Raw genomic sequence first — 56,437 nt, forward strand, 5'->3', positions numbered from 1 at the left:
CCAGCTGGGCACGCTGTGTGACGCATCAAGAGATAGCGCGCATACCGTGATCGCCGGGGATTTCAATGAGTGGTCACATCGCCGGGGGCTGGAGCCATTGCAGGGAAGATTTGACACCTACGCGCCGGGTCGAACATTTCACGCGCGCAGGCCCCTGGCGGCGCTTGACCGCATAGCGCTCAGCAAAGGGATAGAGCTGCGTGATGCCGGGGTAGAGCAAGGTGATCTGGCCAGACGGGCATCCGATCATCTGCCCATTTGGTCTGATATCGCAGTCCCGTCCGCCGCGGCTACTTGCTGAACATCACCGGCAATCGCGAATAGCGCAGCAGCGCGTAGGTCGTCGCCCCGATCACGAAATCATAGGCCTTCGAGTGACCAAACGCGCCGGTGACGATCAGGTCGGCCCCTTTCTCAAACGCCACCTGGTTGAGCACGGCTGCAATGCCTTCGCCCCCTGTCTCGCGGTGCTCCAGCGTTGGTTTCAGCCCATGTCGTGAGAACATCTCTGCCACATCGATCCCATCCGCATCCGCCATGGGATCTTGCGACACATCTCCGACACGTAACACGGTCAGGGGCGCGCCTTCATCCGCAACCGCCAGCAGATCATGCGCCGCACGGGCGGCTTCGCGCGTATCGCTCCAACCCAGCAGCAGGTTCGCGCCGATGGCCGGGCCGTCGTAGCCAAGCGGGACTACAATGACTGGACGGCCGCTCTCGCGAATGACCTGAGTTTGTGCCTTGCGCTGGTCGTATCTGTCAGCTTCGTCGTCTTCATGCGCCATGATCACCAGATCAGCAGCACGGGCGCTTTCGACCATGCGCTCATTGGCGGAGACGGCTTCGGCCCGCACCAGACGGAATTCGCTTTGAAAATCTTCGTTTTCGGTGTGCTGGGCGAAAATTGCCTTGATCGCTTCGGCTTCCTTTTTCTGACTTTCGTTGAAGGCGGCAAAGGCAGGTTCAGGAATGTGAATTGCGATCCCGGGATAGACCACCAAAGCCTCGACAGTGTGTAGCCCGATCAAATGCGCGTCGTGCTTGCGCGCCAGGGGAACGGCCAGTTTCATCAGCGTTTCCGCGTGGGCGGTTGTTGTCAGGCAAACGAGAAGTGTCTTGAGGCCCATTGTATTCATCCTTTGGTTCCTTAGGGCAGGGGCGTCGGGGGACGCCCCTGCCAGTTTCAGGTCTTCTTGATATCGATTTTGTGGAAATCAGCCTTGGCCGCTGCTGGTTTTGCGATGCGCAATTTCAGAATGCCATCCGTGAATTTCGCCTCTACCGCGCCGTTTTCGGGCGAAAACCCGAGCGGGATCTGACGGCGGAAACTGCCATATCGGCGCTCGATGAGGTGATAATTGTCTTCGGTCACTTCGTGGTCCGCGCTTTTTTCACCCTTGAGCGTCAGCACATCGCCGGTGATGGATGCATCAAGGTCTTCCTCCTTGACGCCCGGGATTTCGGCGCTGATTTCAACCGCGTCCTCCTTTTCCACCACATCGATGGCGGGGAAAACCGATGCCGCGAATGTCGCCTGCGCCCCGGTGTCCGGCATCGGGAAGCCCGTGCGAAACTGGTCAAACAGGCGGTTCACTTCCTTTTGGAAAGAAGGAAAGAGGGAGGACCCGTCCGCGTCAGAGCGCAGCTCGGGCAGGAATTGGCGTGACATCACAAGTCTCCTTTCTGAAAACCCGACACGGATTTGTGTCGTCGATGTCCTAGCAAACCGTTGTCTGGGCGGCATTGATACCGATCAATCAGCCAGCGAATCCTCGACCCATGATGCGTCCAGCCTCATGCGCGCGGTTCTCCTATTTCAAAGGTGGGTCCGCTACTCGCGATCTCCAAGCGACAACGCGAGCAATGCGGTGGGTCGCAAGATGATGACCGTGTGGATGTTGTCGATTGCGATGATCTTGCTTTTGCGCAACTGGGTGAATGTGCGGCTGACCGTCTCCGTTGTCAGACCCAGGAAATCGGCAATGTCGGTGCGACTCATGGGCAGCTCGACATGTCGGTATGCACCGCAGTCCCGGCCAACACGGTCCGACAGAACACATATGAAAGAGGCAACCTTTTCAATCGCTGATTTGCGCCCCAGCATCATGAAGTGGTCTTGCATGGCGCTGATTTCGCGCAATGCGGCCTGCAGCAGTTTCTGATGCAACTCCGGATCGCCATCACCGCATTCCAGGTTGGATCGGCGGTATGGCTGCAGGCGCGCGGTGACCAGCACGTCGCAATCGGTGTGATGCAGACCATCGGAGGGAAATCCAACGATATCGCCGGGGTACCCGAACGAAATGACCTGACGGCGACCGTCTTCCAGCATCCGTGTGAGACGCAGGACGCCGGTAATGACCTGATAGAGCCACACCACGCTGTCGCCCTCGAAATAGAGGTATGAACCGGCTTTCAGGCGCGCCTCAGCGGGAATTGTATGGGCATTTCGGAGCGGGGTGACGTCGGCATTTGCGGATGGTTGAGTTGGAATCGTCACGTACATCCGTCTATGCCCCTAATGACTGAGCGGGCAACTTGGACAGGCTGTGTAATTTAACTTACTCTGTGTCTGCACGGTTTTGTATCATTTTGTATGAAGCACGATCTGGCATTGAACATGCGCATGAAATTGTTGTGAATAGAGGGCGGCTCGACCGGAGCCGGAGACGCCTGTAATGACAGATCAAACAATCCTCGTCGTTGAAGACGACACCAAAATCAGAACTCTTTTGCGCAACGTGATGGAAGACGAAGGGTATTCTGTGCTTGAGGCGGATTCCGCCGTGGATGTGCTGGAGACGATCAAATCGACGCGAATCGATCTGATCACGCTTGACATTCATCTGGGCTCTGAGAATGGTCTCGAACTGGCCAAGGAAATTCGGCGCATCTCGGATATTTCGATCATCATGCTGACCGGCAAGGGCGACGTGATAGACCGCGTCGTCGGTCTTGAAGTCGGGGCAGATGACTACATCACCAAGCCGTTTCACGTCCGCGAAGTGATTGCGCGGATCAGAAGTGTTTTGCGCCGGGCAGGGGATAAATCAACGGCACGTCAGGACGCGCATGCGCCCGGGGCCCAGGACGCGGAGGGTGGCGCGCACTTTCGGTTTGATGGCATGACGGCCTTTCCAGACCGCCTTGAAGTGCTCGACCGAAAGGGTCTGGATTGTCGTTTGACCAGCGGCGATTTCAAACTCTTGTCGGTGTTTTTGCACCGTCCCAAGCGGGTGCTGTCGCGGGACCAGTTGATGGATCTGACCGGCGGTGCGGAGTGGAGCCCGTTGGACCGCACAATCGACAATCAGGTCGCCCGTCTGCGCAAGAAGATCGAACGTGACCCTTCCGATCCCAAACTGATCAAAACCGTCCGCGGCGTGGGCTATACATTTGCCTGCGACGTGCAGACCGTTCAGCCATCCGATCCGCCGGCCAAAAGCGCTTGAAGCCTGATCGCCAAATCGGTCTGACGATAGGGCTTATGCAGGATGTCATAAATCCGCCCGTGCGCCATGGCGTCTGTGACCACATCGCTGGCATAGCCTGAGGTCAGCAATACCTTGAGCTTGGGGAATTCCGCATTCACTTTGGCGGCAAGATCGTATCCGTTCAATGTGCCTGGCATGACCAGATCCGAGAACAGAACATCCGCGCGCATCCCGTTTTTCAGCATCCGGTAGGCTTCATCGCCATTGCTGGCTTCGGCTGTTTCAAACCCCAGATCGCGAATGCGCTCCACCGACAATTTGCGCACTTTCGGATTGTCTTCGACGACCAATACGGTCTCGCCGCGGCCGCGCGGGGATAGCGCGTCGTCTCGTTCCGCCGCCTCCTGCCCATCTTTTTCGGTCTTGGTGTTGGAAAGCGCCGGGAAATAGAGGCCGAAACTGGTGCCATGGCCAAGCTCGCTATAAAGCGTGATATGGCCTCCGGATTGCCGGACAAACCCGTAGACCATGGCCAGCCCAAGCCCGGTGCCGCCGCTGGCAGCCTTGGTCGTGAAAAAGGGTTCAAACGCTCTTTTTTGCGCCTCGACGGTCATGCCCGCCCCATCATCGCTCACCGACAGCCTGACGTAGTTGCCGTGTTGGATGTCGGTTTCCTGCGCCATATAGGTGTCATCGATGGTGACGTTGGCAACTGACACCAGCAATTCGCCCTTTGCTCCCATGGCGTCCCGAGCGTTCAAGGCCAGGTTCATCAGCGCGGATTGGAGCTGCACCGGGTCGATCATCACGGCGTTCAGTTCCTTGGCAAAGTCGGTTTTGATGCGGTAGGTGGCTCCGAGCGTCCGTTTCAGGATCGACAGCGTATCTTCGCAAAGCTCCCGCAGGTCCGCCTTGATCGGTTTGAGGTTGCTGCGCCGTGCAAAAATCATTAACCGTTCGGTCAGATCCGCCCCCAGTTGCGCCGACTCCAGTGCGTCCCGGATCAGCGAGGCCTGCCGGTCGTTTGCCCCGCGCATTTCCAGCAATTCCAGGTTGCCAATAACGACCGTCAGCAGATTGTTGAAATCATGGGCGATGCCGCCGGTCATCTGGCCGATGGCATCCAACCGCTGGGATCTGGCCAGGGCATCCTGGGTGGCCGAGCGATAGGTCAGATCGTGCAGAATGCCGATGAACCTCTGCTTGCCCTCAACCTCCGCTGACCCAACCGAGATGTGCAGCGGGAAGACCGATTTATCCTTGCGCTGACCCTCGACATCCCGCCCGACACCGATGATGCGCTTTTCGCCGGTGTCCAGATAATGCGCCATGAAATCGTCGTGCAGTGAGGCGAGCGCCTGTGGCATCAGGATGTTGACGCTTTGGCCAATGAGTTCGGAGGCCTCATACTGGAAAAGCCGACACGCCGCTGGATTGACCCGCACGATGATACCGGCGTCATCCGAGATGATCATGGCATCAACCGCCGCCTCCAGGATGGCGTGTAAAAGGGCGCTGTCTTGAGCTTTGCTGTCCATAATCACTCATTTCCCAAACGCGAGCCTGCCAAATGGTTATCGATCGGCGCAAGCCTCAATTGATATTCGTCAAAGATCTCTGCCTTCGATCTGCAAAAAAGTGCTGTGAGAGGTGTTTGGGAGACAGTGATGAAGCCAGTGGTGACATGGGTTGTTCTGGCCAACGCACGGGCTGCGCGTGCGCTTGAAAACCGCGGCCCCGGCAAAGGGCTGGTGGATCTGAACGGCATGAATTGGCTGGCTGAGCCGGCGACGGTGCCGCGCGATAGGGCGGGTGTCGGGCACAGCAGCGCGGGGCCGGGTATCTCGGCGGTGGAACAAAGCGATCCGCAAATTCACGCTGACAAGAGGTTCGCACAAACCGTATCTGAAAAGCTGTCAAAAGCGTTCACGGCCAAGAAGTTCGACCGGCTGGTCATTGTTGCCGGGCCTCGGATGATGGGGTTGATGCGCAGCAGTCTCGATCATCGGGTTCGCGCCAGAGTGATCGGTGAGATTGCCAAGGACCTGTCAGCACTGCCCCTGGATGTCGTCGAAACGCATCTTGGGGAGATCATCGTTGTCTAACGCCGCCCCGGCAAATTCCGCGAAAGGAAGTGACTGAATGTTCAGACAAATCATCGTCGGTCTCGACGGTTCGGAGAAAGCCAAAAAGGCGGCGCAAATTGCCTGTGATCTGGCAAAGCACTATGCGGGCAATGTGACATTGATCCACGTGCCGCATGCTGAATCCGCAGCCTTCATCGTCGGCGAGGTTGCGGGGTATCACGCGGCGGTGTCGCATCCGAATTTTGCAGAGATTGAAAAGGCAGGGCAGCAGATACTGGATGAGGGTTTGAAAATTGCGTCGGATATCGGGTGCAAATCTGTTCAGACACACATGCCACACGGCGACGCAGCAACCGAAATCCTGCTGCACGCGGATGAGATTGGTGCCGATCTGATCGTCACCGGCAGGCGCGGGTTAAGCGGTATTTCCAGCCTGATCCTTGGCAGTACCACGCAGAAAATCAATCGCCTGGCGAAATGTGCCTGCTTGTCAGTGGCCTGAGATCGGACCCCCGCGCACCGCCACCTAATACCCATTGTTCCTGCCAGTTCACCTTCCGGATTTAGGCACCAAGTATGCACATCCCGGCCACCACCCTGACCCAGAGTATTTTCTGTTTTGCCTTTTGCGCCGCCATTGTCTGGTTCTCAGGGGCGCGCCTTGCCTATCTGGTCGATGATCTGGCGGACCGCTTCAAAATGGCCAAATCGTTGATGGGGTTGTTGGTGCTGTCACTGGCCACGTCTTTGCCGGAGGTGGCGACGACGTTGAGTGCGGCCATACAGCAGTCCAGAGATCTGGTGCTGAACAACCTCTTCGGCGGCATCGCACTACAGACCGCCATTCTGGCCATGTCGGATTTCTGGGCGCGCGGGGCCATCACCAATTATCCACGCAAAGCCAATCACGCTTTGGAGGCCACCTTATTGGTGTTCTTGCTCTCCGTGGCCCTGATCATCGTCAATCTGGGCGAGACCTTCGTGCTGTGGGGCGTCGGGTTGGGCAGCTGTCTGATCGCATTGCTTTATGTTGCGGCGATCTGGCTGTTGCGCCGCTATGACGCCAGCAGCGATTGGGTGCCGGTGGATTTACCGGATCCCGACCCATTGCCCTTTCCAGCGCCTTCCGGTCTGGCGGAGTCCGGGAATGCTTCCTTGATTTGGCAATCCCTCGCCGCTTGCGCCGCGATTTTGCTGTTTGGCCTACTGATCGTCGTCTTTGCACAGCGCATTGCGGATCAATCGGGGTTGGGCACCGGGTTTGTGGGCGTCACACTTTTGGCGGCGGCCACCTCATTGCCAGAGCTGACCACCAGCATCACGGCGGTGCGGATCGGGGCCTATACCATGGCGATTTCAAATATCTTCGGCAGCAATCTGATCATGCTGGTACTGGTTTTCCCCGCCGACATTCTGTTCCGCGCGGGTCCGATCCTGCAGGGGACACCACCGATGGTCAGTCTGGCGTTGTCCTTCGGCATCGCCGTTACCGCGATCTACCTCATTGGACTGATCGTGCGCCGCAAGCCGAAACTGGGGTTCGTCGGCCTTGATTCAATCCTCGTTCTGCTCACATTTCTAGCCAGTATGGCCGCCTATTATTATGTGCGCTGACCCCGCGCGAACAATAGTTTCAGCGCTTCGGGGACAACCAGTATCGGCAGGGCAAAAATGGCGATCCACTGCCATTCCGCCGCGCCGATGGGGACCGTGCGCAATAGGACCTGCAGGGGTGGCCAGTAGACCGCTACGATCTGCGCGCCAAGGGTCAGTGCCAGGGCGGCCAAGAGAAATGGATTGCTGAACCAGCCGATGCGCCAACAGCTCAGACGTATGGACCGGAAGGCAAAGACACTGATTTTCTCGAAAACAACCATCGCGGTGAAGGCCGTGGTGCGGGCCAGTTCCACCCCCTGATCCAGCAGGTGAAAGAATATCCACAAACTGGACAGACCGGTATAAAGCCCAAGCAGGATGATGGTGGCCACGCCGCTCAAACCAAGGATCGCGGTGTGCTTGTCCCGCGGTGGCTGCTGCATCTGATCGGGTTCGGCTTTCTCAAGACCCAGCGCCACTGCGGTGACGCCGTCCGTGACCAGGTTCATCCACAGGATTTGCGTTGCAAGAAAGACCAGGGGGCCGCCAATGGCGATGTTGACCACCAGGGCGATGACCTCACCGGCGTTGGATGACAACAGGTATCGGACGAACTTCTGGACGTTGGAAAACTGTCGCCGACCTTCGCCGATGGCGCGCACGATGGTGGCGAAATTGTCATCCAGCAGCACAAGATCAGAGGCATCGCGGGCCACGTCGGTGCCCCTGATCCCCATCGAGACACCGATATCGGCTTGCTTGAGGGCAGGGGCATCATTGACCCCGTCACCGGTCATGGCAACGATCTGCTGTTCGGACTGGAGCGCCGCGACGATCCGCATCTTCTGCTCCGGCTTGGTGCGGGCAAAAAGCACATCGCCGCGCAAAATGTCGCGCAGGACCTTGTCATCAAGCGCATCCAGTTCCGCACCAGTGAGGTGTTGCGTGACCTTGAGCGACAGCTGATCCGCAATGGCGCTGGCTGTAATCGGGCTGTCCCCGGTGATCATGGTGATGTGAATTCCCGCCGACTTTGCCGCGGCAATCGCGTCCCGGACTTCCGCGCGGGGCGGGTCGATCAGACCGACCAGACCCAGGAAGGTCAGGTTGCTTTCGGTCAGTTGCTGATCGGGTGCATCGCGGCGCGCGAGGGCGATGACGCGCAGCCCGCGACTGGCCATATCGGCATAGGCCTGCGTGATGGCGTCCTGATCCGCTTCTTGCATGGCGCGCGCACCATCGTGAGTGATGATGTCGCTGCAGATTTCCAGTATCTGTTCTGGCGCGCCTTTGGTCAGCACCGCCGTACCTGTGGGCGATTGGTAGAGCACGCTCATGCGTTTGCGCGCACTGCTGAACGGAATTTCAGCGATCACGCCACGCTCGTGGGGCAGCGCACACCAGCCCTTATAGGCCAGTGTGATCAGCGCACCCTCGGTGGGCTCCCCAACCATCGTCCAGGTGGTCCCGGTTTGATTGAGACGGGCGTGGCTGCAGGTGAGCCCGGTCTGCAGGAGCATGCCCAAAACGGGATCGTCCGTCGCGCGCAGCCTTTCGCCCCCTGTTTCGATATGACCCGCGGGATCGTAGCCTGTGCCGGTGACATCATAGGTCCGGTCGATGGTCCAGATCTGCGTGGCCGTCATCTTGTTTTCCGTCAAGGTGCCGGTCTTGTCGGTACAGATGACCGAGGCCGCGCCCAGCGTTTCCACCGCCTGCAACCGTCGCGCCAGGGCGTTCTGGCGCACCATGGCGGTGGCGCCCAGAGCGAGCGTGATGGTGACAACGGCAGGCAGGCCCTCGGGGACCATTGCCACCGACAGCGACAGCCCCGTCATGACCATTTCGACCAGTTCGCGGCCAAGCGCGATGCCAAGCCCGGCCACGGCGGCAGCCACCAGAAGAGCGGCAAGGCCCAGCTGGCGCGCCAGATGGCCCAGCTTGTTCTGGAGATTGGTGGTTTTGGTCCCCACCGAGCCCGTCAGGTGCGCAATGCGCCCGAATTCGGTGCCGGCACCTGTCGTGGTCACACGCGCTTCAGCACGGCCGGCGGTTACGGATGTGCCTGCAAAAACGATGCTAGCCTCCTCCGCCAGTGACTTTGTCACCGGCATCGATTCACCGGTCAGAATGCTTTCATCGACCGTCAGGTCAGAAATACGGATTAGCGCGGCATCTGCGGCCACGCGCGCCCCGGGGGACAGAACAAGGATGTCGCCGGGCACGATCTCTCGTGCCGGGATCAGTTGTTCCTGACCGTCCCGCACGACCATGGCCTGTGGGGACAGCAGCTTGCGCAGGGAGGTCAGGGCGGTTTCCGCCTTCCATTCCTGCACAAACCCCAGGATCGCGTTGAGCAGGACAACGAGGCCAATGGTTGCGGCGTCAATTCTTTCTCCCAAGGCGAGCGCCACTGCCGCCGCGACGATCAAAATGACCACGAGGAAACTGGAAAACTGCCGCAAGAAGACCCGGAAGGGGCCGATGCTTGCCGCGGCGGGCAATTCGTTCCATCCGGAGATTTGGCGCGCTGCCAGGACCTGATCCTGGGTCAGCCCGGCTGCTTGGGTGATGTCAGACAAAACGAACCTCCAGCAGAAAACACTGGCTCTGGTATCCCGCCCCGGCGCGGTTCGATATTGAGCAATGTCAAAGAGAGTTGGAGAAATTCAGCCTATACTTGACGCATATCCCAGATAGCAAAGGATGAGACATGGCGAACAAATCCGAGACGCAGACATCGACAAAGGACGCAGCCCCATTTGGCGCGCTGGCGCAGCTTCAGGAAGCTGGCTTCGGCAATATGGTTGGCATGAGCACTGCCTGGATGGAAGCGATGGGTGAAATGGGTGCGGAAGTAGCTGGCTTTATTGCCGAGCGGATCAAGGAAGATGTGAAGACACAGCACAAGATGCTGCATTGCAAGAACGTTGGCGAGCTTCAGCACATTCAGGGTGAGTTCATCCAGAAAGCAATCGATCAGTATCAGGCCGAAACCGGCAAGCTGGTCGAGATGAGCACAAAGGCCTTTGCGCCCGAGGCCAACGGCGAAAAGAAGAAATCCTAGCCAAAGACGTAGCGCCCCGGCGCTGCGTCCAAGGTTTGCACAAGCGACGGGTGGTGGTCTTTCGGATCGCCACTTTTGCTTTTCAACCAGTCGCTCCAATGGGTCCACCAGGAGCCGTCCTGCGGTGTTTGCCGGTCAAACCAGTCTTGTGCCGTGATGTGGGTATCCCCCTCTGTCTTGTGGCCGCACCGGAAATGCCTGCCGGCATGGCCGGGCTCTGACAGAATGCCGCCGTTGTGCCCGCCGTTGGTCAACACGAAGGTGACATCCGTATCGGTCAGCAGTGACAGCTTGTAGACCGATGTCCAGGGGGAGACATGATCGGTTTCCGTCGCGACGCAGTAGATCGGACAGCGGATATCCGTCAGCGCGACAGAGGATCCATCGACCTGAAACCGCCCCTTTGCGAGGTCGTTTTTCAAGAACAGGTGCCGCAGGTATTCCGAATGCATCCTGGCAGGCATGCGGGTGGCGTCGGCGTTCCACGCCATCAGCGGGTTGTCCGCCGTGCGTTCGCCCAAAAGGTAGTGCCGGATGACGCGGCTCCAGATCAGGTCGTTGGAGCGCAAGAGCTGGAACGCCCCCGCCATCTGGTCCGCTTTGAGATAGCCACGCATGGCCATCATATCCTCCAGGAAGGCGACCTGGCTTTCGTTGACGAAAAGACCAAGCTCGCCGGGATCAGAGAAATCCACCTGTGACGCCAGCAAGTTGACGGTGCGCAGGGTGGTGTCGCCATCGCGTGCCATCGCCGCGGCCACGATCGACAACAAGCTGCCGCCAAGGCAGTAGCCGACCGCATGAATATGTTCCGCGCCGAGGGATTTGATCCGGGCCATGGCCGCCCGGACACCAATATCGACATAGTCCTGCATGGAAAGCGCGGCGTCTGTATCATCCGGGTTTTTCCACGACATGATGAAGACCTCAAAGCCCTGATCGCGCAAATAGGCCACCAATGACCTTTGGGCGGTCAGGTCCAGAATATAGTATTTCATGATCCAGGCAGGCACGATCAGGATCGGTTCGGGGTGCACCTGCGCGGTCGTCGGGCGGTACCGGATCAGCTCCATCAATTCGTTGCGCATGATGACATCGCCCGGCGTGGTGGCGAGGTCTTCGCCGACGCAGAAGGTGCTCGCGCGGCGCGGTGACTTCGATATCAACCGGTTGAAGTCTTCGATCCAATACCGCGCGCCACGGATCAGGTTTTGGCCCAGCTCCTCACGCGTGCGCTGCTGTACCTGCGGATTTGTGGCCAGAAAGTTTGCCGGCGACCACATGTCGATCCATTGCCGCATTGCGAAATTGACGATCTGGGCATGTTTGGGATCCACCCCGGGCATGTTGGTTGTGGCCGCGTCGCACCAGTTTTGCGCCGCCATGCTTGCTTGAGCAAAGAGGTTATAGGGATAGGTAGCCCAGGCGGGATCGGCGAAACGCGGGTCCGTTGCGGGATCAAGGTCAGGAGAATTTGTCAGGCCCAACTTGAGCAATTCTGTCTGTTTGTCGGGGGAGGCCAGCAGATGCAAAGACCAATCGAGGTAGGCCGTCGCCAGGGCCGCGGGCGAGAGCCCTCCCGTCCATTGACCCAAGGCCGCATGCCACCGCGGATCAAGGCCGCGCTTTTTGGTTTCTGTTCCGCTCATAACTTTGATCTTTCAATAAGGCTGACACCGGCGGAAATCGCGTCGCTGGGGTGGGTCACCACACGCTCGCCCGGTTCCAGACCGGCCTGCACCTCGGTCATCTGCCCATTGCGGCGCCCAAGCGTGACGTTGCGCATTTCGGCAATGCCATCGCGCGCGACAAAGACCGCCCACGCTGTGCCATCCCGGAACACGGCGCTGAGCGGCACCTGCAAAACCTCCTCTGCGTGCCACTCGACAATCCGGAGGAAAACCGAGAACCCATCGCCGAGATTGGACCGCTCCTCCTGCGGGCTTGTCAGTGTGAAATAGGCGTCCACGCGCTGTTCCTCGATGCCCAGAGCGGAAACCTTGGTGCGCGCCTTGGGCTCAATTCTATCAAGTTTGGCCTGCAAGACATTGGGCCCGCCCCAGCGTTCCACATAAGCCAGCGCACCCGGTTCCAGCCGGACGGCATCGTTCGACAGGATGTCGGCGACAAGTTCCAGGTCATCCGGATCCCCTATGCTGACCAGCGGCGCACCGATGGTAACCGGGCGTTCGCTCATGGCAGAGACGGAGAGAATGACCCCGTCCGCCGGTGACGTCAGCTCAATACAACAGTTTGATCGCGCGCTTGCCGTGGCTTCGGGGTCCAGAAGGCTCGCTCTGGCGCGTCCGATCACCCCTTCAGCCATGTCGATGCGCGCCTGCGCCGCGTCAACGGTTGCAATTGCGACGGCGAGCCTTTGGCTGTTGTCTTCTAACTGGGTGATTGAGGACACACCGCGGGCCACGAGTGCCTTGGTGCGGTCAAACTGGGATTGGGCAAATCGTTTGGTCTCCTCCGCCTGTTTCAGATCGGCCTGTGCCACGTGGCGTGAGGCGAGGGCCTCCTGCAATGCCGCCTCGGCCTGCAGCCGCGAGCGCGTATCCAAGAGCGCAGAGGAGGAGGGTTGAACGACGGCAACAACCGTCTCGCCTGCGCGGACGGCATCGCCCACCTCCACCGGAGACCGCAGCGCAGTGCCCGCGATGGGGGAGGCCACCTCGTAAAGATCGCGCACCTCGGTTTCGCCATCCGCATTGATGGTGATCTCAAGCGGGCCGCGCGTGACCTCTGCCAGATCGACCGGAACGGGGTCTTCGCGAAAACTGACATAGGCCAGCCCGGCGACAACAGCGACGCCAAATCCAAGCAGAAGGGTGGTACGTGTAGAATAGGCCATGGTTCATTCCCGTGTCTTCATGACAGCGACGAGGTTCAATCGATCCAAGCGGCGGCGCACGATCATCGCCGAGGCAAAGGCGGCGCAGAGCACGACGAGGCTGCCGAGCGCAAATGTGTCGGGTTTCAGCACCAGCGGGATCGCGTAAAGGTCGCTGGTAAAGGCGTTTGTCATGGCGTTGGCGATCCATGCGCCAATCAGCCAGCCAACGGGCTGCGCCATAAGGGCGATCAGCATCATCTCACCGACAAGGATGTAGGAAACCTCGCCACGGTCAAACCCAAGGATGCGCAGGCTGGCAAGCTCGCGCGCGCGCTCTGAAAGCTGAATACGGGCGGCGTTGTAGGTGACGCCAATTGTGATCAGCACGGCGATGGCGATGTAGATCGAATTCATCACCGTGACGTTCCGGTCGACCGTTTCTTCAAACGACCGGCGGTTTTCATTCATTTCGATGATCCCGGTGATGCCAGGTATCTCCTTGATTTCCCGGTGCAATGCCGCAGTGTATCGGTCGTCCAGGGTCATGTTCGCGGTCGAGATGCGTGGCGCCTGGCGAAAGAGGGCGTTGAGGAATTCCAGATCCATGTAGGCCCCTAGGCCAAAATGCTGCTCCACCAGCCCGGTGACCAGCAGCGGATAGGTGCCACGTCGACCGCTGAGAAATTCCGCGTCGATGGTATCGCCGCTTTGCACGTTGAGCTGTTTGGCCAGCCGTTCGGAGAGCAGAATGCCACCCGGGGGCGCCGCAATGGGTTGTCCTTCTGCATCCAGCACACGACTGAGATCGGTGCCGGGGCGGCGGGCTTCGACGGCCAGGCGTTTTGACCGGTGCCCATGACGCAGCACAGCCGTATGGAATTGCTGGCTTTCGGCCTGCAGTACGCCGGGCAGCCTGCGTATATCTTCCAGGGTCGCTTCGGGCAGATCCTCGTCGAAGATCAACATCGCGTCCTGCCGGTTGGTCTGATAGAAGGCCAGGTCAACGATCTCATCCAGAGCGTCATTGATAAAGATGGAGGCGATGACCGAGGCAACCGCCAGCGCCAGCCCCAGCGACGTCAGAAAGCTGCGCAGGGGCCATCGCAGCAGGCTGCGTAGGATCATGATCGTTGGCTGGGTCAGGCGCAAGCTGACCATCGCCTCATCGATCAGGGACCGTTTGAACCGTGGCGGGGCAGGGGGCTGCATCGCAATTGCGGGCGCGAGCTTTGCCGCTTTGAGGGCGGCCTGGGCAGCCCCAAGGCATGTGGTGGCCAATCCGGCCAGACCAGCGGCGGCATAGACCCAGTAAGACACGCGAAAAATCACGAAGGGGAAATTGAAGAATTCCGCGTATTGCAAGGCGGTCGTACGGGCCAGCGCCGTGCCCGCGATCCAGCCCAGAATGACGCCGACCACTGCGATCAGGCCCGCCAGCATGAGGTAGTGCAGACAAACTTCTGTCTTGGAGTAGCCTATGGCCTTCAGCAGACCGATTTCGCTGCGTTCCAGCGCAATGATCCGGCTCATCACCATGCTGACCAAGAACCCGGAAATGCCAAAGAAGATCGGCGGGAGGATGGCCGCCATCCCCTTCAACTGGTTGATTTCGGCATCAAGAAACGCGTCGGATTGATGGGTGGTGCGGTCATAGGCACCCAGCCCGCCGTAGGGTTCGAGCAGATCGTCGAGAGCATCCATCACGGGCTCGGCGGACGTGCCGACGGCCAAGGCGATGGCCACGTCATTGAAGGCGCCCTCCATGTCGAATGCGGCGGCGGCGGCGCGTTCAGACATCCAGATGATCCCGAAGGAGTCATTGTCCGGCATCAGGGCACCGGGCCCGATGGTATAGACAAACTCTGGCGACAGCGCCGTGCCGACGATGGTCAGCTCGCGTTTCTGACCCTTGAGATTGGCACTGAAGCGGTCACCAAGCTGAAAGCCGTTGGCCTGCGCAAAGGGCGCATTCACCACAACCTCGCCGGTGACCACGGGATCGGGAAACCTTCCTTGAACCAGCAGCGGCACATTCAGGACCGGATCGGCGTTTTCCGGGTAAGACAGGATCCGTCCTACCGCGATCTTGGTTTGCTCCGGAATGTCCAGAATTGCATAGCCCGCCACCCGCGCTTCGACGCTCAGCACGCCGTCAATGCGCGTAATTTCCGAAAGCAGTGAAAGTGGCGCGCGGGTGGCATGCACAAAGACATCCGCAAACCTGTTGCGTTCGTAGTAGGCCGTGCGCGTCTCTGACAAGGCTGTGTACATCCCCACAGAGGTCAGCAGGATCGCGACGCCGCAGGCCAGAACCAAAGCGATGGCAACCGCCTGTATCCACAAGCGTTTGAAATCACGCAGCAGTTTCTTGTCGATTGCCTGCACCGCCGGTCACCACGCAATCTCGGAGGGCGCAAGACGTTCGGTGTTGACCCGGGTTTCGCTGATCTTGCCGTCCTGGAAAAAGATCACCCGGTGCGCCATGCGCTGGATTTCGGCGTTATGGGTGATAACAACCGTTGTGGTGGCGAACCGCTCGTTGATGTCGCGCAAAACCTCCAGCACCTGAACGCCGGTGGTGCTGTCCAGCGCGCCGGTAGGTTCATCGCACAACAATATCTGCGGGCGCTTGGCGATGGCACGCGCAATGGCCACGCGTTGCTGTTCGCCACCCGACATCTCGGAGGGGAAGTGGTCCATGCGTTTACCCAGGCCCACAAGGTCCAGGGCTTCGGCGGCGGGCATCGGATCAGGGGCCACATCCGTGACCAGTTGCACGTTTTCGCGGGCGGTCAGGCTGGGGACCAGATTGTAGAACTGAAAGACAAACCCCACGTGATCGCGGCGGTATCTGGTAAGACCACGATCGGACATATCGGTCAGTTCCGTGTCCGCAAACCAGACCCGGCCATCCGTCGCATGATCGAGACCGCCCAGGATGTTAAGCAGCGTGGATTTGCCACTGCCCGAGGGGCCGAGCAGGACCGCCAGCTCACTTTTGTAGAGCTCAAGGCTGACGCCATCCAGCGCATAGACCTTCACCTCGCCGGTGTCATAAACCTTAGTGATGTTTTCGGTTCTGAAAATGATCTCGGGCACGCATGTCTCCTGCTTTTTGCGTGCTACAGGATGGCGATGTGCGGCGATTGATCGATCTCAATTCGCGACTGAGGAAGTTTGGACCTCTGCCAGATCTTTCAAAAACCGTTCGATAATTCGGCCTTCCTGTTCGGTATCCTCCAGAGAATTCGCAACACAGGCGGTCGCTGCAAAGCTGCGGCCCAAATCCTTTGATCCGGCCGCATAGGCCTTGGCAGGGGGTGAATGTGCGGCGTTGGTCAGGAAAAGCGCGACAGTGTCGGGCAGGTCGATGTCGCCTTTGAGCAGCGCCCGGAGCGGTGTCGCGGGAAAGGACGTCCAAACCGGCCCGCACAGGATGATCCGATCAAACCCGGCAAGAGACGTGAACGCCTGAGGTGCTAAACGGTGGTTTTGCATCAGGCTGTCGAACCCTGCCCGCATGTAGCCGAAAACGCCATTTGCATAGGCTGGCGCCCCGATCTCCAGCAGATCGCTGTGTAGCGCCTGTGCCAGCTTGGATGCAATACGTTTGGTATGTCCGGATCGTGAATAGAAAACGACACCGGTTTTGGGCAGGTCTTGATCCATGCGAAGTCCTCCAGTGAGATTAGGGTACTTCTGGCAGGCTGCGCCGCGTATATGTTGATAAATGTCAAACACGCAGCGTGAAAACAGGCGTATCAGAACCGGAAAATGGACAAGGCAGATGCTGACAGTACCATCATGGAGAGCGAGTTTTCCCGGGCTTGCGGGAATATCCGAGGATGTCTCGCGCCTTTTGGATAAACGGGCACAGGCCATCCAGTTGAAACAGGGCACGGTGATTTTTGGGCCCGGTAATCCTGCTGAAAACCTGCTGTTGCTGATGTCCGGGACGGTGCGGGTTCAGCAGTTGTCGGAAGCGGGGCGGGAGATCGTCCTATATCGCGTGCATGCCGGGGAAAGCTGCGTGCTGACGACGGCCTGTCTTCTCGCTTTCGAGGATTATTCCGCTGAAGGGATCGCGGAAACCGATGTTGAGGCCATCCTGATCCCACGCGACGCCTTCGATGAGTTGATGGCGGTGTCCAAAGACTTCCGCGCCTTTGTGTTCGAGGCCTATTCCAAGCGGATTACCGATCTCTTTCTGGTGATCGAAGAGATTGCCTTCAAGCGACTGGACATTCGCGTTGCGCAAAAGCTGCTGGAGCTGAAGGGCGCAAAAAACACATTGCATCTCACGCACCAACAGCTGGCCATTGAATTGGGGACAGCGCGGGAGGTGATCTCGCGCCAACTCAAAGAGTTCGAGCGCCGGGGCTGGCTTGGCCTAGGCCGCGGTGTCATTGAACTGCTGGACGCGGTCGCGCTTGGACGTCTTGCCCAAACACCCTGATGCATCCGCCGTGTGACTTTATCACCGACACACCCCGACCAGAGGCGCATGGTGGTCAAAAGCAATCAGTGATGGAGATCGAAATGACTGCAAATTTGGGAAATCTGGATCGTGCCGCCCGCGTAATCCTCGGGCTGGCGCTTTTCATAGCGCCCTTGCTCAACGTACCCGCCATCTGGTCCAGCAGCATTCTGGCCTATGTCAGTATGGCGGCTGGTGTTGTCTTTGTCGCAACTGCCTTTTTCCGGTTCTGCCCGCTTTACCGGTTGCTTGGCATCTCAACCTGCAAGCTCTGAGGGATGGAGACGTCGTTTACACCATTCTTGTCGCTCAGCGGTGGGTTGATGATTGGCCTGGCCGCGGTGCTGCTGATGTGGCTGCGCGGTCGGATCATGGGCGCAACAGGCATCCTTGCCGGGGCGCTTCTGCCGAACAACCTTGATGATTGGCTTTGGCGGGTGATGTTGCTGGTCGGTATGCTGTGCGGCCCTTGGGTTTATTTTGCCATCGTCGGACAGCTGCCAGAGATAAACGTGCAGGTACCCACCGGCCCGCTGATGCTGGGCGGGTTTATCGTGGGCGTCGGCGTGACACTGGGAAGTGGGTGCACCTCGGGGCATGGTGTCTGTGGATTGGCGCGTCTGTCACCCAGATCCATGGCTGCGACCGGAACCTTCATGCTGACCACTGGCATCACGGTCTATGTGGTGCGGCACATATTGGGGGCGTAGCACATGCGCAACTTTCTGACATTTCTGATTGGCGTTCTCTTTGGGACCGGGATTGCTCTATCGGGCATGGCGAACCCGGCCAAGGTTCTGAACTTCTTTGATGTCGCCGGTACATGGGACCCCAGCCTCGCATTTGTCATGGGCGGCGCTGTGTGTGTCACTTTTCTCGGCTATCAGATTGTGCTGAAACGGCCGGCGCCCGTATTCGAGCCGAGATTTGAGATGCCCAAGCAGCATGCACTTGATCCACGGCTGATTTTGGGTGCGGGTCTGTTCGGTATCGGCTGGGGGATTGCCGGTTTTTGCCCAGGGGGTGCTTTACCTGCATTGGGGACGTTTGACGCAAGTGTGGTCCTCTTCGTCGCAGCATTGATTGTTGGCATGCTGGTCACGCGTTTGGTTCTGGGCAGGCGGCTGTTAAGCGCCCGCCGCGCACAACAAAGCACGTTGTAGCACAAAAGTTATAATTCGCATTATGTAAAATATTTTAAAAGGCGTATTGTTGTATCGATCTGTTCGGTCCGGTGAGTTCTCTCATTAGCATTCGTATCCATTGCGTTGATAACAGTCCCAGCCTTCTGCCAATCGCCGTGTTGCGGGTGTCTTTTGCCAATATCAAATTCACAAATCAGCGATGTCGAAAGCCGCGAAAAATTTTCTTGACCATTTTCCTACCTAATAGTAGGTAGCTATTTATTGAAACCACTACTGGAGAACGTTCCCATGAAAATCTATGACGTCGAAGGCTTCCCGAACCCGGCGCGGGTGCGCATCGCGCTGGCGGAAAAAGGTGCAATGGACAAAGTGGAATTTGTCCCGGTTGACGTTATGGGCGGTGAGCATCGCACCGACGCATTCAAAGCCAAAAACCCTGATGCGGTTGTTCCATGCCTTGAGCTGGCGGATGGGAGCCATATTTCCCAATGCACAGCAATTACAGAATATATTGACCGCCATTTCGAAGGCGCTTCGCTGACCGGGGAAACACCAAAGGAACGGGCGCAGATTTCCATGATGAATTTGCGTGCTGAGAACGGCTTGCTGAATGCCGTTGGTACCTACTTTCACCATGCAACACCGGGACTGGGGCCTGATCTTGAAACCTACCAATGCGCCGAATGGGGCAGCAAACAGAAGGAAGTGGCGGGCGAAACCATGACCTATCTGGATGAGGTTCTGGCCGACAATGAATATCTTGCAGGGAATGCCTTCTCGATTGCCGATATCACGGCCTTTGCAGGACTGGCGTTTGCCGATCTTGCCAAGGTAGAAATCCCTGCAAGCCTGTCCAACCTGATCGCTTGGCGCGAAAAAGTCGCCGCCCGCCCCAGTATCGCCGGGTAAACGACACTTCCACTCACGTCGAAAGGACGACAAATGGAACTGAATGCGAATTTTAACGAACGTGTGGTTGTTCACTCCGATCAGCTTGACTGGAATGCGTCACCGATGCCCGGTGTGGACCGGCGCATGCTGGACCGTATCGGCGGTGAAGTTGCCCGCGCAACCACCATCGTGCGCTATGCACCGAACAGCAAGTTTTCCGCGCATACCCATACGGGCGGCGAAGAGTTCATCGTCTTGGATGGCGTGTTCCAGGACGAACATGGCGACTTCCCCGAAGGCACTTATGTGCGAAATCCGCCAACGACCTCGCATACGCCAGGGTCGGAACCGGGCTGCACAATCTTCGTGAAGCTATGGCAGTTCGACATGGAAGATCGCACCCAATTTCGCAAGAATATGGCGGAAGAGCTGTCGGCTCCTGTGAACGGTGTTGCGACCGCCGAGCTGCACCGCGACGAACGCGAGACGGTGACCTACAGCCACATCGATGCCGGTGCGACACTTGAAAGTGCGGATGCAGGCGGCATCGAAATGTTGGTGATCGCCGGGTCCGTGGTGGAGAGCGGCGATACGCTTGGCAAAGGCGCATGGCTGCGCTTGCCGGAAGGCGCAACGCTGTCTGCCGTTGCCGGGGGCCAAGGTGCGAAAGTCTGGATCAAAACAGGTCATTTGCCATACGCTAAGCCACCTGCCGTGTGATGGGCCACGGGAAAGCCCACTGACTTGCTGCCAAAAAGGGGCTAACCAGTGTCGGCTCCTTTTTACGGAATTTTACGCTAGAGGTTTGACCAGATGCGAACTCTGATCATCGGGGGCGGCCTGTCTGGTCTTGCAATCGCCGAGATGCTGGAGGCGCGGGGTCAGGACTGTCTGCTCCTGGAGGCGCGCGCGCGTTTTGGCGGGCGCATCAAGACAGAACATCATGACGGTGTTGGTTTTGACATGGGGCCTGCATGGTTCTGGCCAGGCCAGCCACGCCTATTGGCGCTGACAGAGCGTTTGGGTTTGGAAAAATTTGACCAATTCTCTGACGGTGCCCTGATCTTCGAGGATGAAAACGGACGAGTTCAGCGCGACCGTGGCTTTGCGTCGATGCAAGGATCCTGGCGTCTCAAGGACGGGCTTGGCGCGCTCACTCAGGGGCTTGTCGACAGGCTTCCCGCTGCGCGCCTGCGCTTGAATGCTCATGCGACGGAGCTTGCACTGACCGCGAAGGGTGTGACCGCAGTAACCGAGGGCGGGGAAACATTTGCCGCTAATCAGCTTGTGCTCGCCCTCCCCCCACGTCTGGCCGCCGAAATCGGTTATACACCCGCCCTGTCCGCGGACGCCCTTCATGCGCTCAAATCTGTGCCGACCTGGATGGCAGGTCAGGCGAAAGCGATTGCGATATATGACAGGCCATTTTGGCGCGAGGCCGGATTATCAGGGGACGCGATGAGCCGGTTTGGGCCGATGGTCGAAGTTCACGATGCCTCGCCTGCCCATGGCGGACCCTATGCATTGTTTGGTTTCATCGGTGTGCCGCCTGAAAATCGTGGGGAGGAAACGATCCTGCGCCAGCATCTGGTATCGCAACTGGGCCGCCTCTTTGGTGCAGCGGCAGAAAACCCGGTTGCCCTTTACATCAAAGACTGGGCGATTGATCCGCACACCGCGTCCGCTTCTGACCGGAAACCGATATATGCGCATCCAACCTATGCCATGCCGCAAAGCATGGTGGGGGTATGGGACGGCAAGCTTCACCTCGCCGGTACCGAAGTGGCGCCGCAATTCGGCGGCTACCTCGAAGGGGCTTTGGAAGCCGCCGAAAACGTATTAAGCACGCTCGACAACTGAAGAATGGGCCAAACCATGGTGACTGATACAAAAACCGCACTTCTGGATTCCGCAGAACGGGCCGCACGCACGCGCGGTTTCGACGGCTTCAGCTATGCCGACCTGGCGCAGGACGTTGGCATCCGCAAAGCAAGCATTCATCACCACTTCCCGACGAAGGCGGCCCTGTCTGTCGCGCTGATGCAGCGGTATTCTGAAGACCTTGAACGCGCCTCCGCCCAGATCGATGAAACCGTCCCGACAGGGGCCGGGCGGCTGCGCGCATTGATCGATCGCTACCGCGCTGCGCTGAATGGCGGCAAAAGCCTGTGCCTCTGCGTGTCATTTTCAACCAGTCGCGAGAGCCTGCCGCCGGAGGTCATCGACCAGATCCGCCGCTTTCGTTTGATGATGATCAACTGGCTGGAAACCGTGTTTGAAACGGGTCGGATGGATGGCACGATTGGCGATGTCGTCACGCCCACCGCTGAAGCATCTGCCGCATTGCCCTTGCTCGAAGGGGCGCAGCTGACGGCGCGGGCGGAGGAAGACCCGGCGCTCTTCGACACTGCATTGCAGCTCTTGCAGGCAAGACTGCGCTAAGGCGCTCCCCAACTCATTTGAGCGCGGGGCGTGCCACCTCAAGATCGAACCAGCCGGATTTCGAATTCGCAGCCGGCATGACCCTGACAGCCACATTTCGTCTCAACCGCACGGCAGCGCCGGTGGACCAACGCGCGGTAAAGGTGCTCGAACACGGCGGCATGCCAGTGGCACGTCACGTCGCGGTGCGTCTCTCCACGGATCAGAGGGTTGTTCTCGATTTGAAAATGCCAGGGCGTGAGTGCCCGAAAGCGCCCTGATCCGGCAAAGGTCCAGGCATGCTGCGCAATTGCGCGCGCAAGGATGTAGGCTGCAAGGCTGGCAGGCAAGGCTTTGAGCACCACGTGCGCCGGTCGCGGAATGCGGTGTTTCAAGATATAGGCTGCGGTCCTTTGCCCGGCGATTTTTGACAGTCTGATGGCCGCGCCGGGCTCTTCACAGCGTAGCTGACGGTGCAAGCGTGCGGCGTCCCGCTCAGGTATCATGCTCTTGCCGTCGGGTGCCTCTGCCAGACCGGCATTGGCCATCAATTCCGTCACCCGGCGCCTGCCGCCATATTCCTCAACGACAGGCAGCAGCTGCAGTATTGCGTTTGGACCGATCAAACCGGTCTGGTCGGCGCCATCCTCAGGCATCCCCCATTTGTTCGGTGCTGCCACCGCAGGCACGGGCGGCGGACCGCTCCTTCATCTGCGCGCGCACCGCTTCGCGCCGCTCGGCCGCCTGGGCGGCACGATCCGCAGCGGCCTCCCAATCATCCAGTTGCGCTTCTGCCAGTTCCCGGGTTTCGTCAAAATGGAAATCCACCTTGGATTTGGTCTGCGGGCCCCAGTAACCTGCTTTGCCGAGATCATAGAATGTGCGTTTGTATCCCGCTTTGAGAAAGGCATAGAGACACCCCAGAAGATAACGCCGTCGGAAACCCGTGCCGCGCCATGGGTAGTGAAACAGTGCCTTTTTCGAATAAAACCGGCGGTAATTGTTCATCACCCCGTCCAGCAATTCGCCGCGTTCCATCTGGGCGGGCTTCATGATCGGGGTGACAAAATTGTATTTGCTGAAGTCGTAGATCTCGACCTGATCCTTGAGTTCCTGAAACAGCGGCGTGAAAGGCCAGGGCGTATACATCGACCAATTTGCCAGATCGGGCTGCCAGTCCCAGGCCATCTTGTAGGTTTCTTCCAGCGTTTCGGGCGTTTCATTGTCCAGCCCGACGATGAACTGCGCCTCCACCAGAATATCGGCGTCGCGCAGCAGTTTGATTGCGGTCTTGTTCTCTTCGACCTTGGTTTCCTTGTTGAACACGTCCAGCTTCATCTGCGCCGCAGCCTCAGTGCCCAGGCTGACGTGCACCAACCCGGCTTTGCGGTAGAATTTGAGCAGGTCCTTGTCGCGGTAGATGTCCGTCACCCGCGTATTGATGCCCCATTTGACCCGTTTCGGCAGGTCGCGTGCGATCAACTCCTCGCAGAAGGCGATGAATTTCTTCTTGTTGATGGTGGGTTCCTCGTCGGCCAGAATGAAAAACCCGACATCGTGGTTGTCCACGAGGTCTTCGATCTCATCGACCACATGTTTGGGATCTCTTACCCGGTAATCGCGCCAAAATTTCCATTGGCTGCAGAAGGAGCAGGTAAAGGGACATCCGCGCGCCAGATTTGGGATTGCGACGCGGGTGCCCAACGGGATGTAGATGTATTTTGACCATTCCAGAACGGTCCAGTCGGGTTTGATCTTTTCCAGATCCTTGACCGTGGAGGCCGCCTGAGTTGCAACGATCTCCTCCTGATCGACAAAGGCGAGGCCCTTGATCTTGCGCCGCTCCGCGGGCCAGCGTCCGTCTTCGATGGCCAGCATCAGTTCGGTGCAGATCTCCTCGCCCTCCCCCCGGACGATCACGTCGATCCAGGGCGCTTCGGACAAAACTTGCTTGTACATGAAAGTAGCATGCACGCCGCCCATCACCCGGACAGCATCGGGGACGACCTGGGAGGCGATTTTCAACACATCTTCGGCCTTGTAGATGGAAGGGGTGATGGCGGTGACCCCAACCACATCCGGCTTCAACGCTTCCATTTCCTGCGCGAGATCCGCGTCGGTTTTGTTATCCGTCATCGCATCAATGAAATGCACATCATCGAAGCCCGCTTGTCGGAGGTGTCCCGTCAGATAGGCGACCCAGGCAGGCGGCCAGGTGCCGGCAATCTCTGCCCCGCCGGAACGGTAGTTTGGATGGACGAATAGAATACGCATCTGACATACCTCCTGATACTGTCAGGTTTAGTTTACACTTCTGCCGTCACTTTAACTTGACCTGAGTCAACAAAGGTCATTTTGGCCGGAATAAGGCCCGAGGCGCTAAGACGCTTTGGAATACATGCCCAATGCCACCTTGCTGTGGTCGTACATATTGGCCACCAGACGTGCCAGGTGTCGACCGTCCGAGCGTAAGGCAAGCTGCCCTGGCGTGCGCGCGATAAGGTCGCCGAACCTTTCACATACCGCGTCGTGATCGGTATCGAGCGTTTCCGTCAGCGTGCCAAAGGTATCGCGCAGCTCTGCCAGATCCGCTTTGAAATTGCACATGATCATCTCGACAAGGCGCGCGCGCATGATGTCATCCGGTGAATGCTCATGCCCACGGAACCCGGCCAACGTCCCCTCCTGGATCCGCTGAATATAGGCGGCGGTGGCAGAGGCGTTTTGCACATACCCCTGCTCGAAACGCGAAATCGACGACGCCCCGATGCCGATCAGGGTCTGACAACTGTCCTCGGTATAGCCTTGGAAATTACGCCTTAGATCTCCGGTACGGGCCGATATGGCCAGACGGTCATCCGGTTTTGCGAAGTGATCGATCCCAATCGCTTCCATCCCCGCGCCCTGAAACTTCGATGCGGCCAGTTCCGACAGCGCGTGACGGGTTTCATCATCGGGCAGCGAGGCGTCCTTGATCAGATTCTGGCGCTTGGACATATGCGGCACATGCGCGTAGCCAAAAAGCGCGATACGGTCCGGGTCCAGCTGTAGCGTTTTGTTGATGGAGGCGTCGATTTTTGCAAGCGTCTGAAAGGGCAGCCCGTAGACCAGATCCGCGTTCAGCGAATGAATACCTGCATCGCGCAGCATATCGACGCAATCGCGCGTCTGCTCGAAACTTTGCTGGCGTCCAATGGCCTGCTGCACATCTTCGGCAAAGTCCTGAATGCCGATACTGGCGCGGGTCATGCCAACCTCCGAAAGTGCCGCGATCTTATCCGCGTCGACCATCGTCGGATCGATTTCCACCGAAAACTCGAAATCATCGTCAGCGGGAATGACGCCCCTGATGTCTTCCGCCAGTTGATGAATCCACTCAGGCTGTAAAATGGTGGGGGTGCCGCCGCCCCAGTGCAACCTGCCCATCCTGGCGCCTTTGGGCAGCGTTTCGCGCAGCAGCGCCAATTCCGCTTTCACAACGTCCAGGTATCGCTCGACCGGGCCAAGCGTCTGGGTGCCTTGGGTCCGGCAGGCGCAAAACCAGCAGAGCCGTTCGCAAAACGGGATATGCACATAGATGGACACCGGCACATCCGGGTCCAGCGCGCTGAGGCATTGCGTCTGGAAACCGGCGCCCACATCCTTGGTGAAGACGGTGGCAGGGGGATAGCTCGTGTATCGAGGTATCCGGGCGTCAAAAAAGCCCAAGGCTCTGAGTTGATCATTCTTCATGGGCGCGACTTTACCGCCGCGCGCCATGGCGTCTTTGACATAGGACAAGCTGCTGACTTTCGGCGGCGTGTGCCCCAACGGAAAGCTGGGCGGTTTAAAGCGAGGCCGTGATCCCGCCATCGACAAAGACGGTCGTGCCATTCACGAAGGATGACGCGTCAGATGCCAGGAAAATACAGGTCCCGACCAATTCGTCGACCTTGCCCCAGCGTCCGGCGGGCGTGCGTTTTTCCAGCCAGGCGGAGAATTCCGGATCGGCGACAAGTGCTGCATTCAAGGGCGTATCGAAATATCCCGGAGCCAGACCGTTACACTGCAACCCGTGCTTCGCCCAATCCGTGGCCATCCCTTTGGTCAGGTTGGCCACCGCCCCCTTGGTCATCGTATAGGGGGCGATCCCGGGCCGAGCGAGTGCGGTTTGTACGGACGCGATGTTGATGATCTTGCCCTGCCCGCGGCCGATCATGTGCCGTGCGCAGGCTTGTCCAACGTGAAAGACGCTGGCGATATTGGTCTGCATCAGCCGTTCAAAGGCATCCGCCGGGAAATCTTCGAGCGGCGTGCGATGCTGCATGCCGGCGTTGTTGACGAGGATGTCGATCGCGCCCGTTTCCGCTTCAAAGCCATCCACGGCGCTGCGGACAGCGTCGTGATCGGTGGCATCAAATGGCAGCACATGGGTGGTACCCTCGAATTGCGCCGCGGCAGCATCAAGCTTGCCCCTATCCCGCCCATTCAGCACCACTTCGGCGCCTGCGGCCTGCAGGCCCTTTGCCAGCGCAAAGCCGATGCCCTGCGAGGAACCGGTGATCAGGGCACGCCGCCCGGTGAGGTCAAATAATTTAAGGCTCATAGGGGTCTCTCTTTGCGCTCGACGTCAATTCCGAAGCTCGTTATGTTACCGGTAACGTAAGAAGTCAAGCAAACTGAAGGCCGCCGAAGCGCGGCCAGGGAGAAGACCTGATGAAATCGCTGGTGATCCACGCCCCCCGTGATCTGCGGATCGAAGACACGCCGGAGGAAACGCCCGGTCCGGGTGAGGTACAGGTCGCGATTGCGACCGGCGGGATCTGTGGCTCGGACCTGCATTATTATCAGCATGGCGGCATCGGTACTATTCGTCTGAAAGAGCCGATGATCCTGGGCCATGAGGTATCCGGGCATATCACCGCCCTGGGGGATGGGGTTTCCGGATTGAAACTTGGCCAGCTTGTCGCCGTGTCACCCTCACGCCCCTGCCACGCTTGTGCTTATTGCCATGAAGGCAAACTCAATCATTGCCTGAACATGCGTTTTTACGGCTCTGCCATGCCCTTCCCGCATATTCAGGGCGCGTTTCGTCAGGTGCTGGTGGCGGATCAGGCCCAATGCGCGCCTGCGGATGGGCTTTCAGCTGGCGAAGCGGCGATGGCGGAACCGCTGGCCGTTTGCCTGCATGGCGCGCGGCAGGCGGGGGAGCTTTTGGGCAAACGCGTTCTGGTGACCGGCTGCGGCCCCATCGGGCTTTTATGCATCCTGGCCGCGCGCCGCGCGGGTGCTGCGGAAATCGTGGCAACGGATCTGACGGATTTCACCCTGAAAATGGCCGCCGAAAACGGTGCGGATCGGGTGATCAACTCCGGCAAAGAGCCCGAAGCGCTGAAAGAATACGAAGCGGACAAAGGCACCTTTGACGTGCTCTTTGAATGCACCGGCGTCGCCCCTGCCCTCGCCTCGGGCATTGCCGCACTGCGCCCGCGCGGGACCATCGTGCAACTGGGCCTTGGCGGGGATATGCAGGTGCCGGTTCAGGCGATCACCGCCAAAGAGCTGCAATTGCGAGGGTCTTTTCGGTTCCATGAGGAGTTTTTCACTGGCGTCGAGTTGATGCGCAAAGGGTTGATCGACGTGAAACCACTGATCACCCAAACCCTTGATCTTGCGGATGCGGTTGCGGCCTTTGAGCTGGCCGCCGACCGCACGCAAGCCATGAAGGCACAGATTGCCTTCGGGTGATTGCTGCGGATTTTAACAGAGACAAACGGACCTTTCGATTTGGCACACAGGTGCTATCGTTTGGCTGACAAAATGAGGAGGCGCGGCAGTGTCATTCTTTGAAGTACACGACCCGGTTTTTGGGCAATACGTGTTGGGCAATGCGCCGGTGAAACAACTGGCGACCGGCTTCGACTGGGTTGAGGGGCCGGTGTGGTTCGGCGATGCCGGTTGCCTATTGTTCTCGGACATTCCGAACAACCGCATCCTGCGCTGGACGCCGGAGGCGGGCATCACCACCTACCGTGCGCCGTCCGACTATGCCAATGGCCACACGCGCGACAATGCGGGGCGCCTGGTGTCCTGCGAGCACGGCACACGCCGGGTCACCCGCACGGAACTGGACGGCAGCATTACGGTGATCGCAGACAGCTTTGACGGCAAACCGCTCAACTCCCCGAACGACGTTGTGGTGAAATCCGACGGGTCGATCTGGTTCAGCGATCCGCACTACGGCATCATGACCAACTACGAAGGGTTTACAGGGCAACAGGAAAATCCCTGTGTCGTCTACCGGGCCGATCCGGAAACGGGTGCGCTGGACGTAGTAGTCGATGATATGAATTGCCCCAACGGGCTGGCGTTTTCGCCGGACGAAAGTCTGCTCTATGTGGCCGACACGGGGCGGATGTTTTCGGATGATGCGCAGCACATCAGGGTCTATGATGTCACCGGCAATGCGGTTCAGAACGGCAGGCATTTTCACACCATCGATCCGGGTGCCGCAGACGGGATACGCGTTGATACCGACGGCAATCTGTGGTCATCGGCTGCGGATGGCGTGCACTGTATCGCGCCGGATGGGCGATTATTGGGGAAAATTCTTGTGCCTGAACTGGTTTCAAACATCTGTTTTGGCGGGCGGGCGAAACATGAGCTCTACATCACCGCAACCACCAGCATCTACCGTGTGACCCTGAACCGCAGCGGCGTGCAGTTTCCATGAGCAGCGAGATCGGCCTGATCGGTCTTGGCACCATGGGTGCGGCACTGGCGCTGAACATCGCGGAGAAGGGTTTCGACATCGCGGTGTGGAACCGCACCACGCAGGTGACGCGGGATTTCCATGGCGCTGCGGGTGATCTGGCTCCTCGCATCACCCCAACAGACAGCCTTGAGGATTTTGTTCAGGCCATCAAGGAACCGCGCGCGATCATCCTGATGGTGCCAGCGGGCGACATCGTTGATGCGCAAATTGAAGCGTTAAGGCCCTTGCTTGGCCCGGACGATCTGATCATCGATGCGGGCAACGCCAATTTCCACGACACCAACCGCCGCGCGCGCGAGGCGACGGGCCCGTTTCTGGGCATCGGCGTTTCGGGCGGCGAAGAAGGCGCGCGGCACGGCCCGTCGATCATGGGCGGCGGTAAACGCGACTATTGGGACCGGGTGGCGCATATTCTCGACGCCATCAGCGCGAAATACGACGGCACGCCTTGCGCGACATGGATGGGTGAAGAGGGCGCAGGCCACTTCGTCAAGGCGGTGCACAACGGGATTGAATACGCCGACATGCAGATGATCGCCGAGGTCTACGGCATTCTGCGTGACGGGATGGGCTATGACGCACCTGCGGTGGCAAAGGTATTTGACGCCTGGAATGATGGGCCGCTACGCTCGTATCTCGTGGAAATCTCCGGGAAGGTCGCAGCAGCCCAAGACGCAGCAACGGGCGGCCCACTGCTGGATGTAATCATGGATTCGGCTGGCCAAAAAGGGACCGGACGCTGGACCGTGGTCGAAGCGCAGCATCTTGCCTCCCCGGTTCCGGCCATCGAGGCCGCGGTTGTGGCGCGAAATCTCTCGTCCCGCCGGGAGACCCGTGCCTTTGGCGAAGACCTGTTCGGCGCGGCCCCCAAGCCGCTCGGCGAGGATGCGCTGACAATAGATACTTTGGAACAAGCGCTGATCGCCGGGAAGATCCTCTGCTACGCGCAGGGTTTTGCGATGATTTCCGCCGCCTCCGAGGCCTTTGGCTGGGCCCTGCCCCTGCCCGATATCGCGCGGGTCTGGCGTGAGGGCTGCATCATCCGGTCCGATATGCTCAACGACATGGCGGATGCACTCACCGACGATCCCGAGCAGAACCTGATGTTTGCGCCCTATTTTGCGGATCAGATGAAAACCACCCATGGCGCGCTCCGGCAAGTTGTCGCGCAGGCCGCATTGCATGGGTTGCCCGCACCGGCGTTAGGCTCCGGCCTCGCGTATTTTGACGCCATGCGGACCAAGCGGGGCACGGCGAATATGATTCAGGGCCAGCGTGATTACTTCGGCCTGCACGGGTTTGTGCGGCTCGACGATGGCAAAAGCGATCAGCATGGGCCGTGGGCACAATAGAGCGATGTTGAACACGGCCATTTTAGCCGCGCCTGAAACGCGCTAGGTTACGGCCATGCCGATGCGCGCCCAACCCCGCGACGATCTGATCGTCTGTCCGCATTGCGATGCGGTCTACACTCTGGCCCGCCCCGGTCATGGCGAGCGCGCGGTCTGTCATCGCTGTGATACCGTGTTGATCATGCCGCGCCGCAAAGCGGGCCTGCAGATCATCGCCCTGTCGGTTGCGATTGTGATCCTGATCACGGCAGCAGCCATTTTCCCTTTCCTGTCGATCTCTGTCGCTGGGGCGCATAACTCGGTGTCGGTGTTGGACGCAGCCTTGGCCTTCAGCGACGGCCCGTTGGTGATCCTCTCCCTCGCAACGGCGGCGCTGATCATTTTCGTCCCGCTGGCGCGTGTTTTACTGTCGCTCTACGTGTTGGTCCCCATCGTAATGGACAAGCCCCCTGCCCCCGGGGCCGCGCTGGCTTTTCGCCTCGCCGAGGCCCTGCGCCCCTGGTCCATGGCGGAAATATTCGCGATTGGCTGCGCGGTGGCGCTAGTCAAAATCAGTTCGTTGGCCGATGTCAGCCTGGGCCCTGCCTTTTGGCTTTTCGCGATTCTGGTGGTTTTGGTGGTGGTGCAGGATAACTTTTTGTGCAGGTGGTCGGTATGGAACGCGCTCAGCAACCCAAAGAAGTCATAAGCGCAAAGGAGATGGGTGTTGTGGCCTGCACACGCTGCATGCAGGTCTGGCCGCAGGAGGTGGAATTCTGCGACCGCTGCGGGCATCGATTGGTCCAGCGTGACATCAAGAGCCTGCAGCGGGTCTGGGCGCTCTGGGTCGTGGGGCTGATGTGCTACATTCCGGCCAATCTCTACCCCATGCTGCAAACGCGCACGTTTTTCAGCGTCCAGCAGGACACCATTGTGGGCGGCGCCATCGAGCTCATCGAATATGGCAGCATTGGCGTTGCCATCATCATCCTGATCGCCAGCGTGATGATCCCGATCGCGAAATTTCTTGCCATCGCATTTCTGTCGGTCTCGGTTGCGCGCCCGTCAAGTGTTTCAAAGAACCAGCGACAGTTGCTGTATGAGGTCGTGGAATACATCGGCAGGTGGTCCATGATCGACATATTTGTTGTTGCGATCCTGTCATCATTGGTGCAACTCAATGTTCTGGTGGCCATTAACCCCGGTCCAGCCAGTCTTTTTTTTGCTCTGTCCGTGATTTTCACTATGCTTTCCGCACAGGCCTTTGACAGTCGCATGATCTGGGACGCGCAGCAGCAGGGTGAAGGACAAGTGAATAATGACGAACACCCCTGAGCCGGTGCCCATCGATCCGGCGCGCGAATCCCTCTTTGGGCGGGCATCCATTGTCTGGCTGATTCCGGTCTTTGCCCTGATGATCGCGCTGGTGGTCGCATGGCAGTCCTACAATGACCGGGGGCCGCTGATCTCCATCGAGTTTGAAAATGGCGCGGGCATCGCCGCAGGCCAGACCGAATTGCGGTTTCGCGACGTCAAGGTCGGCGTGGTCGAGAGGCTCGCCTTTGCCGAAGGTTTGGACGGGGTTGTAGCACAGGTGCGGCTGGAGAAAGAGGTCGCGGAATTTGTGGACGCCGGAGCGTCGTTCTGGGTGGTGCGCCCGGAACTCTCCGTGCAGGGCGTATCTGGCCTTGATACGGTGATCAGCGGCATCTTCATCGAAGGCTCCTGGGACAGCCAGATCGGCCCCATCCGCACCAACTTCAAGGGGCTGCAAACCGCGCCGCTGTTCCGCCCCGGCCAGGAAGGGTTGCAGATTGCCTTGCGCACAACGCCCGGCGGATCACTGACCGACAACAGCCCGATCCTGTATCGCGGTATTGAAGTGGGCCGCGTGGGCCCGGCGCGCATCTCGCGGGAGGGCAGCTTTGCCATTGCAGAGGCGATTATCTACGAACCGCACGGGCGCCTGATCACCGCGGCCACCCGGTTCTGGGATACATCGGGGTTCAGCGTCTCCATCGGGCCGACCGGTGCCGAGGTCGATTTCTCCTCTCTGGCCACGCTCATCGGCGGTGGGTTGAGCTTTGATACCTTTGTCTCGGGCGGGCGTCCGATCACCGATGGCGCGGTCTTCGAAGTCTACGGCGATGAGGTCAGTGCCCGGAACAGCGTCTTCAATGCTTCCGAAGTCGAGTTGATCGAACTGCGGGTTATCTTCGACGAGAATATCTCCGGGCTGGCGATCGGCGCGCCTGTTGAATTCAGCGGGCTGCGCATTGGGTCGGTGCAGAGCCTTTCTGGCATTGTCGATGCAGAGACCTTCGGCGACAGCCGGGTGCGTCTTGACGTGGTGATCGGCATTCAGCCCGCACGGCTGGGCCTGCAAGGCGATGCCAGCCCGGAGGCGGCACTCGATTTTCTCAACGCGCGCGTGCAGGAAGGACTGCGGGCACGGCTTGCCTCAGCCAGCCTTTTGACGGGCGGGCTCAAAGTGGAACTTGTTCAGGTCGAAGGCGCGCCACCCGCTCAAATCATCATGCGCCCGGATGAGATTGCCACGCTGCCCACCACCGCGAGCGAAATCGCCGATGCCGCAGCAACTGTGGAGGGCGTTTTCACCCGCATCAACAGCCTGCCCATCGAAGAATTGCTCAACAGCGCCATCGGATTTTTACAAAGTGCGCAGGCCTTCATGACAAGCGAGGATTTGCGTGAAACCCCGCAGGAGGTCCGGGCCTTGCTGGGTGACTTACGCGGGATCGTAAGCTCGCAGGAGGTCAAGGATATACCCGTCACGATCAACGCAGCACTGACACGAGTGGAAACATTGCTGGGCCAGATCGAAAACGGTCAGGCTGTGGACCGCATCGTGGCGGCCATCGATGCGACCACCAATGCCGCTACATCTGTCTCCGCTTCGGTCGCCGGGGTGCCGGAGCTGATTGATAATCTCAGCAGCGTTGCCGCCAAGGCCGAAGCGATGCCGCTGGAAGACCTGACCACGCAGCTCACCGACCTGCTGGCCTCGGCGGATGCGATCCTGGGCACGCCTGCGGCGCAGGAATTGCCCGCCTCGCTGGGGGCAGCGCTGGACGAGCTGAACGCGACGCTGACCGAATTACGCGAAGGCGGGGCGGTGCGCAATGTCAACGCCACCCTCGATTCCGCCCGCGAAGCCGCGGATGCCGTTGCCCTGTCCAGCCAGGATTTGCCCGCGCTGGTGGAACGGATCACCGAAGTCTTTGACCAGGCGAGCCGCACCATCGAAGGCTATAATCAGGGCGATGTGATCAGTCGCGATGCCCGCGCGGCGCTGCGCGATATCTCGCAGGCGGCGGATGCCTTGACCGCCCTTGCGCGCTTGCTGGAGCGCAATCCAAGTGCACTTCTCAGGGGGCGATAGCATGACCTTACCCACACCCATCTGGATCGTTTTGGGCACTTTGGCCCTGACCGCCTGCGCCGCCGCGCCGGATCGCTACGTCATCCCCGCCCCCCAGATCGCCGATCAACAGCGGATTGCTTTTCGATCTGTTGAAATCCGCAAGATTTCACTGCCCGCCTACGCCGCCTCAGACGAAATCGCCCAACAGGGTGCAGATGGCAGGGTGATCAGTGATGGCGGCCTGCTATGGGCGGATACCCCTGAGCGTGCCGTGGCGCTTGAGTTGTCGCGCCATCTGTCGCGTCTTACCGGCGCCCGCGTTGCCTCCGAGCCCTGGCCGTTTGAAACCTTTGCCGATGCCCGATTGGAGCTGCGTTTCGAAAGCCTGATTGCGGGGGAAGACGGTCAATTCCGGACCAATGGTCAATACTTCGTCGCCGTGGAAAACGGGCGGGAACGATCCGGGCTTTTCAGCCTCGCCGTCCCCTTTGATCCAACCGGTGGTCCACAGGCCATTGCCGCGGCGCGCGGACAGATCATTCTGGATCTCGCTCGCTATGTGGCAGTGAACGGCTTACGCTAGCCCTCAGGCGGGCCAATCTGCAAGCGCCTCTGCAAGCCGCGACAGGCCCTTCTCCAGACTAACCTCCGCCCCGCCGCCAACGCCGAGCCGAATGTGGTTGGGTTGGCCGTAGGCGCTGCCCGGCAATAGAAATGTGCGATAAGGCGGGGCCAGCAACCGTTTTGCAAACCTGTCGCTGGCGACCCCCGCAGGCAGGCGACCAAGCCCGATCAACCCCGCCTGCGGCGGGACCCAGGACAGGCCGGGTTGGGTGTCGAGCCATGCGTTCATGCGCGCCAGGTTTGCCGCCCCGGCCCTGCGCGCGTCCTGCATCGCAGGCGCAAGGCGTTCCGGGCGCAACGCGATCTCGGCAATGACCTCGCCCATGATGTTCATGATCTCCGATGCATTCTCCCGCAGGATAACGGCATCCATTACCATGTCCGCATCCGAACAGATCAGCCAACCAGTGCGCAGGCCCTGCAGCCCAAGGGCCTTGGAGACAGAACCGGTCGTGATGCCGCGTGCATAGAGCCCGGCGACCGACGGCGCGCGTGGGTCCAGCCATTCCAGGCCTGCGTAGACCTCATCCACCAGCAACCACGCGCCAACCTGGTCGGCGATGCGCACGATCTCCTCCAGATCCGCGCGGTCCAGCAACTGACCCGTGGGGTTGTTGGGATTGCTCAGGAAAATCATCCGTGTGCGCGGGGTTACCGCATCCGCCAGCATATCCAACGGCAGCCGCCAGGCGTCTGCTTCATGCCGGGTGACTTTGACGATCTTCGCCCCCACGGCGCGCGCCAGAACCTCCGCCTGCGGCCAGCCGGGGGTTTCGACCACGATCTCGTCTCCGGGCTGCAGCAATTGTATGATCGCCAGATAATTCGCCTCAGCGGCCCCCGCCGTGATCAACACATCCTGCGCGGTGCAGATACCTTCCAGTCCGGCCTGCGCCAGCACATGCCCGCGCAGTTCCGGCAGCCCGCGAAAATCGCGATTGTTCCAATCGAGGGATAGCTCCGGATCAAGATCATCCAGAAAGTCGCCCAGTTTTGGCGATTGCGACAGTGAAAATCCGACGATGGCTTCGGGATCTGCCTCGGTCGTTTCCAGAAGGTATTGAAACAAGGTATGTATCTTGACTTTCATAGCCCCGGCCTCGTCTAGTTTCCCCAACAAGAAAGGTGAGGCCCGCAATATGCAACCCCTTCTGAAAGGTCGCCCCCGCCGGCTGGCGGTGCTGGATTACGGGTTGTTTCAAGTGCATGCCAATGGGCGGATCATTGGAATATGTGGATTTCTCATCCAGACAGATGCAGGCGAAAACGTCCTGATCGACACCGGGTTTCCCGCAAAATATGCCGATGATGCCGAGGCGGCGACCGCAGAGGATGATCTGGGCAGTTTCGGTCGGGTGCTCTCTCTCACCCATCAAAATCTGGCGCCTGCGCAGCTGGCGCTGCTGGGCCTGTCGACCTCAGACATCGACCTGATGATCCAAAGCCATACGCATATTGACCACGTTGGTTTCATGGACGGGTTTCCCAACACCCCCATTTTGATCGCAGCGGCGGAACGCGCCCTGCCCCGCCCGCTCTACTGGTCAGGAAAGCAACCCCTGGACTGGCCGGACCGGAACTATATTGAAATACACGGTGACATCGAGATCGGCGCGGGATTTCACGTGTTCCTTGTGCCCGGTCACGCACCGGGGCAATTGGCCTTCATGGTAAGCTTGCCGGAAACGGGCGCTGTTTTGCTGACTTCGGATGCGATCAGCCGCGCGGCGGAGATTGACGAGAAATTCGCAGGGTCCTGGGACGAAACGCGCGCGATCGAAAACGGCGCACGGCTGATGGAAATGGCGGCGGAACAGAAGGCCAAGGTGATCTTTGGCCATTCGCCTGAGCAATGGCCGACCCTGCGCAAGGCCCCGGCGTGGTACGATTAGCGCACATCGCGCCCCTGGTTGAGAATGATCACATTGCCGCTGCTGATGTCGCCCGCGGGTGAGATCAGGAACCCGACCCATGCTGCAATCTCTGAGGGTTGCATCGCCCGGCCGTGCGGCATCTGCGCGATGGCATTGGCCAGGACCTCGTCACTCACCACGTTGAAGAGGGGCGTTTCGGTCATCGCGGGCGCAATGGAATTCACCGCGATCTTTTCGGTGGCATAGCGGCGCGCAAGATCCTTGGTCAATGTGTCGAGAGCAGCCTTGGAGGCCCGATAATGCGGTGGATCAAAAGCGTCGAAATTATAGGCGCCGTTGGAGGAGATATTGACGATCTTGCGCACGCCTGCGCGCCCGGTCATCAGGCGCACGGCCTCCTGACAACAATGGAACGCCCCGGTGAAATTCAACGCCATCTGGCGCTCAAACTCATCTGCCGGGATATTCGGAAAATCGGACATCAAACAGGTGCCCGCATTATTGACCAGAGCGTCGATCCCGCCGTGCGCCGTATGGATATCAGTAAAAGTACTTGAAATGGCAGCAGGTTTGGTCAGATCGACAATCTGCCCCTCAAAGCCCGCGCATGCCATTTCCGACAGGCCGCGCGCATCGATATCAAACCCAATCACATGCAGCCCATCTGCGATCAACCGATCCACAATGGCGCGACCCAACCCGCCGGCAGCCCCTGTCACCACAGCAACGCGCGTCATCTTCGCTCCTCCCCCCGAGTTTGGCGGACTATGAAAGAGGCTTGGGCATTTGACCAGTCTCGAAGCTCAAACCGGCCCGATCAGAGCGGGCTGCGCATTCAGCGCTTCCACGTCGAAGCCCGCCAGCTTTTTGTATTTCGTGGCATGTGCTGCAAGTTCCGCGCGCGGCATTACGGTTTCGATATCGTCGAACACGCCGCTGCACCGGTCCTCGACCACCTGCAAAATGGCGTCTGGACCGCTGCCGCGGTTGGCAAGCGTCACGCCGGTTGTGCGCGGTCGCACGATCGCCTCATAGGCCTCTAACGCGTCCGGGGTTAGGCCGTGTGTCTGCACTGCCGCCCCAAGCATGCGCGCGTCAACGATGGCCTGGCTCGCCCCGTTGGAGCCAACCGGATAGGTCGGATGCGCGGCATCCCCCATGAGCGTGACGCGGCCTTGTGTCCAGTTGGGCACCGGGTCGCGATCCACCATCGGGTATTCAAAAACCGCTGTCGCCGCGCGCATAAGCGCGGGCACATCCAGCCAGTCAAACCGCCAGTCTTCAAAGTCAGGCAGAAAATCATCAAGCGATGCGCGGCGGTTCCAATCCTCCTTGCGCCAGCCCTGCGCAGGGTCAACGCGGCGCTCAGCAATCCAGTTGAGTGTCGCCTCACCTGTTGCGGGATCGGGCGCCGTGATCGGATAGGCCACAAGCCGTTGCGTATCATGCCCGGCGAGGACCATATCAGCGCCACCCAGAAACGGTGGCGCCTGTGTCGTCCCGCGCCACAGGATCGCGCCGCCCCAGATGGGTGATCCTTCGTCTGGGTACATCTGCTGACGCAGGGCCGAGTGAATCCCATCCGCGGCAATGATCAGGCTACCGGTTTTCACCTCTGGTCCATCCGGCCCGTTGAGCAGCAAATCAGCCTTCTGAGCATCGTTTGAAAACCCGGTTGCGCGGCACTCCGTGACGATAGAGGCCGCACCCGCGCGACGGCACAGCGTATCAAACAACAGCATCTGCAGATGCCCGCGATGCACGGAGATTTGCGGCCAGTGATAGCCCGCTGCGGTGCCGCGCGGTTCGGTCCAGATCTCACGCCCCGTTTTGGTGTAAAACCCCACCGACTGCGTGGAAATGCCGATCTCTCGCAGGTCACTTTCAAGCCCAAGGTCAAAAAGTTCGCGCACCGCGTTGGGCTGCAGATTGATCCCGACGCCCATGGGGCGCAGGCTGCGCACGGCCTCAAAAATCTGAAATGGCACGCCAATCTGATGCAAGGTCAGACCCAGCGACAACCCGGCGATCCCGGCCCCAGCAATCAGCACGGTCATGTGATGGCTCCTGCATCGCGCATCCTGGCCAATTGCGCCGCATCATATCCCAAACCTTGCAAAATCGCGTCGGTATCCGCGCCGACAGCTCTTGGCGGGTCCGGGCGATCCGGCGCGCTGCGACTGAACCGCGGCGCCGGGCGGGCCTGTGTGACACTGTTTTCCTGGTAGAAAACCCCTCGATCTGCGTTCTGGAGATGCTGGGGCGCTTCGGTGAAGTCCAGAACCGGGGCGACACAGGCATCGGAACCCTCAAACAGGGTCGCCCACTCATCACGGGTTCTAGTCTTGAAGACCGTCGCGAATTGCGCGCGATCCGCGGGCCAGCGGGTGGCGTCATTTTGGGCGGCACCGCCTTCATGCGGGATTTCCGCCCGTCGGATCAGTTCAGCAAAGAATTGCGGTTCCAGCGCGCCGACGGAGATGTATTTTCCATCCGCACATTCGTAACATCGGTAAAAAGGCGCGCCGCCATCCAGCCAGTTGGCTTCGCGGTTTGTGGTCCATTTGCCCTGCGCCATCATCCCGTGCAGCAGGCCCATCATTGCCGGAACGCCATCGACCATGGCGGCATCGACAACCTGACCCTTACCCGAAACCCCACGCTCAATCACCGCAGCCAGCAGGCCAAAGAGCAGGAACATCGACCCACCGCCAAAGTCCGCCACCAGATTGAGCGGTGCGACCGGTGGATGATCTGCGGGACCAATGGCGTGCAAGGCACCGGTCATCGCCAGATAATTGATGTCGTGCCCCGCGGTGTCCGACCAGGGACCGGTTTGCCCCCACCCCGTCATGCGCCCATAGATCAGAGTGTCCGGACATGCCTCAGGGCCAAGGCCCAATCGCTCCATCACACCTGGTCGAAACCCTTCGATCAGAATATCCGCACGGGCAATCAGCGCCTTGGCCGCAGCGAGACCATCCTCTGATTTGAGGTTCAGCGCCACGCTGCGCTTGCCCCGCCGGTTGATGTCCGTGGGATCCGCAGGGGCCGAGGCGCGATCAACGGTGATCACATCCGCGCCCAGATCGGCCAGCAACTGGCCCGCCAGCGGCGCAGGGCCAAGCCCCGAAAACTCAATGACCTTCAGTGTTGTAAGCGGTCCACTCATTCTGCCATGTGACAGGCCACCCGCGCCCCACGCAGATCGCGCATTTCCGGGCGGGTCTGGCTGCAGATATCTGCGGCCAGCGGGCACCTTGGGTGATAGGCGCAGCCGGTTGGCGGATTGATGGGATCGGGGATTTCGCCCGTGGGGGGTGGCACCTCCCGTCCGAAATTGCCCAGTTGCGGTGCGGCGGCGAGCAGCATCTGCGTATAAGGGTGTTTGGGATCGTCAAAAAGCGCGTCCGGCCCGGCCTCCTCCACCAAACGGCCCAGATAGAGCACACCGATGCGGTCGGCCATATGCTGCACAACGGTCAGGTCGTGGCTGATGAACAGATAGGTGAGACCAAACTCATCCTTGAGGTCGCTCATCAGGTTCAGCACCTGCGCCTGCACCGACACATCCAGCGCCGAGGTCGGCTCATCACAGACAATCAGTTTGGGTTCCGAGGCCAGCGCCCGCGCAATACAGATGCGCTGGCGTTGCCCGCCCGAAAACTCATGCGGGAACTTGCCCGCGTCCCGCGCTGACAGCCCAACTTGTTCCAGCAAACGCTCAGCCATGCCTTCAGTATCACCACCCCGCGCGGCAACCGGTTCGACGATGATATCCCGCACCCGCCAGCGCGGGTTGAGCGAGGCGAAGGGGTCCTGAAAGATCATCTGGATGTCGCGCCGCACCGCATCCACCTTGGCAGCATCCGTTTCGCGCGCCAGATCGGTGCCGCGGATTTCGACGGCCCCCTTGGACGGGCCCAGCAGGCCCACCAGCATCTTGCCAATGGTGGATTTGCCCGACCCGCTTTCACCGACCAGCGCATAGACTGTGCGCTCCGCGATCTCGAAACTGACGTCCGAAACAGCCGTCAGATAGGCTTTCTCGCGCCGCTCGACCACGCGGTTCAGCCAGGGTTTAGAGACATCAAAGATGCGGGTCAGGTTGCGAATATCGACCAGCGCCATCAGGCCACCGCCTCTCGTACCATCGGGAACCAGCAGGCCACGCGCCCTGCCCCGTCTTCAATGCGGGGTCCGGGCGACGCCCGGCATCGATCCTGTGCGCAGGGGCAGCGCGGGTGAAAGGCGCATCCCTCGGGCAGCGCATCGAGACGTGGCATCGCCCCGGGGATCTGGTGCAACCGGTCCTTCCCGCGCGAGGCCAGCGGGGTGGAGCCCATCAGCCCGTCGGTATAGGGGTGATGCGGGGCGGTCAGCACATCGCGCACCGGCCCCAGTTCGGCCAATTGCCCTGCGTACATTACGGCGACGCGGTCGGCGGCCTCGGCAATCACGCCCATGTCGTGGGTGATCAGCATCACCGCCGTGCCCCGTTCCCGGCAGAGCTTTTTCAAAAGCGCGATGATCTGCGCCTGCACCGAAACATCAAGCGCCGTGGTCGGCTCATCCGCGATGATCAGCGAGGGCTCGGCACAGAGAGCCAGGGCAATCACAACGCGCTGGCGCATACCGCCGGAAAACTCGTGTGGAAAGCTGCCCACCCGTTCGGCAGCACCGGGAATACCCACCTCTTCGAGCGCTGCAACCGCCCGTTTTTCGGCCTCAGCCCGCGAGATATCGAGATGAGCCAGCATGGTTTCGGTCAATTGATCCCCGATCCGGAGCAGCGGGTTGAGTGAGGTCAGCGGGTCCTGAAAGACCATGCCAATCTCTTTGCCCCGCAATCGGCGCATGTCTTCGCCGACCAATTGATCCACTCGCGTGCCACCAACCCAGATCTCGCCTTTGGCAATATGCGCAGGAGGGCTCAAGAGCCCGATGACCGCATTGCCGGCCATGGATTTTCCGGCGCCAGATTCGCCGACAACGCCCAAAACCTCGCCCGCCGCAATGTCGTAGCTCACCCCGTTTACCGGGCGCAAGATACCGTGGCGTGTGGGGATTTCGACCGTCAGGTCACGGATGGACAGAACCGCCGCACTCATACTTACTCGCTCAATTCTGCTTGGACACGTCGCGCCAGATTTGCTTGCATCTGCTGAAAGGCGGGGCCGATGCTCTGCATTGTCTGAGCCATGAAGGGGTTCATCTTTTTCATCGCCGATGCTCCCTCCTCGGAGGAATAAAATGCCGCCAACGCTTTGATCTCTGCCAGGGTGAAGGTTTCTGCCATGCCGGAAATGATCGCGCTCTCCATCGCCGGGCGGATGCTGGCGAGTTCCTCGGATACAATTTTTGCCACTGTTGCCTGCTTGTCAGCCGGAAGGCTGCCGCCGATCAGGCCCATCTGCGCCATAACCCCTTCTGGTGACAGCATGTCATCCATCAGGCCCTGTTGACCCTTGCTGTTTACATAGGCTTCAGCGGCTTCGAGGCGTTCCGCGTCTTCTGCCAGAACACTTGAAGCCAGAAACACCGTGATGAGAAATGTGAGAATACGCATGTGGTCCACCTTTATCTGAGGCGCGGGTTAAGGGCATCGCGCAACCAATCGCCCAGAAGATTGACGGAGAGGGCAAGCGCCAGAAGCGTCACCGCGGGGAAGAGTAGGATCCACCATTCGCCGGAGAAGAGGAACCCCTGCCCGATCCGGATCAGCGTGCCGAGGCTGGGTTGTGTCGGCGGCGCGCCGACGCCCAAGAAACTGAGCGTTGCTTCGGCGATGATTGCCAGCGCCAGCGAGATCGTCGCAATCACCAGCACCGGGGAGAGCACATTTGGCAGGATATGGCGCAACATGATCGCACCGGACCCCCGCCCGATCAGCCGCGCGGCCTGTACGTATTCCTTATTCTTCTCGACCAGCGTCGCCCCTCGCACAACACGGGCAAACTGCACCCAATCGCTGAGGCCGATGGCGATGATCAAGACCCAAATCGCCATTTGGTCGCGGTATTCGACCGGCGTGATCCCCTTGGCCACGCCAAAAATCAGCATGGCCACGAGGATCGCGGGGAAGGTCAGCTGCACATCGGCGACCCGCATGATGATGGTCTCGGTCCAGCCGCCGAGATATCCGGCGAGCAGCCCAAGCGTGACACCCAGCACCATGGCAAAGAGCACCGCCGCCGCCCCCACAAAGAGCGATATGCGCATGCCGTAGAGGATGGTGGAGAAGACATCGCGCCCCTGATCATCGGTCCCCAACCAGAAGACATCGCCGGTGAAGGCATTCGGCTCCATCGGCCTGGAGAACCCATTCATCAGGTTGAGCGAGCCCGGGTCAAAAGGGTTGTAGGGTGCAATCAGCGGGGCAAAGACAGCGCAGAACACCATAAAGAACACCACCAGCGCGGATACGATCGCAACCGGCGATTTCTTAAACTGATAGGCAAAATCGCTTTCAAGCGCGACGCGCAGACGGGAGCGTTCCTGCGGTTTGGCGGGGGTGTTCAAGGAGGTATCCGCCATCAGTGCGCCGCCGTTCTGTCCACACGCAAGCGCGGATCAATAGCAAAATAGAGCAGGTCGACGATGAGATTGATGCCCACAAACATGACAGAGATCAACATCAGGTAGGCCGCCATCACCGGAATATCGACAAACTGGATGGCGTTGATGAACAAGAGGCCCACACCAGGCCACTGAAAGACGGTTTCAGTGATGATCGCGAAGGCGATGATCGACCCAAGCTGCAATCCGGTGACCGTAATGACCGGCACCAGCGTGTTTTTCAGCGCGTGCCGAAAGTTTACCGCGCGTTCGCGCAATCCCCGGGCCCGGGCAAAGCGGATGTAGTCCTGCCGCAGCACTTCAAGCATCTCTGAACGTACCAGCCGCATAATTAAAGTCATCTGGTAAAGTCCCAGCGTAATGGACGGTAAAATAAGCGCTTTTAGCCCGGACTCCGTCAGAAATCCGGTGGACCATCCCCCCAGCATCACCGTGTCCCCGCGGCCGAAACTGGGCAGCCAGCCCAGCTCCACCGAGAAGAGGTAGATCAGCAATATCCCGATCAGAAACGTCGGCAGGGATACCCCGATCAGTGACACGGACATGATCGCATTGGCAGCAAAGCCGTTGCGCCTGATCGCGGTAAAAACCCCCAACGCGATACCGATGCTGATCGCAAGAAACCCCGAAACCGCAGCCAGCTCCAGCGTCGCGGGCGCGCGTTCGATCAGGATGTCAGAGACCGGACGGCCCTGCCGATAGCTGACCCCGAAATTGCCCTGTGCCGCACCCTGCAGGAATTTGAAATACTGCACGGCAAAGGGTTGATCGAGCCCAAGCTGGGAGCGCAGCCGTTCGATGTCAGCCTGCGTGCGCTCCTGCCCCAGCATATTGTCGACCGGATCACCCACAAATCGAAACATGGAGAACGCAACAAGGCCCACAACCAGCAAAACGATGGCCGACTGAAACACGCGTTGGATGACGTAGGCTAGCATAGGTTCTTTTGTGTCCCGTTGCGGCTCAGGTCAAGGTCAGGGCCTGCAGGTTTCAATTGACGGTAACCCACCGCAGGATGAAGAAGTTGTCCGGGCGTTGCGTCAGGTCGATGTTCGCTTGCGTCCCCCAGACCAGGGGCTGCACGTAGAGCGGCACATAAGCGACCTCATCCTGAAGGATCTTGGTGCTTTCGTCCAGCATGGCCTGACGTTTGCTGTCATCGATCTCTGATTGGATCATCGGCAACAACTCGTCAATTCGCGCGTTGGAAAACCCGCCAAAGTTCCACGACCCCAGCTTCTTTTCCTCATTGGGTGTGCTGGCCAGGAAGCGGATCGGGTGCTCTGCATCGAAGGTGCCGGGCGACCAGCCCAAGAGGTACATGTCATAGTTGTCAGCCCGCAATTCAGGCCAGTAATTCTGCACCGGCATTGCGTCCAGCGTCGCCTTGATGCCGACCTGCGCCAACATGCCGGTGACCGCCTGACACACGGCCTCGTCATTCAGATAGCGGTCGTTGGGGCATTTCAGACCCAGCGAGAACCCGTCGGCATACCCCGCTTCTGCGAGCAATGCGCGCGCCTTTTCCGGATCGTAGGCGGGACGCTCTGCCATCGACGCGCTATAGCCACGCATCGCCGGGCTGACCAATTGGCTCACCTCTTCTGCGTTGCCGCGCATGATCGTTTGCAGGATCGCAGGCACGTTGACCGCATGGGCCACGGCCTGACGGACCCGCACATCGGCAAAAGGATTGGCATCAGAGGTTTCACCCGAATACTTCAGCGCCTCGGCCTCATGCGGAAACCCCAGCATGATCACCCGCGCCTCGATTCCCTGGATGACCTTGACCTTTGCGTTCGAGGCCAGTCGCGCCGTATCCTGAATGGGCACCGGATTGATGAAATCCACATCCCCTGAGAGCAGCGCGGCAACGGCTGTCGCCGGGTTCTGGATCGGCGTCAGTTCCGCACGCGTCACATTATGCGTCGCCTCGTCCCACCAACCGTCAAAGGGCTCCAGAACGGTGCGCAGACCGGGCTCGCGCGCGACCACCTTGAAAGCGCCCGTGCCATTTGTGTTCAGCGTGGCGTAATTGCCGTTGTCCTTGTCGGGCCGCACCGCATTGTTGGCCTCCGCCCAGCCGGAATCGAGGATCATCCAATTCGCGATGCTGTCGGGAAAGATCGGATTTGGCGCGCTGGTCAGAATGTCGACGGTATAATCGTCCACCACCCGCACTTCGGACACAGGCGCAAACCAGCTGCGGGTATCGGAGCCTTCGTCAGAGGCCCGTTCGTAGGAAAAAAGTACGTCCTGCGCGTCAAATGTGCTGCCATCGTGGAAGGTGACCCCTTCCCGCAGGGTGAAGCGCCAGCCCTCACCGGCACCGATGGGTTCCCAGGCCGTCGCCAGCGCGGGCTCGATACTCATGTCCTTGCCGCGCCGGACCAGACCTTCGTAGACGTTGTTCAGAAACCCCAGTACCGGCGCGGAGTTTACCGCATGCGGGTCCATGGTCTGAGGGTCCGTCGTCTCTGCCCAGGTGAATTCTTCGGCATTGGCGACAGAAGCAAGTGCGAGAGCAGCAGCGGCAATTCGAACAGAGCGGAGCATGACAGGACCCTTTGCGATATTGTGTCAGAAAAGCGGGGCGGCGCAGGCCACGCGAGCCTGCGCCATGGTTTTGGAGAGATCGCGCCCCTGGATCGGGCGCGTGTCTCTTAGTTCAGCTTGAAGTACTTGATTTTCGGGGAATCTTCCGCCTCGACAACTGTGTCGACATTGGATTTCATGCCCCAGTTCAGCACCTGGTGGTGGATCGGAATGTACAGTTTTTCATCCTGAACGACCTGCCAGATCGCCGCGATATCCGCATCCCGCGCTTCCAGGTCGGTGTTGGAGGCGAGGCTTTGGATTTTCGCGTTCAGATCATCGTTGGTGTAGCGCGTTGCATTCCACGATCCGTATTTGTCGTCACGACCATGTACGAGGAAGTTGAAGATGTATTCGGAATCGTAGGTCGGCACACCCCAGCCCAGCATGTAGAAATCCGTCTCCAGATTGCTCAGCAACGGGAAGTGCTGCGCCTTGGGCTTGGCGTCAAGGTTCACGGTGACGCCGATTTGCGCCAACATACCAACAGCCGCCTGACAGATCGCTTCATCGTTGATGTAGCGGTCATTCGGGCAGTCGAGCTGGATCGAGAAGCCATCGCCATAGCCAGCCTCGCCCATCAAGGTCTTGGCCTTATCGAGATCGGTCGTGGAAGACGCATCCATCGTCTCATCCCAGCCGTTCACGAAGGGCGGCGCGATCATGCCCGCAGGCGCGGACTGCCCGCGCATCACCACTTGCTGGATGGCATCACGGTTGATCGCAAGGTTCATGGCTTCGCGCACGCGCACATCCGCCAGCGGATTTGCACCATCGACGCTGTCATTGGCGAGGTCTTCGTCGCCCACGTTCATGCCAAAGAAGATGACACGGTTCTGCGGTGCCGTGCGTACATCCAGACCATCGGTTTCTGCCACCCGGCCCAGATCCTGTACCGGCACGTCCTGGATGAAATCCACCTCGCCCGACAGCAGTGCCGCGACACGGGTCGCTGCGTTCTGGATTGGCGTGTAGATGATCTCGGTCACTTCCAGCGGAAATTCACCGATGCCCCAGTAGTTTTCGTTCAGCGCCAGCACGGTTTTCACATCCGGCTCGCGGCTGACCACCCTGTAAGGCCCTGTGCCGTTGGCATTTTTGGCAGCAAAAGTATCTTCGCCGCCCTCATAGTCCTGAACTTTGACAGCGTTGTTCGCCTCGGCCCAGTCCTTGTCCATGATGAACATGTTGGTCAGGTTGTTGGGCATGATCGGGTTCGGACCATTGGTCACGATCTCGATGGTGTAGGCGTCCGGCGCACGCACTTCCGCAACAGAAGCAAGCAGTTCCTTGTAGTCGGAATCTTCCGTCATCGCGCGTTCGAGGCTGAATTTGACGTCAGAGCTGTCAAAGGCTGAGCCGTCATGGAACGTGACGCCTTCGCGCAGCGTGAAAGTCCAGACGTTCGGGTCGTCTTCGGACGGTGCCCATTCGGTGGCCAGCGCTGGCACAATCGTGCCCGCGTGATCGCGGTGAACGAGCGGTTCCATGATCTGATGGGCCAGCGTCGAGGTCGGCCCTTCGTTTTGAGCATGTGGATCAAGTGTCAGTGAATCGCCCGCGCGCGCCCAACGCAGCGTCTCTGCGCTGGCCAGTGCCGTACTCGACAGCAGCAGGGCGACGGACAAAAGTGAGGTCGTAATTTTCATGGTGATCTCCCCTGTTTTTTTCTGGTGCCAATCTTTGGGACGGGGCTGCATTTGGCAAGCCCCTTCTGCAATCTAAACGGGAATGTTATTGATACTATTGGGAAAAATTTAACGGTGCTTAGAATTCAGGCAGCGCCCGGGATCAGAATCTGCCGACCGCCTTCTTCAAAGGCTTTCATCGACAGCGGCCAGACCGTCCCCGGCCAACGCAACTCCATCTCCAACCGTCGCGGGCGGTAAACAGCCGTATAGAGTGTCCCGAAGCCCGCGTTGAACGCGGTCGAGTAAAGCGGCGGTTTGAGAAAGGCACTGATGAACTTCTCTTCGGGATCACGGTGCAGTGTAAGCCTTTGTAATAAAAATCTTTCGCGTTCCACCGTTGCCGTGAACCGCGCATGGCTGACCCATTCCACATTTTCCTGATGATTGGTGGCCACCGCCGCATGGGTGATCAAGGCAGGCCGGTCCGGCGCCATCATCGCGGTCAGATAGCGACGTTTTTTATCCAGCACGGTCACGTTGTAGCTCATATGCGTCGGCACCCGCGCCAGCACATCGCCAGCTTCTTCGGCCGTATTGCAGGTCTGCAGCACGTAACGCAGGATCAGGGGCACGCCGAACCCGTCGCCCACCACCCGTCTGCCGCCGAACGTCAGTGAAATGCTGAGGCCTGCGTCATTCACCCCATCGACCAGCCCCCAGAGCCCGTCTGAGGTGCCCATTACCCGACGCCCCTGCCAATTGCTGTGCAGCACAAGACTGTCGAAGGCATTGGGATTGTAGTCATAATTGCGCACCATTACCGGCTGTTTGCCGGTCCAGATCGCCTGGCTGCACCCCGCCAGATAGGGCGGCGGGCAGTAGAATGACAGGAACCGCGCAGCCAGATCGCCGCCGCCCGCCAATTCGCAGAGCTCTTCGTAGAGCGGTACGATTTCCGGCATGTGCCGCTTGAGTGCACGGTGAGATTCCGCATAGGTCGGGCGCGCGGTCTCACCCTCCTTCAACCACCAGCGTTTATAATCTGGCCAGTATTCGGCGAAAAGCCCGGACCATTTCGGCCCGGGCGTTTCTTCACTTACGGCGCGCCATAACATGGGGTGCGCGGTCCTTTCGGTTCAGAGGATTTTGAACGCCGGATCAGCCAAAGCCGTCGCGGTGGGCAGCGGTTTTGCCGTCACAGTTTGCTTGATCCCGTGGATCCACTTTTTCGCCCGTTCATTCAACCGGAAATTCTTTGTCATCGACCGGCCCCGCGTGACCAGAATGCCGATGTCTGCCCCCTCATAGCGATAATCACCCGGTTGCAGAATGCGCAGGAAAAACGCTTCGTTCTCGCTTTCCACCGCCCGACGGTGATAATCGAAACGGTCATAGACCACGCGACCATCCTCCAGCATCTTGTAGATGCCGGTCTCCGGGCTGCCGGTGCAGATGTCCACACTATCATCGGTATGTTTGATCACCATCTGCGACCAGCTGTCGATATTCGCGCTGTCGGCCCAGCGGGCATTCAGCTCATCCACATCCAGGTTGAATTTCTTTTTCGAGAATTCCAGCAGGTGGAACAGGAAAAGCGGCGCATCCGCATGGGCAAAGGCCGCGTGGTTGGTCATGGAGGACGCGCCCGTGATGCGCGGGTTCAACTCGCCCAGCCACAAATCGCCGGTCTTCTTGTCGATCAGGAAATCCAGCTCGAAATACCCGCGATAGCCTTCCTTGCGCAGTTGCTCGCCGAATTTGAAGGTCAGATCCCGCGCCTTCTGACGCACCTTCGGCGGGAAGGCGGTGGAGAGGATTTCATTGCCACACCAGCCGCCGCGATAGGGTGTCAGCTCCTTGAAACCCACCAATTCCGTCATCAGCGGGCCAACGATGGTGCCTTCCTTGGTGGCGCAGGCCTCAATGGCTGATCCGCGGCAATCGATCCGCTTCATGATCTTGATCTCACCCTCGCCGACGATTTCATGCTCATGCCGCCGGAAATCGGCCTCGGACTTGATGAAGAACGTCGTGTGCCCGGAATCGCCAAAGGCCGATTGCAGCACCAGATCATGCCCGATCTTGGCCTTTTCGCAGGTCTTCTTCAGGTCTTCATAGTCTTTCACTTCCGCCAGAACATTCGGCACCGACGGCACACCCGCCTTGTTGCCAATCCGTACTGTTTCGATCTTGTTGTCCATCTTGGTGCGCAGCTTGGCCTTGGGGAACCAGACATCCGCCCCCAACTCCTTCGACAACCGCTCCGTCTCCGCATCGAACATCAGGAAGACGAATTTCGGCTTGCCGCCGCGCCGCTTGATGAAATCAATCACCTCCTTGTGCTGCAGCAGGTAGTTGTTGATGTCCTCGATGGACTGGAATTCCGCATGCGGCTGCTCGGAGGGGCAGAACACATTCGGGTGCTTGCCGCCGTAGCAATCAATGTAGCAGATGTATTTGAAATTCTTCACCCATTCGTCCAGCCCCAACAGATTGAAATTCGTGGCCGAGATGAAATAGACCGGGTCCTCGTTGCGGTGGAAATAGCGGCGGATCTCCGAGATGTTCTTAAGAACCGTAGCAGCCATGTCTTATGTCCTCTCTGTTGGTTTTATTCGGCCGCAGGGGCCAGTTTTGTATCGGTTTTTGCATCGACAAGCGCTTGCAGAGCTTCCTGGGTGAAAACCCGCAGGCCCAGATCGGGCCGGTAGCCGTGGATTTCGCTCACATCGAGCGCCAGCATGAAAGCGAGAATTTCCTTGCTGACCACCTGACCGGGCACCAGGATCGGAAAACCCGGCGGATAGGGGATGATGAAACTGGCGGAAACGACCTCCTCGCCTGCCTCCAGCGCCGCGCCAAGCGATCCGTTGATGTCGAGGTAGTCGCATTTCTCCTCGTCATAAGCGAGAAAGAAGGCGGAGCGGATATCCCCTTCGCCCGTCACGTCGCATTGCCGGAACGCATCGTGGAACCGGCTGAAATCGGGCAAAGGCGGCAAGTCTTCCATCAGGTTCTGAATGCGTCGATCAAACGACAAACGCTCCATCCGGCTGGCATCATCGAGCCGTTCATCCAGCGATTTGGCAATCTCAACCAGCACTTCGATCAGATAGGCCACAGACGACCGGGTTGTCCCGATGTTGGTCATGAAGAGCACGGTATTGCGCGACGTCTTGTTGATCTGGATGCCGTATTTATCCATGAGGATATCGGTCTTGAAGGTATCGCCATCCCAACCGGTACCGCCAACACAGAGCGTCACACGGGTCGCATCGAGCACGAAATCGTCCTGCTCCCAGCAATCCCACATATCGGTCCAGCCCTGCTCCGCATCATAATAGCTGGTCACGCCGGATTGACGGTGGAAATCCGGGATCATGTCACCCGCCGTCAAAACCTTGAAATACTTTTTCAGCAGCGGATGTGTCATGATTGCGCGCCGCATCGACATGGCGGCCTCAATCTGGCGCTGCACGAATTCATAGCCTTCCAGCTCAACCTGCCGACGGCCGACATCGAGCGACGCGATGATCTGATAATTGGGCGAGGTCGAGGTATGCGTCATATAGGCTTCGTGAAAAGCCTGCTCGACTTCGCCTTTGAAGTCCTGATCGCTGACATGGATCATCGACCCTTGCCGCAGCGAGGTCAGCGTCTTATGCGTCGATTGCGTGGCATAGGCCCGTATGCGCGCGTTGGGCGGCGCGATTAACCTTGTGTCCAAGAGTTTTTCATCGTCGCAGCCTTCCAACATGGATTGCTGCGCCTCGTAGAGACGCTCATGCGTGTCGGTGCGGAATTTGTGACGCAGGTTCTGCGCCGCTGCCATCGCTGTGCGCTGCCGATAGGTCGGGTTGAACCGCGCAAAGGCGAACCAGGCTTCATCCCACAGGAAAACGAGATCCGGCTTGATCGCCAGGCATTCCTCCATCACCCTCTCGACATTATAAACCAGCCCGTCAAAGGTGCAGTTGGTCAACAGCAACATGCGGACCCGGTCGAGCTTGCCCTCGGCTTTCAGTTTCAAAAGCTGATGCTTGATCTCGCGCAGCGGAACCGCGCCGTACATGGAATATTCATTCAGCGGGTAGCTATCAAGGTAGCAGACCTGCGCGCCGGCCAGCACCATGCCGTAGTGATGCGACTTATGACAATCCCGATCGACCAGCACGATATCTCCAGGCCGAACAAGGGCTTGCACGACGATCTTATTGCAGGTCGAGGTGCCATTTGTCGCGAAAAACGTCTGTTTTGAGCCAAAAGCGCGGGAGGCCAACTCCTGCGCTTCCTTAATCGGGCCATGCGGCTCCAGCAGGCTGTCGAGGCCCCCCGAGGTCGCCGAGGTCTCGGCCAGGAAAATATTGGGGCCGTAGAACGCGCCCATGTCCTGGATCCAATGCGAGCGGGAGATCGATTTCCCACGGCTGATCGGCATCGCATGGAACACCCCCGTGGGCTGTTTGGAATACTCGGTGAGAGCGGTGAAAAACGGTGTCTTGTTGCGTGCCTGAACCCCGCGCAGGATGTTCAGGTGCAGCTCCATGAAGTCTTCCTGATTGTAGAAGACCCGTCGACAAATCCCCAGATCGAGCCCAGCAATCTCCTCCACCGAGCGTTCCGTGACCAGATAGGCATCCAGCTCGGGACGCACCTTGGCGATCAGGCGGCAGAGCTCCGGCCCGTAATTCTCAGGGAGCATGTTGTCGATTTCTTCCTGCCCGCCTGCACGGTTCAGGTACCGCGCCACGATCTGCTGGTCCATTTTCGATTTCAGCACCAGACCGGGGCGCACCACAATCGCCTGAATGTTGTGATTGAAAAGTACCGCCACCAGCGCATCTTCCAGGCTGGGCACCACCAGCGCCTCATAGACAAAGGCGTCCTCCGAGCGGCGCATGCGCGTCACATTATTGCGCAGCCACCGCTCCTGATGCTCATTGACGTTATCGACGATCAGCACCTCGAAATAGGGTTTCGCCAGCGCCCGCGCCTCCGGCGGCAGCATCGCCTCGTCGTCATGTTCTTCCTGATCGATGCTGTCGCGCTCCAACGGAATGTGGCGCCGCCGGTATGCGCCGGTTGTCAGCGCGCGGGTCACACGCCCGACGGCAAAAGCGAGATCATCAAAGGAATTGTGGTCAAATTGCCGCCGCATATGATCGAACGCCGACATGCCGGGAAACGCCCAATAGGGCTCGATCACCGCAAGGGATTCAAAGAGTTGCTCGATCTTGGTGCGCAGTGTCGCAACCTGTTTCGGTTTCGGATCACGCGTCAGGGCGGCCGTTGCTTCACGCAGGGCGCTCCATCTGTCTGAGCGCAGTTGAATGGCAGAAGAATAGTCGTTCATCGCATGCATCAGTCGTTCTCCGCTGCGCGGGAAACCACCAAATGCAGGGCGGGGGTGACCGCCCGAACAGACCCGGCAATCTACCCGCTAGATTGTTTTTCGCTCCCCTGCGTTTCTTCTTTCAGGGGTTGAGATGTTGGCTCCACCGAGAGAGCCCTGTCGGTACCCGGCGTTTTATGCGCTGTTGCAGTACCGGAAAGTGTATCAAAGGTCGTTCCCTTGTACGCAGGTGTTTCCTGCACTTTCTCCGCTGGCACATCCACATGAAGGCCCGCCCGCGTCCCTTGCTGCGGGATTTCCAGAGGGCCCAGCGTTTTCAGATAGGAGTCCGTTCCACTGTTTCTGTCATAAACGGAAAAATCGACCGACCGGTCCCGGAAGCTTTTCAGCACCTGTCCCAGACCCTTCATCCCGGTTTCGCGCTGGCGGCGCACCGTTGAGAGGTCAACCTCGATGGGGAACATGTCTTCCTGACCCGCGGATTGGTGCAGCACATGCGCCGAGGGGTCCACGACAAGGGATTTGCCGACACCACCGGCACCCAAACCGTTGACATCAAAGACATAACACTGGAATTGGGCGGCGGTCGCACGGGCAATCGCCAGCTCCGCATCGCGGTCCGTTGTCCCCGTCAAGACCGGGTGCAACAGCACCTCGACGCCCTGCGCCGTCAACTGACGGGTCGTTTCCGGGAACCAGATATCATAGCAGATCGACAGGCCAAAACGGCCCACATCCGGCACGTCGAAGACGCAGAAATCGGTGCCCGCCGCGATGCCCGTCTCATAAGGCCGGAACGGGAACATCTTGGCATAGCGCTTGATGATCTCGCCCTCGGGGTTGATCACGACGGAGGTGTTGAACACCAGCCCTGTTTCGGGATCGCGCAGGAACATAGACCCCGGGATCAGCCAGACACGGTGCTTGCGGGCCGCTTCGCAAAAGGTGTCCAGCGCCTCGTTCTGCGGCGCCTGCGCAAACTTGTCGAGCGGGCCGTAGGGGGCAAGCTCGGAAAACAGCACCATCTGTGTCCACGGGAACCGTGCCATCAACACGTCCAGCCGGTGGATCATCCCTTCCACATTGGAATGCAGGGCGTTTACATACATTTGCACGCCGGCGATTGCGAATGGGGTCATCGTAAAATACTCCGTCGCGACGAAGTGGGCCGATCTGACCCAAAAACTGCTTCGCGCCGCACTGCCTTACGCCCTTCCCAGCAAGGTTGAAACAGCCGAATGAGATACATCCGGGATTCTGGCGCTATTCCGTAGGGGCATTTCCCTGAAGCGCTGCAGCCTGTCATCTCAGATGACAGAACCGTTTTGGGGTATGAACATTATTTTAAACACCTCAGTGCATCTCCCCAGACATTCACGGACAGATCGACACAGGAAATCCGCGCGCGCAGGCGCAGCTTTCGAGAGCCTCCCTAATCCTCTCCTGATCGCGCGTTCCCGATTAACGTGCGGGTTTTTCACTTTGATATCTATCGCGCAACCAATGTATCAGAAGCGTAAGTCGCTTTTCTGAGTTGTTCAAGCACTATGCTGTAACTTGGCCGCGCAAGCGGCACATAAAGCGAAGCTTGCACAAAACTTCACAATGAAAGAACATCTCAAAACGTTTAATTTATCGCGATTGCCGCAGGACCATTCACCGCACCACCGCCCATTCAAATAGGATCCACTCATGCCCGACCTTGGCTCCATGACACGCTATGCAACTTTTGCAGGCGCTGTCCTACTCAGTTTTGTCTGTCTGATTGCCGCGCTGATCTGGACCGGTTGGATGCTGATCCCCTTTGCATTCTTCGCGGGCCTCTCCCTGCTGGGGCTGCACGACGTACGCCAGGAACATCACTCTATTCTCCGGAACTACCCCGTTCTGGGGCATATGCGCTTTCTCTTCGAAGGCATCCGCCCGGAAATTCGCCAATACCTGATCGAATCCGATCAGGATGAGGAACCGTTTTCGCGAGACGCCAGAAGTCTTGTGTATCAACGGGCCAAGGGTCAGGAAGACAAGCGGCCCTTTGGCACAAGGTTGCGGGTCTATGATGCCGGCTATGCCTGGGTGACGCATTCTGTGGCCCCGATCGAGATCGAAGACACCGATTTCAGGGTCAAGATCGGTGGCGACGCCTGCAAACAGCCCTACGACGCGTCGCTTTACAACATTTCCGCCATGAGTTTTGGGTCACTGTCCGGGAATGCCATTGAGGCGCTGAACACCGGGGCCAAAATCGGCGGTTTCGCCCATGACACCGGCGAAGGTTCCGTCAGCCGATACCACAAGAACGGCGGCGGCGACCTGATTTATCAAGTGGCTTCGGGCTACTTCGGGTGCCGGGCGGAGGATGGCAGTTTTGATCCCGACAAATTCAGGGAAACGGCGGCCCTGGACCAGATCAAGATGATTGAACTGAAGCTGTCGCAAGGGGCAAAGCCTGGGCATGGCGGGATGTTGCCCGCCTCCAAGATCAGCCCCGAGATTGCTGAGGCGCGCGGCGTACCGATGGGCAAGGACTGTGTCTCCCCTGCCGCGCATTCCGCGTTTTCGACCCCCATCGAAATGATGCAATTCATCGGCCAGTTGCGCGAGTTGTCGGGCGGCAAGCCGGTTGGGTTCAAGCTCTGTATCGGTCACCGGCGCGAATTCATGTGCATGGTCAAGGCCATGCTGGAGACAAAGATCATCCCCGATTTCATCGTGGTGGATGGTACGGAGGGCGGTACCGGTGCCGCTCCGGTGGAGTTCTCTAACCACATCGGCATGCCGATGGTCGAAGGATTGACCTTTGTGCACAACACCCTGCGCGGTGCAGGCATTCGTGATCAGGTCAAGATCGGCGCGGCAGGCAAAGTCGTCTCCGCCTTTGACATCGCGCGGGCGCTTGCATTGGGCGCGGATTGGTGCAACTCGGCCCGCGGGTTCATGTTTGCCATCGGCTGCATTCAGGCGCAGGCGTGCCACACCAACCACTGCCCTGTCGGGGTGGCAACGCAGGATCCCATCAGATCACGGGCGCTGGATGTAACATCGAAAAGCGAACGGGTTGCGCGGTTCCATGACAACACGCTGAAGGCGTTGGGCGAAATCACCGGGGCGGCGGGGCTTGCTCACCCGGGGGATTTCATGCCGCAGCACCTGATGGTCCGCTTGGGCGACAAGGAAATGGCGGAAGGCAGCGAGGCGTTCCCCTACCTCCCCGAAGGCTTCCTGTTGACCAAAAAGACCGAGGTTGGCGCGGATTATCACAAACGCTGGGCGCGGGCGGATGCCGCGAGTTTTGCGCCGCCACAATAAAAAAGGGGCACCCGGATGGATGCCCTTTTTTTAACAGATTATGTATCGGTTCAGGCGGTTTGCGCCGCCAGCGCCTCCGCAAGTGCGGCTTCAAAGATCGCCAGACCTTCGTCGATGATCGCGTCGGAGGCCGTCAACGGCACCATGATCCGCAGCGCATTGCCGTGCATCCCACATCCCAGCAGGATCAACCCGCGTTTGAGCGCATGCTCGCATATGGATTTGACGAGACCGGCATCCGGTGTGGCGGTGTCGAAATCCGTTACGAATTCAACGGCCAGCATCGCGCCCAGGCCCCGGATGTCCCACATCCGGTAGGGGGCCACACGGGCGCCAATCTCTGCAAAACGTGTGCGGAACTGCGCGCCAAGCTCCATGGAACGGGCCAGCAACCCTTCACTTTCAATGGCCTCGATGGCTGCGAGGGCAGCAGCGCAGGCCACTGGATTGCCGCCATAGGTGCCGCCCAAACCACCGGGGGCCATCGCGTCCATCACATCCGCGCGCCCGATGACACCGGCAATCGGATAGCCACCCGCCATGGATTTCGCGACCGTGATCAGGTCCGGCACAACGCCGGAATGCTCAACCGCGAACCAGGTGCCGGTGCGTCCAAAGCCCGCCTGGATTTCATCGGAGATCAGCAAAATACCGTGCTGATCGCAAATGTCGCGCAGGGCGCGCATCATCTCGAAGGGAACGGGTGTATAGCCACCCTCGCCCAACACAGGCTCGATGATGATCGCGGCAATCCGGTCCGGTTGCGCATCGGTCAGGAACAGGTTTTGCAGCCCGGTCAACGCATCCTCGACGGTGATGCCATCGCGTACGGACGGAAACGGCGCCCGGAAGATATCCGAGGGGAAAGGCCCCACGTCCTTTTTATAAGGGCTGATCTTGCCGGTCATGCCGAGCGTCAGCAGGGTGCGACCATGATACCCTCCGGTGAAGGCAATCACGCCGGGGCGCCCGGTTGCGGCACGCGCGATTTTCACAGCGTTCTCAACGGCTTCCGCCCCGGTTGTCACCAGCAGGGATTTCT

53 protein-coding genes (2 of these 53 cut by a window edge) are annotated in these 56,437 nt (G+C 59.3%); 23 read left to right on the top strand and 30 right to left on the bottom strand.

Annotated features, from left to right (window positions below; genetic code table 11):
- Nucleotides 1–301, top strand: partial view of an endonuclease/exonuclease/phosphatase family protein gene (locus Q1A63_RS22700; RefSeq protein ID WP_298975365.1) — the final stretch only. The gene continues 410 nt to the left of window position 1, outside the view; only the last 301 of its 711 coding nucleotides appear in the window; its start codon lies off the left edge, out of view; it ends in the stop codon at nt 299–301.
- On the opposite strand, the gene Q1A63_RS22705 is transcribed toward Q1A63_RS22700, so the two are convergent.
- From Q1A63_RS22705 to Q1A63_RS22715, 3 genes are all read right to left on the bottom strand, one after another.
- Entirely contained in the window at nt 291–1,139 is an 849-nt protein-coding gene (locus Q1A63_RS22705) for a universal stress protein (protein ID WP_299632514.1), read from the bottom strand. The genes Q1A63_RS22700 and Q1A63_RS22705 overlap by 11 nt on opposite strands.
- Before the next feature lie 47 nt (nt 1,140–1,186).
- On the bottom strand, nt 1,187–1,672 hold the full coding sequence (locus tag Q1A63_RS22710) for an Hsp20/alpha crystallin family protein (RefSeq protein ID WP_298975367.1): 486 nt from the start codon (nt 1,670–1,672) through the stop codon (nt 1,187–1,189).
- Between the two features lie 162 nt (nt 1,673–1,834).
- Nucleotides 1,835–2,509: a helix-turn-helix domain-containing protein gene (locus Q1A63_RS22715; RefSeq protein WP_298975368.1), complete on the bottom strand. Its 675-nt coding sequence runs from the start codon at nt 2,507–2,509 to the stop codon at nt 1,835–1,837.
- A 172-nt stretch (nt 2,510–2,681) separates the two neighbouring features.
- Here Q1A63_RS22715 and Q1A63_RS22720 point away from each other — a divergent pair, with 172 nt between their 5' ends.
- A complete protein-coding gene (locus tag Q1A63_RS22720) occupies nt 2,682–3,455 on the top strand; it encodes a response regulator transcription factor (RefSeq protein ID WP_298975370.1) in 774 nt (257 codons plus the stop codon).
- On the opposite strand, the gene Q1A63_RS22725 is transcribed toward Q1A63_RS22720, so the two are convergent.
- Nucleotides 3,422–4,975, bottom strand: a complete 1,554-nt coding sequence (locus tag Q1A63_RS22725; RefSeq protein ID WP_298975372.1) for a PAS domain S-box protein — start codon at nt 4,973–4,975, stop codon at nt 3,422–3,424. The genes Q1A63_RS22720 and Q1A63_RS22725 overlap by 34 nt on opposite strands.
- A 129-nt stretch (nt 4,976–5,104) precedes the next feature.
- Between Q1A63_RS22725 and Q1A63_RS22730 the strand changes: the two genes are divergently transcribed.
- From Q1A63_RS22730 to Q1A63_RS22740, 3 genes are all read left to right on the top strand, one after another.
- Nucleotides 5,105–5,542 (top strand): host attachment protein, encoded by a 438-nt coding sequence (locus Q1A63_RS22730; RefSeq protein WP_299632515.1) that lies wholly within the window; start codon nt 5,105–5,107, stop codon nt 5,540–5,542.
- 37 nt (nt 5,543–5,579) lie between these two features.
- Complete coding sequence (locus Q1A63_RS22735) at nt 5,580–6,026, top strand: universal stress protein (RefSeq protein WP_298975375.1); 447 nt, start codon at nt 5,580–5,582, stop codon at nt 6,024–6,026.
- 74 nt (nt 6,027–6,100) lie between these two features.
- Entirely contained in the window at nt 6,101–7,138 is a 1,038-nt protein-coding gene (locus Q1A63_RS22740; RefSeq protein ID WP_298975376.1) for a hypothetical protein, read from the top strand.
- Here the strand turns inward: Q1A63_RS22740 and Q1A63_RS22745 are convergent.
- Nucleotides 7,126–9,702, bottom strand: coding sequence for an HAD-IC family P-type ATPase (locus Q1A63_RS22745; protein ID WP_298975377.1), 2,577 nt, complete (start codon nt 9,700–9,702; stop codon nt 7,126–7,128). The genes Q1A63_RS22740 and Q1A63_RS22745 overlap by 13 nt on opposite strands.
- A gap of 131 nt (nt 9,703–9,833) precedes the next feature.
- On the opposite strand from Q1A63_RS22745, the gene Q1A63_RS22750 reads away from it, so the two are divergent.
- Nucleotides 9,834–10,187: a phasin family protein gene (locus tag Q1A63_RS22750; protein WP_298975379.1), complete on the top strand. Its 354-nt coding sequence runs from the start codon at nt 9,834–9,836 to the stop codon at nt 10,185–10,187.
- Here the strand turns inward: Q1A63_RS22750 and Q1A63_RS22755 are convergent.
- From Q1A63_RS22755 to Q1A63_RS22775, 5 genes are read right to left on the bottom strand one after another with little or no spacing between them, the layout of a single operon-like run.
- On the bottom strand, nt 10,184–11,836 hold the full coding sequence (locus tag Q1A63_RS22755) for an alpha/beta fold hydrolase (RefSeq protein WP_298975380.1): 1,653 nt from the start codon (nt 11,834–11,836) through the stop codon (nt 10,184–10,186). The genes Q1A63_RS22750 and Q1A63_RS22755 overlap by 4 nt on opposite strands.
- Complete coding sequence (locus tag Q1A63_RS22760; protein ID WP_298975381.1) at nt 11,833–13,044, bottom strand: HlyD family efflux transporter periplasmic adaptor subunit; 1,212 nt, start codon at nt 13,042–13,044, stop codon at nt 11,833–11,835. Before Q1A63_RS22760 ends, Q1A63_RS22755 begins: the two co-directional genes overlap by 4 nt.
- Before the next feature lie 3 nt (nt 13,045–13,047).
- Nucleotides 13,048–15,411 carry an FtsX-like permease family protein gene (locus tag Q1A63_RS22765; RefSeq protein WP_298975382.1) on the bottom strand — a complete coding sequence of 788 codons (2,364 nt, stop codon included), beginning with the start codon at nt 15,409–15,411 and terminating at the stop codon, nt 13,048–13,050.
- Between the two features lie 6 nt (nt 15,412–15,417).
- A complete protein-coding gene (locus Q1A63_RS22770) occupies nt 15,418–16,125 on the bottom strand; it encodes an ABC transporter ATP-binding protein (RefSeq protein ID WP_298975383.1) in 708 nt (235 codons plus the stop codon).
- A 57-nt stretch (nt 16,126–16,182) separates the two neighbouring features.
- Nucleotides 16,183–16,695, bottom strand: a complete 513-nt coding sequence (locus Q1A63_RS22775; RefSeq protein WP_298975384.1) for a hypothetical protein — start codon at nt 16,693–16,695, stop codon at nt 16,183–16,185.
- A 118-nt stretch (nt 16,696–16,813) separates the two neighbouring features.
- Here Q1A63_RS22775 and Q1A63_RS22780 point away from each other — a divergent pair, with 118 nt between their 5' ends.
- From Q1A63_RS22780 to Q1A63_RS22815, 8 genes are all read left to right on the top strand, one after another.
- Entirely contained in the window at nt 16,814–17,482 is a 669-nt protein-coding gene (locus Q1A63_RS22780; protein WP_298975385.1) for a Crp/Fnr family transcriptional regulator, read from the top strand.
- Between the two features lie 83 nt (nt 17,483–17,565).
- Nucleotides 17,566–17,778 carry a DUF2892 domain-containing protein gene (locus tag Q1A63_RS22785; RefSeq protein ID WP_298975386.1) on the top strand — a complete coding sequence of 71 codons (213 nt, stop codon included), beginning with the start codon at nt 17,566–17,568 and terminating at the stop codon, nt 17,776–17,778.
- Nucleotides 17,779–17,781: 3 nt separating this feature from the next.
- Entirely contained in the window at nt 17,782–18,213 is a 432-nt protein-coding gene (locus Q1A63_RS22790) for a YeeE/YedE family protein (protein ID WP_298975387.1), read from the top strand.
- A gap of 3 nt (nt 18,214–18,216) precedes the next feature.
- On the top strand, nt 18,217–18,666 hold the full coding sequence (locus Q1A63_RS22795; RefSeq protein WP_299632516.1) for a DUF6691 family protein: 450 nt from the start codon (nt 18,217–18,219) through the stop codon (nt 18,664–18,666).
- A 270-nt stretch (nt 18,667–18,936) separates the two neighbouring features.
- Nucleotides 18,937–19,557: a glutathione S-transferase gene (locus tag Q1A63_RS22800; RefSeq protein ID WP_298975389.1), complete on the top strand. Its 621-nt coding sequence runs from the start codon at nt 18,937–18,939 to the stop codon at nt 19,555–19,557.
- Between the two features lie 33 nt (nt 19,558–19,590).
- A complete protein-coding gene (locus Q1A63_RS22805; RefSeq protein ID WP_298975390.1) occupies nt 19,591–20,259 on the top strand; it encodes a cupin domain-containing protein in 669 nt (222 codons plus the stop codon).
- Nucleotides 20,260–20,352: 93 nt separating this feature from the next.
- Nucleotides 20,353–21,399, top strand: a complete 1,047-nt coding sequence (locus Q1A63_RS22810) for an FAD-dependent oxidoreductase (protein WP_298975391.1) — start codon at nt 20,353–20,355, stop codon at nt 21,397–21,399.
- Between the two features lie 15 nt (nt 21,400–21,414).
- Entirely contained in the window at nt 21,415–21,981 is a 567-nt protein-coding gene (locus Q1A63_RS22815) for a TetR/AcrR family transcriptional regulator (RefSeq protein WP_298975392.1), read from the top strand.
- Between the two features lie 38 nt (nt 21,982–22,019).
- Here Q1A63_RS22815 and bchJ read toward each other — a convergent pair whose 3' ends face one another.
- The 4 genes from bchJ to Q1A63_RS22835 form a co-directional block, all read right to left on the bottom strand.
- Entirely contained in the window at nt 22,020–22,616 is a 597-nt protein-coding gene (gene bchJ / locus Q1A63_RS22820) for a bacteriochlorophyll 4-vinyl reductase (RefSeq protein WP_298975394.1), read from the bottom strand.
- A complete protein-coding gene (gene bchE, locus Q1A63_RS22825) occupies nt 22,609–24,234 on the bottom strand; it encodes a magnesium-protoporphyrin IX monomethyl ester anaerobic oxidative cyclase (protein WP_298975395.1) in 1,626 nt (541 codons plus the stop codon). Before bchE ends, bchJ begins: the two co-directional genes overlap by 8 nt.
- A gap of 105 nt (nt 24,235–24,339) precedes the next feature.
- Nucleotides 24,340–25,692 carry an oxygen-independent coproporphyrinogen III oxidase gene (gene hemN / locus Q1A63_RS22830; RefSeq protein ID WP_298975396.1) on the bottom strand — a complete coding sequence of 451 codons (1,353 nt, stop codon included), beginning with the start codon at nt 25,690–25,692 and terminating at the stop codon, nt 24,340–24,342.
- Nucleotides 25,693–25,786: 94 nt separating this feature from the next.
- On the bottom strand, nt 25,787–26,545 hold the full coding sequence (locus Q1A63_RS22835; RefSeq protein ID WP_298975398.1) for an SDR family oxidoreductase: 759 nt from the start codon (nt 26,543–26,545) through the stop codon (nt 25,787–25,789).
- Nucleotides 26,546–26,655: 110 nt separating this feature from the next.
- Here Q1A63_RS22835 and Q1A63_RS22840 point away from each other — a divergent pair, with 110 nt between their 5' ends.
- From Q1A63_RS22840 to Q1A63_RS22870, 7 genes are all read left to right on the top strand, one after another.
- The gene (locus Q1A63_RS22840) at nt 26,656–27,687 is read left to right on the top strand and encodes an L-idonate 5-dehydrogenase (RefSeq protein WP_298975400.1); all 1,032 of its coding nucleotides are present in this window, start codon (nt 26,656–26,658) and stop codon (nt 27,685–27,687) included.
- 88 nt (nt 27,688–27,775) lie between these two features.
- Nucleotides 27,776–28,672, top strand: coding sequence for an SMP-30/gluconolactonase/LRE family protein (locus Q1A63_RS22845; protein ID WP_298975401.1), 897 nt, complete (start codon nt 27,776–27,778; stop codon nt 28,670–28,672).
- Nucleotides 28,669–30,066, top strand: a complete 1,398-nt coding sequence (gndA, locus tag Q1A63_RS22850; protein ID WP_299632521.1) for an NADP-dependent phosphogluconate dehydrogenase — start codon at nt 28,669–28,671, stop codon at nt 30,064–30,066. Before Q1A63_RS22845 ends, gndA begins: the two co-directional genes overlap by 4 nt.
- Before the next feature lie 61 nt (nt 30,067–30,127).
- Nucleotides 30,128–30,754, top strand: a complete 627-nt coding sequence (locus Q1A63_RS22855) for a paraquat-inducible protein A (RefSeq protein ID WP_298975403.1) — start codon at nt 30,128–30,130, stop codon at nt 30,752–30,754.
- Between the two features lie 11 nt (nt 30,755–30,765).
- On the top strand, nt 30,766–31,380 hold the full coding sequence (locus Q1A63_RS22860) for a paraquat-inducible protein A (protein ID WP_298975459.1): 615 nt from the start codon (nt 30,766–30,768) through the stop codon (nt 31,378–31,380).
- Nucleotides 31,364–33,448, top strand: coding sequence for an MlaD family protein (locus tag Q1A63_RS22865; protein WP_298975405.1), 2,085 nt, complete (start codon nt 31,364–31,366; stop codon nt 33,446–33,448). Before Q1A63_RS22860 ends, Q1A63_RS22865 begins: the two co-directional genes overlap by 17 nt.
- A 1-nt stretch (nt 33,449) precedes the next feature.
- Nucleotides 33,450–34,013 (top strand): ABC-type transport auxiliary lipoprotein family protein, encoded by a 564-nt coding sequence (locus Q1A63_RS22870; RefSeq protein ID WP_299632523.1) that lies wholly within the window; start codon nt 33,450–33,452, stop codon nt 34,011–34,013.
- Between the two features lie 3 nt (nt 34,014–34,016).
- Here Q1A63_RS22870 and Q1A63_RS22875 read toward each other — a convergent pair whose 3' ends face one another.
- Nucleotides 34,017–35,144: a pyridoxal phosphate-dependent aminotransferase gene (locus Q1A63_RS22875; protein ID WP_299632526.1), complete on the bottom strand. Its 1,128-nt coding sequence runs from the start codon at nt 35,142–35,144 to the stop codon at nt 34,017–34,019.
- 49 nt (nt 35,145–35,193) lie between these two features.
- Between Q1A63_RS22875 and Q1A63_RS22880 the strand changes: the two genes are divergently transcribed.
- The gene (locus tag Q1A63_RS22880; protein WP_299632528.1) at nt 35,194–35,946 is read left to right on the top strand and encodes an MBL fold metallo-hydrolase; all 753 of its coding nucleotides are present in this window, start codon (nt 35,194–35,196) and stop codon (nt 35,944–35,946) included.
- On the opposite strand, the gene Q1A63_RS22885 is transcribed toward Q1A63_RS22880, so the two are convergent.
- The 14 genes from Q1A63_RS22885 to Q1A63_RS22950 all read right to left on the bottom strand — a co-directional run bounded on the left by Q1A63_RS22885 (nt 35,943) and on the right by Q1A63_RS22950 (nt 53,225).
- Entirely contained in the window at nt 35,943–36,665 is a 723-nt protein-coding gene (locus Q1A63_RS22885; protein ID WP_299632531.1) for an SDR family oxidoreductase, read from the bottom strand. The genes Q1A63_RS22880 and Q1A63_RS22885 overlap by 4 nt on opposite strands.
- 66 nt (nt 36,666–36,731) lie before the next feature.
- A complete protein-coding gene (locus tag Q1A63_RS22890) occupies nt 36,732–37,985 on the bottom strand; it encodes a flavin-dependent oxidoreductase (RefSeq protein ID WP_298975411.1) in 1,254 nt (417 codons plus the stop codon).
- Entirely contained in the window at nt 37,982–39,100 is a 1,119-nt protein-coding gene (locus Q1A63_RS22895) for a CaiB/BaiF CoA-transferase family protein (RefSeq protein WP_298975412.1), read from the bottom strand. Before Q1A63_RS22895 ends, Q1A63_RS22890 begins: the two co-directional genes overlap by 4 nt.
- Nucleotides 39,097–40,059: an oligopeptide/dipeptide ABC transporter ATP-binding protein gene (locus Q1A63_RS22900; protein ID WP_298975414.1), complete on the bottom strand. Its 963-nt coding sequence runs from the start codon at nt 40,057–40,059 to the stop codon at nt 39,097–39,099. The genes Q1A63_RS22895 and Q1A63_RS22900 overlap by 4 nt, the downstream gene beginning before the upstream one ends.
- Nucleotides 40,059–41,039 (bottom strand): ABC transporter ATP-binding protein, encoded by a 981-nt coding sequence (locus Q1A63_RS22905; RefSeq protein WP_298975415.1) that lies wholly within the window; start codon nt 41,037–41,039, stop codon nt 40,059–40,061. Before Q1A63_RS22905 ends, Q1A63_RS22900 begins: the two co-directional genes overlap by 1 nt.
- Before the next feature lie 2 nt (nt 41,040–41,041).
- A complete protein-coding gene (locus tag Q1A63_RS22910; RefSeq protein WP_298975416.1) occupies nt 41,042–41,497 on the bottom strand; it encodes a DUF2059 domain-containing protein in 456 nt (151 codons plus the stop codon).
- A gap of 11 nt (nt 41,498–41,508) precedes the next feature.
- Nucleotides 41,509–42,465: an ABC transporter permease gene (locus Q1A63_RS22915; RefSeq protein ID WP_298975417.1), complete on the bottom strand. Its 957-nt coding sequence runs from the start codon at nt 42,463–42,465 to the stop codon at nt 41,509–41,511.
- Nucleotides 42,465–43,445 (bottom strand): ABC transporter permease, encoded by a 981-nt coding sequence (locus Q1A63_RS22920; RefSeq protein WP_298975418.1) that lies wholly within the window; start codon nt 43,443–43,445, stop codon nt 42,465–42,467. The genes Q1A63_RS22915 and Q1A63_RS22920 overlap by 1 nt, the downstream gene beginning before the upstream one ends.
- Before the next feature lie 52 nt (nt 43,446–43,497).
- Nucleotides 43,498–45,063, bottom strand: a complete 1,566-nt coding sequence (locus Q1A63_RS22925; protein ID WP_298975420.1) for an ABC transporter substrate-binding protein — start codon at nt 45,061–45,063, stop codon at nt 43,498–43,500.
- A gap of 107 nt (nt 45,064–45,170) precedes the next feature.
- Nucleotides 45,171–46,751 (bottom strand): ABC transporter substrate-binding protein, encoded by a 1,581-nt coding sequence (locus tag Q1A63_RS22930; protein ID WP_298975422.1) that lies wholly within the window; start codon nt 46,749–46,751, stop codon nt 45,171–45,173.
- A gap of 125 nt (nt 46,752–46,876) precedes the next feature.
- Nucleotides 46,877–47,848: a C45 family peptidase gene (locus Q1A63_RS22935; RefSeq protein WP_298975424.1), complete on the bottom strand. Its 972-nt coding sequence runs from the start codon at nt 47,846–47,848 to the stop codon at nt 46,877–46,879.
- Nucleotides 47,849–47,869: 21 nt separating this feature from the next.
- On the bottom strand, nt 47,870–49,321 hold the full coding sequence (locus tag Q1A63_RS22940; protein WP_299410162.1) for a biotin carboxylase: 1,452 nt from the start codon (nt 49,319–49,321) through the stop codon (nt 47,870–47,872).
- 23 nt (nt 49,322–49,344) lie between these two features.
- Nucleotides 49,345–52,095 carry an aminotransferase class I/II-fold pyridoxal phosphate-dependent enzyme gene (locus Q1A63_RS22945; RefSeq protein ID WP_298975427.1) on the bottom strand — a complete coding sequence of 917 codons (2,751 nt, stop codon included), beginning with the start codon at nt 52,093–52,095 and terminating at the stop codon, nt 49,345–49,347.
- Between the two features lie 71 nt (nt 52,096–52,166).
- Entirely contained in the window at nt 52,167–53,225 is a 1,059-nt protein-coding gene (locus tag Q1A63_RS22950; protein ID WP_298975428.1) for a carbon-nitrogen hydrolase family protein, read from the bottom strand.
- Between the two features lie 553 nt (nt 53,226–53,778).
- Here Q1A63_RS22950 and Q1A63_RS22955 point away from each other — a divergent pair.
- Nucleotides 53,779–55,395: an FMN-binding glutamate synthase family protein gene (locus Q1A63_RS22955; RefSeq protein WP_298975430.1), complete on the top strand. Its 1,617-nt coding sequence runs from the start codon at nt 53,779–53,781 to the stop codon at nt 55,393–55,395.
- A gap of 50 nt (nt 55,396–55,445) precedes the next feature.
- Here Q1A63_RS22955 and gabT read toward each other — a convergent pair whose 3' ends face one another.
- Nucleotides 55,446–56,437, bottom strand: partial view of a 4-aminobutyrate--2-oxoglutarate transaminase gene (gene gabT / locus Q1A63_RS22960; protein WP_298975431.1) — the 3' portion only. It continues 415 nt past the right edge of the window; only the last 992 of its 1,407 coding nucleotides appear in the window; its start codon lies off the right edge, out of view — the gene reads right to left on this strand; it ends in the stop codon at nt 55,446–55,448.

Source organism: uncultured Roseobacter sp. (assembly GCF_947499265.1).
GTDB lineage: Bacteria > Pseudomonadota > Alphaproteobacteria > Rhodobacterales > Rhodobacteraceae > Roseobacter.

Excerpts from the sequence above, each read along its gene's own strand:
- Q1A63_RS22705 (WP_299632514.1), bottom strand. The coding sequence starts at position 1,139 with ATGAATACAATGGGCCTCAAGACACTTCTCGTTTGCCTGACAACAACC.
- Q1A63_RS22710 (WP_298975367.1), bottom strand. The coding sequence starts at position 1,672 with ATGTCACGCCAATTCCTGCCCGAGCTGCGCTCTGACGCGGACGGGTCC.
- Q1A63_RS22715 (WP_298975368.1), bottom strand. The coding sequence starts at position 2,509 with ATGTACGTGACGATTCCAACTCAACCATCCGCAAATGCCGACGTCACC.
- Q1A63_RS22720 (WP_298975370.1), top strand. The coding sequence starts at position 2,682 with ATGACAGATCAAACAATCCTCGTCGTTGAAGACGACACCAAAATCAGA.
- Q1A63_RS22725 (WP_298975372.1), bottom strand. The coding sequence starts at position 4,975 with ATGGACAGCAAAGCTCAAGACAGCGCCCTTTTACACGCCATCCTGGAG.
- Q1A63_RS22730 (WP_299632515.1), top strand. The coding sequence starts at position 5,105 with ATGAAGCCAGTGGTGACATGGGTTGTTCTGGCCAACGCACGGGCTGCG.
- Q1A63_RS22735 (WP_298975375.1), top strand. The coding sequence starts at position 5,580 with ATGTTCAGACAAATCATCGTCGGTCTCGACGGTTCGGAGAAAGCCAAA.
- Q1A63_RS22740 (WP_298975376.1), top strand. The coding sequence starts at position 6,101 with ATGCACATCCCGGCCACCACCCTGACCCAGAGTATTTTCTGTTTTGCC.
- Q1A63_RS22750 (WP_298975379.1), top strand. The coding sequence starts at position 9,834 with ATGGCGAACAAATCCGAGACGCAGACATCGACAAAGGACGCAGCCCCA.
- Q1A63_RS22755 (WP_298975380.1), bottom strand. The coding sequence starts at position 11,836 with ATGAGCGGAACAGAAACCAAAAAGCGCGGCCTTGATCCGCGGTGGCAT.
- Q1A63_RS22760 (WP_298975381.1), bottom strand. The coding sequence starts at position 13,044 with ATGGCCTATTCTACACGTACCACCCTTCTGCTTGGATTTGGCGTCGCT.
- Q1A63_RS22775 (WP_298975384.1), bottom strand. The coding sequence starts at position 16,695 with ATGGATCAAGACCTGCCCAAAACCGGTGTCGTTTTCTATTCACGATCC.
- Q1A63_RS22780 (WP_298975385.1), top strand. The coding sequence starts at position 16,814 with ATGCTGACAGTACCATCATGGAGAGCGAGTTTTCCCGGGCTTGCGGGA.
- Q1A63_RS22785 (WP_298975386.1), top strand. The coding sequence starts at position 17,566 with ATGACTGCAAATTTGGGAAATCTGGATCGTGCCGCCCGCGTAATCCTC.
- Q1A63_RS22790 (WP_298975387.1), top strand. The coding sequence starts at position 17,782 with ATGGAGACGTCGTTTACACCATTCTTGTCGCTCAGCGGTGGGTTGATG.
- Q1A63_RS22795 (WP_299632516.1), top strand. The coding sequence starts at position 18,217 with ATGCGCAACTTTCTGACATTTCTGATTGGCGTTCTCTTTGGGACCGGG.
- Q1A63_RS22800 (WP_298975389.1), top strand. The coding sequence starts at position 18,937 with ATGAAAATCTATGACGTCGAAGGCTTCCCGAACCCGGCGCGGGTGCGC.
- Q1A63_RS22805 (WP_298975390.1), top strand. The coding sequence starts at position 19,591 with ATGGAACTGAATGCGAATTTTAACGAACGTGTGGTTGTTCACTCCGAT.
- Q1A63_RS22810 (WP_298975391.1), top strand. The coding sequence starts at position 20,353 with ATGCGAACTCTGATCATCGGGGGCGGCCTGTCTGGTCTTGCAATCGCC.
- Q1A63_RS22815 (WP_298975392.1), top strand. The coding sequence starts at position 21,415 with ATGGTGACTGATACAAAAACCGCACTTCTGGATTCCGCAGAACGGGCC.
- bchJ (WP_298975394.1), bottom strand. The coding sequence starts at position 22,616 with ATGCCTGAGGATGGCGCCGACCAGACCGGTTTGATCGGTCCAAACGCA.
- bchE (WP_298975395.1), bottom strand. The coding sequence starts at position 24,234 with ATGCGTATTCTATTCGTCCATCCAAACTACCGTTCCGGCGGGGCAGAG.
- hemN (WP_298975396.1), bottom strand. The coding sequence starts at position 25,692 with ATGAAGAATGATCAACTCAGAGCCTTGGGCTTTTTTGACGCCCGGATA.
- Q1A63_RS22835 (WP_298975398.1), bottom strand. The coding sequence starts at position 26,545 with ATGAGCCTTAAATTATTTGACCTCACCGGGCGGCGTGCCCTGATCACC.
- Q1A63_RS22840 (WP_298975400.1), top strand. The coding sequence starts at position 26,656 with ATGAAATCGCTGGTGATCCACGCCCCCCGTGATCTGCGGATCGAAGAC.
- gndA (WP_299632521.1), top strand. The coding sequence starts at position 28,669 with ATGAGCAGCGAGATCGGCCTGATCGGTCTTGGCACCATGGGTGCGGCA.
- Q1A63_RS22855 (WP_298975403.1), top strand. The coding sequence starts at position 30,128 with ATGCGCGCCCAACCCCGCGACGATCTGATCGTCTGTCCGCATTGCGAT.
- Q1A63_RS22860 (WP_298975459.1), top strand. The coding sequence starts at position 30,766 with ATGGGTGTTGTGGCCTGCACACGCTGCATGCAGGTCTGGCCGCAGGAG.
- Q1A63_RS22865 (WP_298975405.1), top strand. The coding sequence starts at position 31,364 with ATGACGAACACCCCTGAGCCGGTGCCCATCGATCCGGCGCGCGAATCC.
- Q1A63_RS22870 (WP_299632523.1), top strand. The coding sequence starts at position 33,450 with ATGACCTTACCCACACCCATCTGGATCGTTTTGGGCACTTTGGCCCTG.
- Q1A63_RS22875 (WP_299632526.1), bottom strand. The coding sequence starts at position 35,144 with ATGAAAGTCAAGATACATACCTTGTTTCAATACCTTCTGGAAACGACC.
- Q1A63_RS22880 (WP_299632528.1), top strand. The coding sequence starts at position 35,194 with ATGCAACCCCTTCTGAAAGGTCGCCCCCGCCGGCTGGCGGTGCTGGAT.
- Q1A63_RS22885 (WP_299632531.1), bottom strand. The coding sequence starts at position 36,665 with ATGACGCGCGTTGCTGTGGTGACAGGGGCTGCCGGCGGGTTGGGTCGC.
- Q1A63_RS22890 (WP_298975411.1), bottom strand. The coding sequence starts at position 37,985 with ATGACCGTGCTGATTGCTGGGGCCGGGATCGCCGGGTTGTCGCTGGGT.
- Q1A63_RS22895 (WP_298975412.1), bottom strand. The coding sequence starts at position 39,100 with ATGAGTGGACCGCTTACAACACTGAAGGTCATTGAGTTTTCGGGGCTT.
- Q1A63_RS22900 (WP_298975414.1), bottom strand. The coding sequence starts at position 40,059 with ATGGCGCTGGTCGATATTCGCAACCTGACCCGCATCTTTGATGTCTCT.
- Q1A63_RS22905 (WP_298975415.1), bottom strand. The coding sequence starts at position 41,039 with ATGAGTGCGGCGGTTCTGTCCATCCGTGACCTGACGGTCGAAATCCCC.
- Q1A63_RS22910 (WP_298975416.1), bottom strand. The coding sequence starts at position 41,497 with ATGCGTATTCTCACATTTCTCATCACGGTGTTTCTGGCTTCAAGTGTT.
- Q1A63_RS22915 (WP_298975417.1), bottom strand. The coding sequence starts at position 42,465 with ATGGCGGATACCTCCTTGAACACCCCCGCCAAACCGCAGGAACGCTCC.
- Q1A63_RS22920 (WP_298975418.1), bottom strand. The coding sequence starts at position 43,445 with ATGCTAGCCTACGTCATCCAACGCGTGTTTCAGTCGGCCATCGTTTTG.
- Q1A63_RS22925 (WP_298975420.1), bottom strand. The coding sequence starts at position 45,063 with ATGCTCCGCTCTGTTCGAATTGCCGCTGCTGCTCTCGCACTTGCTTCT.
- Q1A63_RS22930 (WP_298975422.1), bottom strand. The coding sequence starts at position 46,751 with ATGAAAATTACGACCTCACTTTTGTCCGTCGCCCTGCTGCTGTCGAGT.
- Q1A63_RS22935 (WP_298975424.1), bottom strand. The coding sequence starts at position 47,848 with ATGTTATGGCGCGCCGTAAGTGAAGAAACGCCCGGGCCGAAATGGTCC.
- Q1A63_RS22940 (WP_299410162.1), bottom strand. The coding sequence starts at position 49,321 with ATGGCTGCTACGGTTCTTAAGAACATCTCGGAGATCCGCCGCTATTTC.
- Q1A63_RS22945 (WP_298975427.1), bottom strand. The coding sequence starts at position 52,095 with ATGCATGCGATGAACGACTATTCTTCTGCCATTCAACTGCGCTCAGAC.
- Q1A63_RS22950 (WP_298975428.1), bottom strand. The coding sequence starts at position 53,225 with ATGACCCCATTCGCAATCGCCGGCGTGCAAATGTATGTAAACGCCCTG.
- Q1A63_RS22955 (WP_298975430.1), top strand. The coding sequence starts at position 53,779 with ATGCCCGACCTTGGCTCCATGACACGCTATGCAACTTTTGCAGGCGCT.